Here is a 57671-nt window from a genome sequence, read left to right on the forward strand (position 1 = left end):
CTTGGGTCATTTTTATCCAGGCTGGCAATCCAGGTTTGCAGTTTGGCCAGTACCTGGGAAACATCACGTCCTCTCAGTTCACGGCGGGTTCTGTAACGGGTTCTGTACTCCGGCAGTTTAAGATTTTCCAGCAGCTCCTCTATGGGTGCTCCTGCGATGTTGGCAGGTTTTACCAGTGGCCTGGAGGGATAGGTGATACGGTATATTCTTCCATGAGAATGATCGCGCAGCGGGTCCCGCGCATTGTGCTGCATGTGCCCTATCAGGATGTTATGCCAGTCGATCACGTATAATGATCCATCGGGCGCAAACTCCAGGTCTACCGGCCGGAAATTGGGATCCCCGCTCACCAGCAGATCCATGCGGTGGTGACTTTTATAACCGGTGCCATCATCCTGCAGGGTATGTTCTTTCGTGCCCAGGAACCCGATGGTATTGTTGATGAGGAAATCGCCCTGCACCTCATCGGGGAAATGGCGGCTGGATACAAATTCAAGTCCCGATGTTGGTCTTACTTTATGTTTATCTTCTATGAGCTGGATCGATTTATGCGTAGCCTGGCCATACCTGGGCAACACGGTTCCGGGAAGCATCCAGCGCACATCCGGGCTGGATGTTTCCGCAAAAAATGGCTGGCCCCAGTCGTCGAATGCAATACCCCATGGGTTGGGAATAGAAAGTTGTGCAGTACGCTCCAGCTTCCTGCGCCGGGGATCGTACCTGTAAAAGCCGCCGTTGGTGCCACGAATGGTTCCGTAGGAAGTTTCTACATTCGTGTGAAGAAAAACGCCTTCCCCTGAATAAATTGCACCGGAGGGATCGGCTGTAAACGCGTGACTGCTGTGATGTGTATCATGATCATCGAACCCGCTGAGCAGGATTTCCGTTTTATCGGCTTTGCCATCGCCATCTGTATCTGTTAGCAGTTTAAGATTGGTTCCCTGGGCAACATATACGCCTTCGGGGGCTATTTCAAAACCTATAGGAAGATGCAGGCTATCCGCGAATATTGTTTCTTTATCGGCCTTACCATCATTGTCGGTATCTTCAAAAATGAGAATTTTATCATTGGGCCTGGCATCTCCCGGTTTATAATGCGGATAGCTTGGCATTACCGCTACCCACAGCCTGCCTTTATTATCAAACGACATCTGCATTGGCTTAGCCAGGTCTTGAAATTGCTCTTCAGAGGCAAAAAGCTCAATCTTGTAGCCAGGTGGAACTTTCAGCTTACTTACCGCTTCCTGCCCGCTGAGATACCGCAGGCTGCCATTTTTTGCAGGGTTATAATTCGTTTTAACAGGAGGTAACACTTTGGTGTTTTTATCGGCAGCAGCAATATCCATTTTCTCACCTTTTGAAGCTGCCAGCCAAACTGCGGTGTCCCTGATCGCTGTCATCTGCCGGATCTTTTCTATTTCCGCAGGATAATTATCCGGTCCGTAGGGATCATACCGGCGGCCATACACATGCACCCCGTTAGGGATTTTATAATCATTGAGCCACATCCAGTTCTTTTCCGATACGGCATCATGTACCAGTTTCCTGTTAGTTTCCGCCTTTGGCGAAACATTTCCAAAGATCTTGTCTGCCAGCAAAAGCCCCAGCTTTTTATAACCTTCTTCATTCAGTTGGGAACCATCTATGGTGAGTGGTTCTTTACTATCCTCATACCATTTTCCGGAAGGTGTGAATGCATCTACAAATAACACATTATTACCGGCAGCCACTTCTTTCATTGCCTGTGTATACAGGGCAAGGTTTTCATTTTCTTTACGGCCATCGGGAAGATCATATTTATCTGAAAGATTTTCGAAGGCGATAGGAGAAACAATGGCCAGTTGCGGCGCAGAAACGCCGTTATATTTTTGTTTCAGGGTCCATTTTATAAATGCGTCCAGTTCTGCTTTATAACTATCCAGTCCTTCTTTCCCGTCGAATGATTCGTTGTATCCGAAAAATGCGATGATCACATCTGTTTTAAGCCTGGTGAGCCATTGGTCAGGTGTTTCAAAATGTCCCTGGCTTGGGTTCTCAATGGCCTGCACCTGGCTGTCGAGCGCCGGATGGAATTTCTCTGCGCCCGGAAATGCCCACGGGGAGTTCCTGCCGGAATGTGGCCGGAACCCGGGAGTTTCCCCGCCATCGCACATATTGCGGATCTGTATTTTATACTCAGGATAACGGAGATAGAGCTCTGTTTCGAAATTATCATAATTTATCATTCTTGATCCCAGGTTGTTACCGATCAGGGAAATATGGGATGTCCCGGAAATAGTAAGCGGAGCAGGTTCCTGGGATTTGCAGGCATGCAGTATCATTATCGCCAACACTATGGGAATAAAAGGCGCGTAAATGCCAATTTTTGATAGTTTGGACATTTTGGATAGATTTAGCTTAATCAGGAAACGAGAAATACTTATTTGGCTACACGGTAGGGTACCTGGATATTCATTTTACCTTTCCATTTCCGTGGAATTTTTAATCCCAGTTCATAATGAATGGCATTGATCACTAACCGCTGAAAGGGCTCTTGTGTGAAATCTTCAGGATGGCCCATGGTGGTCATAAAAACCCTGCCGCCGAAACTGTTGGTGCCGGTCCATGCCACCGGGTTTTCTATGGCTTCTTTATCCGGGTTCACGGCTTTCCCCATCAGTAACCAGGTGGAGCCTTTCACAGGGTAATCCGGCAAAACACGGTATAGCCATGAGCGTACATGAAAGTTGGTTGCTACGCCTGTTAGAATAGGATTGTTCGCCTGTTCAGGAATAATGTGAACATCAGTGCTGCTCTCGTGCCCGTAGTGGGTATGTTTGGCCGCGCCGCCCCATCCGGGAGGAGCATTCAATGCAAATTCACCAAAGGCATTCCATTTTTCGCTGGGATGTCCTTCAGGGAAATGGAAGGCATGCGTGGTGGTACGGAAGCCCATAACGGGTTTACCTGATTTCAGGTAAGCATTAATATACGCAAGTTGTTCAGGAGGGAGCCTGCGCCAGCGCAGGAAAAAAACAGCCAGGTCCGCCTGTTTTAAAGCCTCCAGGCCCGGGATATTTTCTTCGCTGTTATAATCAGGAGATGCTTTGAGAACGATCGTTTTCATACCGTAATCCTTCTCCAGCGCAGCAGCAATGAGAGGCATGGTTTCCTCGCTGCTGTATTCATGATCACCGGTCACGAAAACAACCAGCGGTTTTTTCCCCGCTTTGGAAGATTGCGCAAAGAGCAGCCCCGTACATGTTATGCTGGTATTTACCAGGAACAATAAACAAACGCAGAATTTTTTCATTTGAACAGAGATTATTGATGACCGTTTTATATGCGATCCAACCTGCCACATTTCAGGAAGCATACGGTAACATTAAAGAAATGATGTCTCAGTTATTGATTAACGCAAGCGCATTGCGGTTATATATGCTGTTAAGATCCGGTTGCTTACCGGTAAGCGCTGCCACTACATTGTTGATGGTGAGCAGGCATATCTGCCGGTAGGTAGCCGATGTAAGGCTGCCGGAATGCGGCGTAACAATTGCCCGCGGATGATGTACAATGCCGAGGCTCTCCACTGGTGGCTCATCGGGCAATACATCTGCAGCATAGCTTGAAATGGTCCCTGCGTTCAATGCCTGCAGCAATGCAGGATGATCAATAAGCGCGCCTCTTGCCGTATTGATCAGTAATGAACCAGGCTTCATCAAACGCAGTTGTTTTTCTCCTATGATCTTATCTGTTTCACTGTTAAAGGGAAGATGAAGGCTCACTACATCCGATTGCTGTAATACCTCTTCCATGGCCAGGTATTTATAAGGCTGGTCCCGGGTGGATTTACTCCAATACAGCACTTCCATTCCAAAAGCTTCTCCAAGCCGGGCCACACGTTTTCCTATATTTCCCATACCCAGTATGCCAAGGGTTTTCCCGTTCAGCTCATCACCTGCATATTGATTGCGCCAGTCCCAGTTGTTTTGTTTCACCTGGAATACCGATTCATACATGTTGCGCATGAGCATCAGCATCAGTCCCAGGGTATGCTCGGCAATAGTGGCGGCATTGCTGCCCGGGGCATTGATGACCATGATTTTTCTGGCAGTAGCCGCGGCTACATCTACATTATCCAATCCTACACCACACCTGGCAACCACCTGTAAATGCGGACAGGTATCGATGAGTGGTTTATTGATCAGTCCTTTTCCTCTTGTAATGATGGCATGGATATCTTCATTGTTCAAAACATTTTTTAAGCTGGCCTCATCGTATCCTGTGAACACATTCACATTATCCTGAAGAACGGTGAATGCTTCATCGGCAACGGTTTCAAGCAACAATACGTTCTTTCTCATTTGTTATGATATAAAGTGGCATCATCAGACCTGTACCCCCTGAAGTCATTCCTGTTGGAAACATACAGGCCTTCTTCATAAAGCTCATCTGCAAATATCCGGGGATCTGTTTCAGCTCCCGGTATGGAGGAAATTTCCACCAGGTTGCCGGCAGGGTCACGCACAAACATCTGCATAGCTCCATCTGGCAGTTTTCTTACTTTTCCCCATGGGTTTATATCAATGATGTTCAATTCTTTCATGCGGAAAAACAAACTGCTGAAATCATCTACCTGTACACAAACATGCCCGCGGAAGGAGGTCTTATCTTCCCATTCGGAGATATGTAACTGTTGCTCTTCGTTGAATTTGAAAAACATAACAGGGTAATCAAACCGGAAGGCGGCAAGCGGCTCCAGGCCTAACTCATGCTGATAGAAATGACCTGCTTTTTCCAGGTTGTCTACAATCAGTGTTACGTGATTAATTTTAAGTGCTTTGGCCATAAATAGTCATTTACAAATACCACTTCTAAGCTTTTTGTTTATACTCCTTTACAAAATCCCAGTCGGGAGTTACACCCAGCCCCGGGGCAGTTGGCGCCAGTATGTCGCCATTTGTAACGGTAATTTGTTCCTTTACCAGTTCATACATCATCGGATTGCCTCCCAGGGAGAACTCAATAATAGTGGCCGATGGCGATGCAAACGCTACATTCAGTCCTGCCATAAAAGAGAAGGCGGAGCCCCAGCAATGCGGCGCCAGCTCCAGCTGATGCACGCTTGCGAGGTGCGATACGCGCACTGCCTCGGAAATACCGCCAATGATGGCTGCATCCGGCTGTATTACATCAATGGCCCTTATCTGCAAAAGTTCATTGATGTCAAAACTGGTATATTCGCTTTCGCCTGCTGCAATAGGAATATATGTGGAAGCTCTTACTTCTGCTGTCCCTGTTTTATTATCAGGATTGATAGGTTCCTCAAACCAGTATAAGTTACAATCTTCTACTCCGCGGCAGAACTGTTTTGCTTCCGGAACGCTGAAGGTACCGTGCGCATCGGCCATCAGCTTAATATCAGGTCCTAAGGCGGCTCTTGCTGCCTTTACTCTTTCAATACTGTTTTGTACGGTGCGGTCCATCACGCCAACGCGCATTTTAACACTGCCAAATCCCTTGTCTGTATATCCTTTCAGTTGTGCGCCAATGTTGTCTGCATCTGCCCAGCCACCGCTTGCATATGCCGGCATCTTATCCCTGCAGGCGCCGCCTATCAGGTCCATCACCGGAACATTCAGCATCTTCCCTTTCAAATCCCACAGCGCAGTATCGATACCGCTCATAGCAGATATGGTAAGGCCCCTTCTTCCAAGGATAGGGAATTTCCGGCCTCTCAGCAATGCGTAATGATCCCTTGTGCCATTGTACATCTCTTCCCATAAACGGGAAATATCTTTGACCTGCTTACCCAGTAATGCCGGCTTTAATTCGTTTTCAATACAATTTACAATGGAGGCGCATACCCCCGAAGATCCAACCGCTGCTTTGGCTTCTCCAAATCCCTGAAGACCATCATCCGTTGTTATTACAACAAGCGTCATATCAAAATTGGTTAATAATCCATAGTCTGAAGTATGTTGTTTTTCTTTAGGAACAGGACAGCGTAACCAAAATGCCTCTACATTAGCTATTTTCATCTGTTAGCAGTTGACTTCTTTAAATAAGTTTTGATAAAGTATTAAATGATTCGGCTGTCAGCATGGTATAAAATGCTTCCGTAACAGAAGCGCTGCCATGGTCTGCCAGGAATTTTTCCTGCTCAGCAGATAAGTTTTCCGGGTTTTCATCAATTGAGTCCGGGTAAGGATTAGCGGGGGTGCGATCCAGCGGGGCGCAAAATTCCACGGAAAGCACTTCATCATAGTTTATTTCCCGCAGTGTATCTATGATCTTTTTCCAGTTGAGATGTCCCATTCCCGGCGCCATGCGGTTGTTATCCGCTACATGAAAACCAACCAGTTTCCCTTTGGCTGCCCTGATCGCCTCAAACATATCCGCTTCTTCGATATTCATATGAAAGGTATCCAGGCACACGCCACAGTTAGGGCCTACGGCCTCTGCAAGCGTCAGGGCCTGGGCGGCCCGGTTGATGAAGTAGGTTTCAAACCGGTTGATAGGTTCAATGCCTATTACAATACCAGAGGCTTCACTATAGTTATAAATTTCCTTCAGGGCGTCAACAGCCCATTTCCATTCTTCCTCAGGCCGGCCATCAGGCACAATTTTTCCTACTGTGCATGGCACCACTGATACCATATGCCCGTCCAGTTCCTTTACCATTTTTATGATATCCTTCACATACTGCACTGATCTTGCGCGTTGGGCCTCGTCCCTGGCAAGCAGGTTGCGGTCGCCCAGCATCAGGGTTACAGATCCCCAGCACGACAGGCCATAGTCTTTCATCAGTTGCCTGACGCTTTTCGTGTCATATTGCTCCGGGGTTCCGGCAATTTCAAGTTTGGTATATCCCAGCGCAGAAACCCTCCGTATGGTGGTTTCTATAGTTTCAGACCTCATCCAGTTGTGTATCCCTAGTTCCATAACGCTTTAATATATAAAAGTGGATTAATGTTTTTTGCAGGTAACGGCTACGTTAAATTTTCCTGCCCGTCACGGAAGAGTAGCCAGCAGTGCGATTGCTGTAAGGTGCAAGCTTGTTGGTTTCATAACAGGAACTTTTTTTATCATTGTTTCACAAACTTATTCAGACTTCTATTGAAATAAAAGTACTTCATTTGCAATATATCGATACTATATTTGCTATATTTCTTAAATTTTGCTTTAGAAAAATAAATAGTGTACTAAAAATAAAGACATTATGAAAGTTTCTTACCGGCACATATCTACGCCCGAAGATGCCAGCTTTGTGATTAAAGAGTTTTGTCAGCCACGTTTTACAAATACTTTTCATTTTCATCATGGCCACGAATTGATACTGATTGTAAAAAGCGCGGGAAGAATGTATGCGGGGAATAAGGTGATGAATTACAACGAAGGAGAGATTTATATGTTTGGTCCGGGGCTGGTGCATTGTTTTTGTAACAATGATTCTCCTGTTGGCGCCGATGAAATTGCCCACGCTATTATAGTGCAGTTTACAGAAGATTTTATTGGCAGGGATTTTTTTGATAAACTGGAATTAAGGAAGATAAAGGAACTGATGCAGCTCTCTGAATGCGGAATAAAATTCAACAAGGTACCTGCTGTTGTTAATAGCCTGTTTTTCAGGTTCCAGGCCAACCAGCAGATGAAAAACCTGATTATACTTTTACAGATACTGGATGAGCTGTCGCTGCAATGCAGGGAAAGCATCCAGCTGCTTACAGATGATCCGGGGAAGGTACGTTATAAAGATGCGGATTCGAAAAAGTTAGAGCCTATATTTAAATATGTTTTGGATAATTATCATCATCATGTAGACAGTAAATCGGCAGCATCTCTCGCCTGTATGAACGAAGCGGCATTTTGCCGTTACTTCAAAAAAAGAACCACCAAAACATTCTCACAGTTTGTGAATGAGATAAGGATCAGTCATGCTACAAAATTGCTGATAGGAACAGAAGATGGCATAGCTGAAGTATGCTATGCATGTGGTTTTGACAATATTTCCTACTTTAACAGGCAGTTCAAAATTTACCAGGGGAAGTCTCCAAGGGAATACCGCAAGGCATTTATTGAAAGTAATGCAAGCACGCCCAGTTTCCGGCCTACAGCGGATTAGGCATGCCTTACATTACCCGGCGAAGGGATAAAGCAGCCGATTAAAAGCTGATTTTCCACTTTAGCCGGTTTGCAGTGTTTTAGAGTAATACTCAGATATCGCTTATTTAATAGCTGTTGAATACTTTTCGCATACTTCTCAGATACATAGGAGTCGTCTATGTGTTGTACTCACCATATACTCCTAATACTATACCCATACACTTCGAGACTGTCACTATGCACTAATGATGCGCTTCCAATGCTTAGTGCATGCACTAAGCCCGATTTTTGTCTCGTCTTGAAATCTTCCAAATCCAGATATTAAAATTTCCTGCCCGGAGGTGCATTTTACCCTGTTTATATATGTAATTGTTCTATAATATTTCTTTTTTGTTTGGCTGTAAATAGTTTAACCCAGGCCAATACCAAAGTATTATATCTTAGTTGCTGGCCATCATAAAATGAAAAATTCCACCTGGCATTCAGGGCATAACCGCTATTCCAGAATTGTGATTATGTTAGCATTTTTTAATAAAAAAGGATGCTTATCTTTATTGTCATGTTACGCGCAATCCTTTTTTTTGTTGTTCTCATATCGGGTCTGGCTGCAAACGCCCAGGTGGATTCGTCTTTCGGCGCAATGAATGGCGCCGGATCTTCCTTCAGGCCCCCTTTGCAGATAAACGATACTAACTATATCCATAAGAAGTGGTTTGTTACAAAAGATGCTGGCGTTTCCACTGGTTTTATTGCATTTAAAGGAGGAAGCAGTTCCTTCCTGTCGGTCCCGTTGGGGTTACAGATCAACCGTCAGTTGACCAGTAATTTTTATGCTTTCGGAGGCGTATCTGTGACGCCATATGTTTTCCGTTATAACGGCATGCCTTATCAATCCGCAATTACCAAGGGTAGTGGCTTGATGCAAACAAACAATTTCGCCGCCTATTCGGATGCAAAAATAGGCGTAATGTATATTAACAATGACAGGACATTCTCCATTTCCGGGAGTATTGGTGTGAGCAGAGGCGGGTATAATGGCTATTCTCCTTTTTATGCCCCGGCATATGCCCCGGTAGGGGGAAATATGCACAGGTAAAATCGTTGGACCGAACCAGGTATCTTCCGATTTGTCCATTTTAATGCCCGATAAAAAATAGGCATATTGACTATCAGTAGTTTAGATAGCACAAGGGACACATAGGGGCAAAATTTTAAAAAAATTAGTAGTAGATAAGTATCGGGAAATATCTTCCTGTTACACCTCCGGTGGGGTTCAACACCTGGTTGAGCCGGTCGGGAGGCTTTTATTAGCAAATCATTAGGGCGCTAAAGCCATAGGGGGGATTTCTTCCTTAAGAGCTGATTTCAAGCTTATAGCCTTTGCCGCGTACAACAACGATGTTGATATTGGGATCAGGTTCCAGTTTTTTTCTGAGTTTTGATATGAACATATCAAGACTGCGGCCTACTATAACACCTTCATCTTCCCATACCTCTTTTTGTAGCCTGCTTCTCTCTATGGTCTCGTTAGGAGAAGATGCGAAGATGTGCAACACACGGGTTTCTGTTCCGGTGAGATCAATGGTCTTTCCATTTATTATGAGCTTACGATTTTTTTCATCGAACAACATTGAGCCCAAAGAGACTGTACCAGTAACCTGGCTATCAGGTAAAGTCCGGCGTGGCTTAGTAAACCGGAAAAATATAAAACCAATAAATGCTAAAAATGGCAAACCGCCTAACAAAAGTCCATTCTTTGCTGTATTTAGGCTTGTCGGTTTAAATTTGATGTTGACAATGTAACGTGCCATGGGTTGTTTTCTGCCTATGCAAGCTACAATATCATCTTTTTGGTTTTTCGATATAGCATATCCATAGACTACACCGGACTTATCGCTGTTCAGAACTGTGACCACATAATCGCTTGAAAGGGGGTCTTGGGCCAGCAACCGCCGGGTGATGTTCACCAGCGAGCCCGGTTGAAAAGTAAGCTCATTCTCAAAACTGATCTGGTATTCATTTTTGGTGATCTTTTTTACCGGAAGCACCCTCGATTTACTGTCGCCCGACTGCGTTAGCAGTTCATCTCCTATCCTGCGAAGCAAAACTTCCCTTCTGGCGATCGCAAAACCGTCACTGCCGGTCATACTAAAAACCAGGCAGGTTACAGAGATAAACAGGAGTAGTATCAGTCCCCACAGGTACTTGCGCTTCCCGGAAAGCAGATTTCGGCTATGAAACATACCATTTTACCATTTATTTACAAAGGTTACATTTTTATTTACAATCCAGGTTCTTCCCGCTGAAATAAATCAAAGTAGTTTTGTTGCACCATCGTTAAAGGGATATGAAAAAATAAAGAAATGCCTTAAACGGATCTGATTTATGTTAATTAAACCGATAAAAAATATGAAAAAAATTATTTATGCCCTGATCTTACCGGTACTTGTGGTAAGCGGATTAGTATTTGCTAATCGCGAAATTAAAAATGAAACTTCTAAAAGGGTGATCTCAAAGCCCCTCTCTGCTGCTGAAAGGGAAGCCGAACGGAAAAAATGGGAGGCCACCCCTGAAGGTATAAAGTTCAAAAAATGGGAAGCGTCTCCCGCAGGGAAAAAAGTGTATGCCGGTGTTGCTAATATAAGGAATCACATAAGTGATTTTAGTAATATGGAGGCTGTTATAACTTCCCTTTCTCTTCCGCCGGGATCAAGATTAGGTTTCGGTGTGATGGCCAGGATTAATGGGGTTGATTACATTGTAAGATTTGATCCGGAAAAGTCTCAACTTGAGCAATTGCAAAGCCTGAAAGTCAACGACAAAATAATTCTGAGAAGCCATAACGTATCGTACGCGCCGAAGTATTCATACCCAATAGTATCGGGTGAGTATGTAGAACGGGATAGTAAAGTAATTTTTAAACGTGCCCCCCGCAAAGGCGGTTGCTGAGCAGTTGAATTATGCGTATTCCTGATTTAAAATCATTTGTCAGTTATTATTAATCAAGATAATTTTTGAGAAAGCGCGAAAAGTGACACAGACAAAATTAAAAAAGAGGCTGTCTCATAGATATTGAGGCAGCTTCTTTCGTTTAAGAGGCTGCATCATTTATTTATGATACAGCCTCTTTATGTGCCCGGAACCAGATCCGCATCCGGTGGGTGAATTAACAGGCTGCGTCAGTGAATACGTTTTAAGCAATTCATTCCCCGAAGGCACATTGAATGGATTTTAGCGCATCCTGATCATCTCATATATTCGATCAGATGTCTCAAACTTGCGGCAGTGCCATAGTTTACAGGATTTTGTTTTTTACATTTGGCAAATTAAATTCCAGGCATCCGGCATATGAAACCATACACGTTCACGTTATTGCTGCTACTTTTTTTTCCAGGTATATCATCCATTTATGCGCAACAGGTAAACACTGCGCCATATACTTTTAACCGGAAACCGCTCAGGCAGGATGTGTATGCTCAGTTGCCATTGGGGAGTATCAGGGCTAAGGGCTGGTTGCTGAAGCAACTGGAGCTGCAGAAAAATGGGTTTACCGGCCATGCGGAAGAGCTCTACCCGGAAAAGGAAGATCTTGGTGAAAATTCCGATTGGCTCGGAGGCAGCGGGAACAGCTGGGAAAAAGTGCCCTACTACGTAAAAGGGCTTGTGGCACTTGCCTATACGCTCGATGATAACACTTTGAAACAAAAAGCGGAAAAGTGGATAGATTATACGCTGAGCCATCAGCAGGAAGACGGCCTTTTCGGTCCCGCCAAAATGAAAGACTGGTGGCCCAGGATGCCTTTTATGTATGCTTTACAAAGTTACTACGAGGCCACAAACGATAAAAGAGTGATTCCATTTTTAGCCAGGTATTTCAGGTATCAGCTGGCGCACCTTGATAGTTTACCGCTGGACAGCTGGGGTAAATCCAGGGCCGCTGATAATATGGAGATTGTTCTGTGGACCTATAACAAAACCGGTCAGCCTTATTTATTGGAACTCGTAAAAAAACTAAAATCGCAGGCATACCCATGGATAGATATTTTTAATAATAACCGGTTCTTCTATTATGGGGATGACTACCAGCCAAAGCACATGGTTAATGTTGCCCAGGCGCTGAAGTTTCCCGCTGTATACAGTCAGCTGAACACCGCAGATAATGATGAAATGGCCATGTGGAAGGGGATACGCTATATTCAACGTGATAATGGCCAACCTACCGGCCTGGGTTCTGGTACCGAGTTTATGTCGGGGAAAAGTACGGTCCAGGGAGTTGAAACCTGCACCGTGGTGGAATGGATGCAGAGCCTGGAAACGGCAGGCAGGATTATCCATGATTCCCAGGTGGGCGACGACCTGGAAAAGGTTGCTTTCAACGCGCTTCCGGCACAATTTGACAGGGACCTTAAAACACATTCCTATTATACATTGCCCAACCAGATAAAGGCAGCGGAAGGACACCACGGTTATAACCAGGACTATGCCAACGGCCTGTTATTAAGCCCTTATTCCGGCTTCCCCTGTTGCCGTTATAATTTACATATGGGCTGGCCGTACTTTATTAAGAATAGCTGCCTGGCAACGCCCGATGGAGGTCTTGCTATCAACACCTATGGCCCGATGGAAATAAATGCAATGGTGGCCCAAAACGTTCCGGTTAAAATATATGAGGACACCAATTATCCTTTTGAAGAGCAGATCCGGTTTTCTTTCGACCTGAAAAGATCAGTGGCTTTCCCGCTGCGGATAAGGATCCCGGCCTGGTGTGAAAAGCCTGAAGTGATGGTTAACGGGAAGTTGATGCGCGGTGTTACCAGTGCAGCGATATTCACTATTAACAGGACCTGGGAGAATAACGACAAAATTGTGCTCAACTTTCCTATGTCTGTCTCCATAAAAAAACAGGTGAATAACGCAGTAAGCATTGAGCGGGGGCCACTGGTGTATGCACTTAAAATAGTGCAATCGGTAACGAACAAAAAGGAATTTGATGTAAAGGGTTTTCACGAAACAGAGATATTGCCCCGCTCAGCATGGAATTTTGGATTAGTACTGGATAAGCGTAATACCGCAGATCAGTTCAGGTTTGTAAGTAATGCAATGCCTGAGAACCCGTTTATTGCAGAACAGAGCCCGGTCCAGTTAAAGGTTCACGCAAAACAGATCCCTTCATGGACACTTGATTATAGTGGTAATGCTGCAATGGACGTGCCTTACAGTCGTGTGTCTTCACGGGAACAAACGCAGGAAATTACACTGGTGCCCTTCGGTTCACAAAACATCAGGATAAGTGTTTTCCCGACAATTGGTGAGCCGGAATTTATTAATAAATTGTTTGAAGATAATTTTAACAATAATAGTGCGGATAGGTGGGTAATATACGGTGGCGGATGGTTTTGTAAAGATGATGCGGTTCATTGCGCATCCAATGACCAGAATAGTTCCGGCGGGGTAGGATCAAAAATAATTGCCACCGGAACTGATTTTTCTGACTTTACTTATAGTGCCCGGATAACGGTAAACGCGCCAGGAAATGCAGGACTGATATTCCGTGTATCAGGCCCCGCTATAGGCGCCGATGCGTATAGAGGTTATTATGTTGGCTTGAATCCCGTAACCGGTTTGGTGGAGCTTGGGAAAGCCAACGGAAAGCAATATAAAGTAATCGCGGCTGCCCCGCAGGATATAAAGCTAAACGTCGCTTATCGCGTTACGGTAAAAGCCAGGGGCGATCATTTTACAGTTTTTATAAATGATGATACCAATCCTTTGATAAATGCGGCAGATCAGGATTATAAATGCGGTAGTATAGGTTTAAGGGCCTATAACGCCCTGGCAACGATGGATAAAGTGGAAATAAAAGCGTTTTGATTCATTCTGCATTGTACATAAAAATAGGAGGGAATAGTCACTGAACAGGAATTGGCATATTCACTTTTATCGCATTCATAAATTATATAGCTTCGCAGGATGCTAACAGTGGAAAAAATAGGCGGCACTTCCATGAGTGCACTAAAAGATGTAATCGACAACATCATTTATTATGACCGTTCCGGTGACAGGTTATACAATCGTGTTTTTATTGTTTCTGCTTTTTCGGGAGTTACAAACCTGTTGCTGGAAAATAAGAAAACAAAAGCCCCTGGCGCCTACCATCAGTTTGCAACAGGAAACGATTACCATAAGGCGCTTGAATCTGTAAGGCTTCACCTTAAACAGCTGAATGCCCATTACGCACCACTTGGGCTGGACATGACGAAAGCGGACGAAGTGACAGATGGTATTATTAACCGGGTACTTACCTACCTGGATAGTGCCAACACGATGCTGGCCTCCGGATACCTTAATGAGGGCATTCTGCTCGCTGTCCGGGAGATCCTGGCCTCAGTTGGGGAAAGCCACTCGGCGTATGCACTGGCAAATATCCTGCAGAACAAAGGGCTTAACGCGGTATTGGCGGACCTGAGCGGCCTGGGCGACGGGCGCTCACTGACGATTGACGAACGGATCAAAGAGGAATTTGCAGCCATCGATCTTAAAAGCTGCCTGTGCATTGCAACAGGGTATGTAAAGGGAACGGAGGGGATCATGCGGGAGTTTGACCGCGGTTATTCAGAAGTGACCTTTAGCAGGATAGCAGAACTGCTCCGGCCTGAAGAAGCTGTTATTCATAAGGAATACCATCTGTCAACCGCCGATCCGGCGTTGGTAGGTATAGAAAACGTGAAACCTGTTGGTTATACCAATTATGATATCGCCGACCAGCTGGCAGATGTAGGGATGGAAGCTATTCATCCCAAGGCCGCAAAACCGCTGGAGATAGCAGGCATTAATCTTCGCATCAAAAACACTTTTGAACCGGAACACCCGGGTACGCTGATCACTAAAAATTATGTTTCAGGACATAAAAGAGTGGAGGTTATTACCGGCTCAGACCAGCAACTGCTTATTGATATTTATGACCCGTTAATGGTAGGCGCTGTGGGAAGCGATCTCGATATTATGCAGGTATTTTCCCGCTATGGTATCAGCTATACCTTTAAGGCGACCAGCGCCAACAGTATTAGCATCGTCATTTGGGAAAGTGATCTGAACCAGCAGTTATTGAACGACCTGAAAGAAAAATACGAACATGTAACTGTTGAACCTATTGCAATGGTTTGCCTGCTGGGTTCTAATATGGATCAGCCGGGCCTATTGGCCAACGCTACCGCCGCACTGGCCAAAGCCGACATTAATATTTTGAGCGTTGGAGTGGCCTTAAGAAAGGTCAATTTCCAGTTCGTTGTTACCCGGGAACATTTCAAAGCGGCTATCGTTGCGCTGAACAAAGCGGTAGGATGACAGGAGGGTGCAACAGGCTGCCATAGTCTGCGGTGATCTCCATCGTTCAACGTTTTCTTTTTGATGACGACCGTGATAACATGTACGGGCACTTCATCTTTAAGCATGGTGGCGCTATCGTATCTGGTTGCCGGAGATGCCTTTAGCGTTAACCAGGCAGGCAACAGAAATTTTTCCTGGGAGAATACAAAGAATTACAACTTCGGCGTCCTCTGATTACCCCAATGTAATTCTATCCGCTTATGGCGGGAACTTCCTAAACTATTGACGTCTGGTTTGTTGGAAATGCTCTACCCTAAATAGAAAAAAGGCCGAAATTCCGGTGAATTTTGGCCTTTTTGAAAAAAATATTATGAATGATTTATATCAAAGTATTAAAATCTACACCTCATTTTGCCGGGTTCATTTCCTGAATAGCTGCCCGCGTTGCGGTATTGAAATTTTTATTATTTACAATTTCGTCTATACCATAAATTAACACTCCACCCTTAACCCCTTTCTTTGGTTGCCATTTTGCAAAATCGTTAATCAATGCAATATTCGAAGATTCAGTACCGTCTTGTCCCTGAAAATTTACACCCACAAGAAATTTCGACGCTGGTATATATTTAGAAAAGCCATTAGAAAAAGATGAGGTAACCTGAGAGGCACTGCGTCTATAAGCCTGAAAAAAAACATAGTCAATCTTGTCTTTTATTTTTTCCAGAAGTGTGGCCACCGTACTATTATTTTCAGCGTCCTCATCTGTATCAAGAATTAATAACTTACCGGTTCCGGATTTTGGACCAAGATATTTAGACAGTCCTTCGTAAATTTTTACTATTATCCCTGTTTCCTCCCTGGATTTGCGTTCAAAATCGATATCAAATCCATCATAGTTGTATTCATTTATAGTGTTCATAATATCTTTGACAGCAGCATCAATACCTGCCTGATCGCTTGAATCCTTTACATTGCGCCAGGGCCAATATCCTTGTGTCCAAATCACTTTTGTACCTTTAGCCTGCAGAGCAGGGATGTAAGTTTCTTTGAGCGTTTTAAAATAACTTTCATTTTCACCGCCTCGTTGAAAGACTGAAACAATATCTACACTATCAGGAAGATCTGTCATTTTCGGTTTTTTGATATCGCCATCAATTGCAGCATCCTCCCATGCACTGTAGTAACCCATCAATAACTGATGAGGGCTTTTCTTATATGCCAAAAGGTTCTCAAGATATTGCCCTTTATCTGTTTTGGCTAAAAGTGTTTTGCCGCCCACTTCTTCTATTTTTTTTGTACAGGATGCCAATGTTACGATCAAAAGCACAACAAAAAAGGATGCTACTAATTTAGCCTGTCCGGATTTAAAGTAAATTTTCATAGTTTTTGTTTAATTAAAGAAATTGTAGTGTGAACGTATATGGTTTATATTTGGAGAGTTATCTGATAATTGGTTCAGTACAGCAAACACTTTTATAATGATACAGTCGCTGCCATTTTTTACCCTTTTGTAACCAATATTTATCCTGAATTTAATTTTGAGAGGTGGCTTGTGCAGGCACTAAGGGTTGGATATAGAGTTTAGGATCATAGGGTACAGCTGTGTATACTACTGCAAACATGGTATCAGACACCTCAATCTGTTATTGATAGGCTTCATGTTCTCGATCAACAATACAGCAGGTTTAATTCTATCTTCAGATACCAGCTTCAAGCATTGCGGAGGCTTCAGGAAAGGTAATAAACTGTGATTATTTCCCAGTTAAAATTACCAGGCTTCCAACTATCAATGGAAGACAAGTAACAGCACCTGAATTACTGGCAATGTTCAGAAGTGATATAGATCGTTATATCAATACAAATATAGCTAGCTTTAAACCCTATCGATACGACACAGTTGATGACGAGGAGCTATGGAATTCAAGTAATCCTATGGGCGCAATGATGCATATAAATATGACTGATGATGGCACTGTCGTTGTTACAGAATTTAGGACTGACAGATGCACTATGGCAACAATTATACTCCTAAGGATCTTGAACACCCGGTTAGTGTAATCGAAGATGGGGAGTTACCACGGACCCTGACGGAGGTTATACTTTTATATAATGGGGTAGATCGGGTAACTTTCGGTATCTCAGATTTGATAAATAGAGTTACCAATATTGGATTCTCGAATGCAGATCAATTATGGACTAGTTTGCGAGAGAAGATGGCTGCTAAAATTGCTGAAAATGGCGGCGCCGCTCAGGTTGTTCCACCAACAATTTCCAGACCGAACTATAAACTTATCAAAGATGTTATTGAGGATAATATCTCTAAAGAAATCTTTAACAAAAAATCGGATGCAAATAAAATCGGGTACAGGCGGGAAGATTATTGGAAATATATTGCTTTTCCTTTGTATTAGTTTGATTAGTAGCGTGCTTTCGTATGTACTGGACCTGTTATTGAATTTCAATTATGCTATTGAACAGCCCAGGTTTATAATTGCGTATTGGATCATGTTTTTAGGACATTTTTGGATTTATCTGATTGGATTGATCATCTACCATATATTGGTACGTACTAATTTCTTTTTAAAGAATAATCTAAGGTTATTGTTGTTAGGGACGATTATCGGAGGTGTTATTGGAATAATCCTGGGACACAATGATTATAGTTTATATATAGGAGATTTCCGGGAGTTAAAGGCAATTATACGACACGGGCTTACGGGTCTTATATTCAGTTATTTATCTATGGTCATAGTGCCCGGCAGAACTAAGGCTACAAATCCATAAAAACTGGACCCATGCCAACGTCAAACCAAATTGCTTCAGCATGTCCGCCGTTTTAATGTTGAACTCTTTGTTATTGATCAGCGCACTTTTCCCAGGCGCGGGCACTTTCCGGCTCCCTGGCCCAGTTTCCGTACCGGCAACGCTTTGAGCAAAAATGGTAATATGCTGAGCACTCGAATTTGGTGTGTCATTTGGTGTGTCAATTTTGTGTCAACGATAGTGGGAGCAAGCGGAGGAAATGTGGATAAAGCGGAAACGCCTAATAACAAAATAGGTTGTAAATCAATGACTTACAACCTATTTGATGTGCCCAGAACTGGATTCGAACCAGCACACCCTTGCAGGCGCTGCGACCTGAACACAGTGCGTCTACCAATTTCGCCATCTGGGCAACTGATATCGTGTCAGGGAGCGCAAAGATAAGCAGCTAAAATATTTTACCAAATTTTTTTAGTAATTATTTGAAACACCCGTAGGCATTTTCCAAATGCGATAAGTCGCATTCGAGGGAAGCCCGGTCCCAATGCCCTGTATTGGCGGCTGCTTCGTAGGTAGACTGCATAAACGCAAGCAACGTCTCCTCCGGGTCCGGCGATTGTTGCACCACCTCGTAAGGCAGCATAAATTCCCCCATCTCTTGGCTGTAAAAAGCACCGGCAGGTTGAACCGCCTGCTCAGAAAAGGTGGGCGTAACAGGATAACAGTAAGCATAAAATACTGCATGGGGGTATTGCTCGCTGCCCGGCCAGAACCCGCAGGAGCTTACTTCCTTTGAATACGCTTCCTGCATAACTGCTGCCGGCATATTGGGCGCTTCGCCCTGGTGAGGTGGCGCATCCCTGCCGGAAAACCTGGTGACCGCCAAATCAAAGGCGCCCCAGAAAAAATGCACAGGGCTGCATTTCCCGGTGAAGCGGGTCCTGAACCTGGTAAAAACATTATGGATCTTCACCAGTGCCTGCCAGAAATCTTCCATTTTCTGCGCATCATACGACCGGTGTATTTCATCCTTTTCAAATGGAATGGCGTCCGCTATTTCGCTGGGCAGGGTATAAATACTCACATCAATATCCAGGGCCTTTAATTTTTCAAAGAGTGCCTGGTAAAAGTCGGCCACACTTCTGGGGCGCAATTCCACCGCTTCTTTTCTGCCGGTGCTGGTGCTGATCAGCAGCTGGTGCTGCATGAAGTTAAAATCGATCTGGAAAATACCATGCTGATAAGGTACAGTGCCGGTGCTAAGCCCATCGGGGCTTACATACAGTGTAACATGCCAGGAGTGATTCAGCCAGGGCATTTTCCGGAGCCGTATCTTACCCACTATCTGGGTCCACAGATGAACGGTGGCCAGGGTATCTTTCCAGTCATCATAATTTATTACAGGCCATTTGTCTGTTAGCTGCGCGGTTGTTTGCATAGTCAATAGTTGAAGGATGAAAATAGTTTCCAGGAAAAAAATAACAAACAGGATAACAGAATGTTCCGGGAACTTTTTCAAAGCGCCTTATCTTAACAGATAACACGGGGTATTTTCAGGATCGCAAAAAGTGATAAAAAAAGGTGACGGATCGTAAGACGCATCACCTTTTTTTATACTAAACGGGCTGAATTACTCTACCCAATAAGTTAAGGTTACAACAATATAACCATCAGGCCCCACATCGCCGCTGCTAAGGGTAACCGTGCTGGACACAGCTCCTTCCCAGTTGCCGGGATAAGCGCCAAAAGTGTAAGTACCTGCCGGAAGACTTTCAAATTTGTCTTCATTTTCCTGCCCGCCTGGATAGTAATAAACACCTGTTGCTACATTTTTCGCCCAGTAACCACGTAAACCTGTGCCGCCTGTAACCGGCGCACCGTAAATGTCTACCAGTTGTATGCGCACATTATATTCCGTTTGCACTTTGTTTAGGGCTTCATTACTGATGTTGTTGCCTGGAGCTGTTGGGGTAGCATTACTCTGAAGAAAGAACAGCGCGGATAGAGCGCTTAAAACGATTGCTTTTCTCATGGGTTAAAATTTATTTGTTAGGTTTTCAAATGAGTATTTAAGTTAGAACTTTATGGCGGGATGCAATAAAATTTTATTGTTAAGTGAGAGTGCTCTACAGCTGAATGGGTTTGTAGGCGCCTGCTGCATCCCTGGTCTTTTCCGCGAGGGTAATTAATTCATCACTGTTCAGTTTTTCCATCACCTGTTTTTTATAGAAAGATGATCAAATGCAGGAATATTTTTTCCGCACCCGTAATGGCTTTGTAACTGTATCTCCCCCAAAAAAACTAAAATGATAAAGAAATATTTGGGTAACTCAAAAGTTACATATACATTTGGGTAACTTAAAAGTTACATATTATGGCAAACACTATCAGGCATACATTTTTCTTTGCCCATCCACCTGAAGCAGTTTGGTCGTACCTCACAACACCTGAACTGATGGCGCAATGGCTGATGAAGAATGATTTTCAGCCTATTCTCGGATATGATTTCCGGTTCCAGACAAACCCAATACCCAACCTCAATTTAGACGGCATTTTCCATTGTCGTGTATTGGAAATTGTTCCTCTCAAAAAATTATCTTACTCCTGGAAAGGAGGACCCGGAGATGGAAAGTTTACACTTGATTCCATGGTGGTATGGAAACTACAGGCCAAAGATGACGGCACGGAACTCTTCCTGGAGCACAGTGGTTTTTCTATGCCGGAAAACCTGCCTATCTACAACGGAATGACAGATGGCTGGATCAAGAAACTGCACAAAGTGGCTGAACTCATAAACGCTGCAAATCATGACACAACCAATACTTGATGTATTCCAGGTAATTGCCGACCCAAGCAGAAGAAAAATGTTAGGCCTGCTTTCAAAAGACAGTCTGACTATTAACAGCCTGGCAGAAAATTTTGACATGAGCCGCCCTGCAGTGTCAAAACATATTAAAATACTGCATTCCGCGGGCTTTATTTCTATCCATGACATTGGCCGGGAACGGTATTGTACACTGAAACAGGACGGGTTCAAAGAATTACAGGAATGGATCTCCCACTTTGATAAATTCTGGGCATCGAAACTGAAAACACTGGAAATGCTCCTGAATAACAAAATCTCAAAAAAATAAATTAGTATACCATGGCAACATTAACTACCCATGAGATAGCCGCCCGGTTCGATGAGCTCGCACGGCAGGAAAAATGGTTTGATATCCAGGATGAGTTTTTTGCTGATAACGTAAGAAGCGTAGATCCCCCGCACTCCCCGTATTTCGGGTATGCGGAAGGCAAAGCAGCTGTTCGTAAAAAAGGGGAGGACTTTGTGAAAAGAATTACAGAAGTACACCATGCTTACACCACCCAACCTGTTGTAGGCGGCAATTATTTTTCTGTAGGCCGCGTTACAGATCTTACAGTGGAAGGTTGGGGACGGGTGAAAATTGATCAGATCATGTTGTATGAAGTGAAAGACGGGCAGATTGTGCTGGAGCAGTTTTTTTATTAGGGAATTTCAGCAGGATGATTTTTATATGTTACCGGTTCCGGGAAGCCTCATGTTTCCGGAACCGGTAATTCTTAATTGCGTTACACTTCTACCGCCTTGCTCACTTTACGATACACAAACTCATGGTAAATATGCCTGCGGCAAAAACGCCCGGGCGTATCAGAGTTGATCAGTTTAGTATACAGGGTTTTGGGAACATCGAAGTATTCATAGCTGCTGCCGTCTTCGAACTGAAGCTGGAGCGTTTGTTTCTGGTAGGAAAAATCCACAAGGGTAGAAGCCGAAATGGTAGCGGTATAATCGGGTAAAGCGGCAGCAATGGTTTCGGGCGCAATGCTCACTAAAAAGTGATAGGCTTCTATCAGCTCTTTACTTTTAGCTTCCGCTTCCAGTTTCTGTTCTTCTGCCAGGCCTTCAAATTTATCAGGATGCCACTCCTTCATAAAGTTCCTGTAAATGGATTTTAATTCTTTTACTTCAGTAGTTTTGGTAACGCCCAATAACTTCCTGTAATCAGCTATTTTACTCATAATGTATTTATTCAAAAATAAACAGGCTGATCATTATGAACAGGCTACCATTTATCTTACCCGAAAGCGCGCAAAGTTACACATTTTTAAGTGAGTGGCAATGATTTATTTAACCTTACTGGCAGAGGGTTTGAGCGGTATGCACGTCTTATATGCGTAAAATCACCTATTTTACTGCTTCGAAAAACCGTCTTATGAGATTATTGCTATTGTTAACCACGTTGCTGTATTGTTTACCCGGCCACTGCCAGCAACTGGATTCATTGAAATACCCTAATGGCTGGCTGTATTATCATACATATGGGAAAGGTACCCCTGTGATCGTGCTATCAGGCGGTCCGGGCAACTCCTGTCTGCAACAGGAAGAAGTGGCCATTGAGCTGGGAAAGCACTACCGCGCTATTCTGCCGGAACAGCGGGGCACAGGCTTGTCTATCCCCGTGCCGTTCGATTCTACCACTATCAACCTGAAGGAAGCCGTGGCCGACATTCAGCGACTACTGCAAAAGGAAGGCATCTCCAGGGTGGTTATTTACGGTCACTCCTGGGGGGCTATGCTGGCCATGAGCTTTGCGGCAGCCCACCCGGAAAAAGTAAAGGCGCTGGTGCTCGCCAACCCGGGCTATTATAAGTTTTCGGCCGATTTTATGACTACGCACATGAACAACTTGCGGGCAAGACTGGGCGTATCCGATCTGGAAACGATGGAAACGCTGAATAGGAAGATCGAAGCAGGCAAGGCGGATGGGAAGGACAGTGCGTTGTTTAACCGTACAGTGCGACTGGCATACATTTACAACAAGGCGGATATCGACAGCCTCATGGCGAAAATTTATATAGCTAAACCCAATGTCCGTATGCAAACCCTGATGGTAACAGACCTTCAGCGGGTACATTTTGATCTCAGCAAAAACCTGCCGCGATATAAAGGCCCCATTACCGTAATCGGCAGCCGCCAGGACCCGCTGGCCTTTTATACCTATGAGCTGAAGATCATCCGGCCGGATATACAATTGCACTGGATCCAGTCTGCAGGGCATTTCCCAATGTTTGAACAACCCGCCGCATTTAACCAGGTGTTGGAAAAAGTAATGACTGCCGCCGTTATAAATCCATAAGCTCCCAGGCACTCTGGTAGGCATTTTCGCCTTCTGCATAGCTGATAAAGCCGGCATAGAATGCCAGCTGGGAAAGCGTGCCGCTGTCGCCTATCACCACCAGTTTTTTGCGCGCCCTGGTCATAGCTACGTTCATCCGCCGGATATCTGATAAAAAGCCGATTTTATTTTCCGTATTGCTGCGTGTCATGCTGATATACACAATATCGCGTTCCTGTCCCTGGAAACTGTCAATGGTGTTCACGGAAATCCTGCCAGCATAGGGTTGCAGCAAGGGTGAGTGCTGCAGTTGTTCTTTTAGCAGTTGTATTTGTTGTTTGTAGGGAGATATAACCGCAACCGAAGGAAAGTTGTTCGGTTGGTAATGCGCTTCCAGTGCGGTAACCAGCTGGGTAAGATGCTTGAAAACGAAAACAGCTTCCTCCGGGTTGGTGGTGCTGGTGCCATCCGCCTGCTCATCAAAACCGCAGCCGGCGGTATCTATAAAGCTGAGGGGGCTGTCGCCGGAAAACAACAGGTGCCCGGCAACAGAGGCATGCGCCTTTAATTTATCTTCATAAAAGATATTGGAAGAATATCCCATGATAGTGGTGTGCATGCGGTACTGTTCTTCCAGCAGCGTTACGCTCTCCGGGTGCAGGGCGGTACATTTTTCCAGCAGGGTGGTGCTAAGGCCTTTGCGGGCCGCTTCATCTGATTTAATGGTAGGCGGCAGCTGGCAATGGTCACCGGCCAGGATCACCTTCTGCGCTTTCAGGATGGGGATCCAGCAGGCAGGTTCCAGCGCCTGCCCCGCCTCATCTATCACTACGGTGTGGTACTTCAGGTTTTTTACGGTATAGTGATTGGCGCCAACCAGGGTGGCCGTGATCACCTGTGCTTTGGAAACCAGGTCGTCAATGATATACTGCTCTGTATTGCCCACTTCTTTCATGATTTTGCGGGCCTCGTCGAACAGGGCTTTGCGTTGTTCCCTTTCGGCTTTACCAAAATTGCGTTTGTATTTATGAGCCATATCGCGGAATTCATTGGCCTGTTTTTTCAGGCGTTTGATTTCTTTGATACTGGAATGTTCAGATATTTTACTATCGAGCGTAAGCGCTGTAAGCCGCTCCGATACGCGCGCGGGGTTACCTACCCGCAATACGTTCAGCCCTTCGTCTGATAGCTTTTCGCTGAGCAGGTCCACTGCTGCATTGCTGGGCGCTACCACCAGTATTTGTTGCCCGTCCTGTTTGACCAAAGCTTTTACGGCCTGCACAAGCGTAGTGGTTTTTCCCGTTCCCGGTGGGCCATGCACAATAGCCAGGTCGCCGGCCGATAATATTTTATTGACAGCCGATTGCTGTGAGGCATTCAGAGAAGGATTTACATAAGGGGTAATATCAGGGTGGAATGCGGGTTTTTTCTGACCGGTGAGCACTTGTATCAATCTTCCTTCCTGGGCTTTATCCTGCAGGGCATCCGCCTGTTTAAGGGCGTTTTGCATTTCATCGTAGCTGTTGTCATCAAAAAGCAGGTCGATGCCCAGCTTGCCATCGCTGGCCCATTCCGGCAGCTCATCGGTTCGCAGGGTGATTTTCAGCCGGTTGCCGCCCTGGTAGGTAATGGTGCCGTCAAGATGGTCCTGCTTGGGATCGTGATTGGAAAATAAAGTAGCGGCAGCTCCAAAGCGCAGTTGATGCGGCAGGTCCTGGTGAGTGGTGCGCTCCACTTCCACGGTGAGGTAATCGCCCCGGCTCATTTCTGATCCCCTGATGGCAATCGGGTACCAGGTGAGGCCATTAGCCCTACGGTCTGCCACAGACGTGGATGCTGTCATTTCTTTATACGATCGCTGGTCCTCTTCCCGCTCTGTTTTCAGTAATTCAAGCTGCTTTTTGAAATAATCCATGGCGCAAAGGTAAGTTGTTCCCGAATTGTCGCAATCAACCATGAAGAATGTCGTATTCGACCAGTAGCAATAAGCATAAATCCCGGTAAGTTTGTATCGTTAATCAATCAAAATAAAAAACAAAAAAATACTGTATATGGAAGCGCAAACACTTTATATGAGCACAAAAAATCCTTCTAAAGCCGCCAATGTTACCGGCTGGGTCATCACCATCCTATGTGTACTTTTTCTCCTGGTTGATGCCATTATGAAAGTCATCAAAAATATTTATTCTATGGAAGGCAGCGTAAAGCTGGGCTGGCCTGCAGAACAGGTGCAGGGCATTGGCTTCGTGCTGCTGATCGCCACCATTTTATACGCTATCCCGCGCACGGCGGTGCTGGGCGCAATATTGATCAGCTGCTATCTTGGCGGTGCCGTGGCTATCATGTCAAGGATCAATGAGCCTTACTATTTTCCGGTGGTATTCGGTATCCTGGTTTGGGTAAGCCTTTTCCTGCGTATCCCGGCGCTGCGGGCAGTTTTCCCGGTACAAAGCCAGCGGGCTTAACTGATAGTACCTCAATAAGTATCGCTATATAAAATGAAAAAGCCTTTGTATTGCCTTGCGGTACAAGGGCTTTTTGCCTGCCGGAAAAGTGTTTCAAAAAAAGATGGCCGGCACATAGGGGAACAGCAGATGCCATGCGTCCACCATATAGAAGAACGATCATCATGGAATTACAAGTTAAACTCAAAAAACATTTGCTTACTGCCTGTTTGGCTGCAGTTACCACTTTTGCCGTACAGGCACAGCACAGTAACAGCCCCGGGAGGAAACAGGCGGCGCCGCTTCCCGTCATCCATACAGATTCCCTCGTGAGGCCTTGGCAATGGCGCCAGTACCTGCAAACTGTAAGCGACAGCACCGGCGGCAGGAGCTCCACATACGGAACATATCTATCTCAGCACCGGCATACGGTAACGCATAACTGGGAAGCAACACCCGCTTTCCGCTGGAATGATATAGCCAGTATTACGGCTATAGCGCTGCTGGGTTATTTTATGTCGCGCTAGAAGAATAGCCGGTGAAAATGCAATGCATACATGCATTCAGGAAACGCATCCTTTTAACCCGCCCCATGTTTTTGCTGACCCGCCCGATGGCACCAGGCATCCCCATTCATGGTCCATTGCAGATCCTGCCGGTTGTATGGAATGGCTAAAGTAACAAGGTTGCTATTTTTATCATGCTACTGAATGCCTTATCCATAGAAAATCGTTTTATTTAAGCGTTGGAACATAAATAATCGGTTTATTATTATGATAATTGATATTTTTTTTGTTTGTTTATGTTTATAACATCTGAATAAGCGAAAATATTGAATATAATAAAAAAATATAATCAATCAGATGAACCTGCCATATTAGCCTTATTGAAAGAAGGTGATATGGGTGCTTATGAGGCCATTTACAATGAATACTGGCCCCGCTTATACGGATATGTTTACAACAGGTTAAAAAGTAAGGAAGTAGCGGAAGAAATCATCCAGGAAGTATTTTTCTCCCTCTGGAAAAAACATACGGAGCTGCAGCTTACACATTCGCTTGCAGCCTACCTGTTCACCGCTGTAAAATACCAGCTGCTCAACTATCTCAAATCAGACCGCATCCGCAAGGTCTATATCAGTCATTTTGCACAAACACCCGGGCAACAATCTGATAATTCCAACGAAGAGCATATTGTCGCTACGGATCTAAAAAACACCATGGAGAAAGAAGTATCCCGCCTGCCGGAAAAATGCCAGCAGGTATTCAGGATGAGCCGCCAGGAACATCTCTCCATTACAGACATTGCCAGTACGCTGAATATCTCGCATAAAACAGTGGAAAACCACCTCACCAAAGCACTCCGGCAACTGCGGATGGTGTTGGGCCATCATTTGTTTATTATCCTCCTGCTTATCGGGCAATAATTTTTTTTAAGACGTAGGTGTTACTGTTTTCCTGGTGTACTTATCTATAGGGACACTATTCCCGGCCTGATTAAATACAAGTGTGAAAAACTGATGAACAACCAGGAACTTAAAAATTTAATCGAGAAATATCTGAATGGCACGCTGGAACCCTCAGAAGCAGCGCAGCTGGAGCAGTGGCTGGATACAACCGGCGATGAACATGCTTTTGATGCCATGCCTGAAGCTGAAAAAGAAACCGCCAGGAAGGAAGGGTACAACCGCCTGGTACAGCGTATCAATAAACACCGGCAGCCTGTTGTTATAAAGAACAGGTTCCGCTACTGGAAGGCCGCCGCATGTATTGCAGGTATTGCGGTAGCGGGCGCGCTGTTCAGAAAGCCAATGCTGGATGTGGTGGCGCCTCATCGCCTGGTATCGCTGCAAAGCACGCCTGGCAGCCCAAAGAAACATATCCTGTCCGACGGCTCGATCGTATGGCTTAAAGGAAACAGCAAACTGGTATTCCCCGCAGGTTTTGGGGCCGGTAACCGTGAAGTGGTATTACAGGGGGAAGCCCTTTTTGAAATTGCAAAAGATCCGCAGCATCCTTTTCTGGTGAAGTGCGGAACACTTACTACCACCGTGCTGGGCACCAGTTTCAACATACGGGAAACAGGGAAGGAAACACAGGTAACCCTGCTCACCGGGAAAATTGCACTCAGCGCACCACAGTCGGCGCAAGTAGTATTGTATCCGGAGCAACAGGCTGTTTACTCATCAACGGCTACGGCTATACGGAAAAAAGAAGAAGGGGCATTGCCTTTCAACGATATCACAAAAGGCACAGAGTATGATATGGCATTCAATGATGCCACTATGCAACAGGTCCTGAAACGGATAGAAGATAAATTTGAAGTAAACATACAACTGCAGGATGCAGTGATCAACTCAAATCTAATCACGGCAGATTTTACTGACCAGTCTTTACAACACACGATGGAGATGATCAGCCAGGCGCTCAACCTGGACTTCGGGATCAAAGGGAAAACTATTTTACTCAAACAAAAAAAGTGAAAAATGAACTTGTTATCAACCACAATCAAATCAAGTCAGATGCAAACGATCAACATGATGGCTAACATCAATTCCAATTAAAAAGCCAGCGGGGTGACAGCCCCGCCAGCTTATGATGAATAGCCCTGCTTATCACCGCGTGACAGCGCGGTAAGGGAATTCCTTTGTCTAATTCTTTCCGAAATCTAACAAAGTACAAGGTCTATGCTCATAAATCTAAAAACAAATGCCTTCCTGTCCAAATGCAAAAAAATAACAACGGTTAACCTGGCAGCCGGCCTGTTGATTTATGGTGTGCCAGGGCACGCACAGGGAGTGCTCGACAGGAAAATATCACTGCAGGCAGATGATATGAGCCTGAAAGGGGTGCTTAACCAGATCCACAGCAAGGCGGAAGTAAAATTTGTATATAGCTCCAGTCATATCGCGCTCGACCGGAAAGTATCCGCAAAAGCCGACCAGGAAGCGCTCGGTAAAGTGTTAGGGCGCCTGCTCGGTGGCCTCGAAATCGGGTTTGTAGTGAACGATGATTATATTATCCTTACAGAAAATGACGCCAATGCAAAACGTGCTGCCGGCACAGACCTTACCGCTATCCTTCCGGCAGATATCATAGTGAAAGGAAAAATACTGGGTGAAACAGGCGATCCCTTTCCCGGTGCTACCATCATGGAGAAAGGAACTGCCAACGGCGTTACCTCCGCGGGCGACGGTACCTTTTCCCTTAAGGTGAAAGAAGGCGCTACCCTCGTGATCACCGCTATAGGCTATACTATCACGGAAGTAAAAGCATCTGATGCAGGCATCGTACGACTGAAGGCCGCCGTAAAACAATTGCAGGATTTCGTGGTAACCGCCGCAGGGATTGCCCGCCAGAAGAACAGCCTGGGTTATTCAGTAAGCACTGTTACCTCTGATAAAGTAGCCCAGAAATCAGAACCGGACCCGGTAAGGGCCCTCACCGGTAAAGTGGCGGGTGTGAATATCCAGTCGGCCGGCGGCGTGGCAGGAGGCGGTACCAATATCACCATCCGCGGTAACTCCTCGCTCAATGGAAACAACCAACCCTTGTTTGTGGTAGATGGCGTTCCCTTCGACAACTCCAGCTTCGCCAACGTGGGCGCTGCTACGGTAGGCGGCGCAGGTGTTACCAACCGCGCATTTGATCTTGATCCGAATAATATTCAAACCATGACAGTGCTGAAAGGCGCTGCTGCCGCAGCTTTGTATGGATCAAGAGCGGCTAACGGCGCTATCATTATCACCACCAAAGCCGGTAAAAAGAAAAGCCGCAAAGGCACAGAAATTACTTACAACACGGGCTACTCAGTGGAACAGGTATCCGGCCTGCCCGAGTATCAGACCAAATACGGACAGGGTACCAACAACGACTACCGTCAGGGGGTATACGCTTCCTGGGGCCAGCCCTTTGAAGGAGTGAAAAGTATCCTGCCTACACGCGCTACCATACCGCATCAGCTCACCCGGCAGTTTTCTTCGGCAGTGTTCCCGCAGTTCTATGAGGCCGATGGTGTAACGCCTATCCAGGTGCCGTATAAATCGTACGCAAAAGAAAATGTAAAGAACTTTTTCAGACAGGGCAGCGTGTATGAGAATGCCATCACTATTTCCTCAGGCAGTGAGAAAGGTAATTTTAACGCTGGCTTCTCCAATACCAAAAATAAAGGAGTGGTGCCCGGCAATGAAATCAGCCGCACCTCTGTTAATATCGGTGGGAACATCCGGCTGGAAAATAAGTTCTACGCCAGCGGCGCTATCAACTATGTTACCACCCGGCAAAAAACACCGCCGGTAGGAGGGCTTACCGGTTCTATCATGTCTACCCTCATGTACGTACCTACCAGCTACGACCTCACCAGCTATCCATACGAGAACCCGATAGACGGTAGTAACGTATACGACTATACGGGAGTGGACAACCCTTACTGGTCTGTAAAGCACAGCCCGTCTACAAGTGATGTAGACAGGTATTACGGTAACCTGGTACTGGGATTTGATCCGCTTCCATGGCTGAATGTGCAGAACACCATCGGCTTCAACGCTTATACCGACAGGCGCATGAGCGTGCGTGGAAAAGGCAGTTCCTCTTATCCCAACGGAAGCATCACATCAGATAATATTTACCGCCAGGAACTGGATAACACCCTGCTGGTAACCGCCACCAAACCTCTTACATCAGATATATCCCTGCGCGCTATTCTCGGTAATAACGTGAACCAGCGGCTAACAGACAGGAAAGCATTTTATGGCGACAATATCATTGTAGCCGATCTTATAGACATGAACAACACCAGCTCTGTAACGCCGATACAACTTATCAATAACAGGAACATCCTGAAACAGCGCTACTACGCTTTCTTTACAGATATCACCTTTGATTATAAAAATTTTGCCTCCCTCAACTTTGTAGGACGTAATGATATTTCCTCTACGCTGCCGGCTAATAACAGGAGTTATTTCTACGGCGGGGTAAACGGATCACTGGTGTTCACAGAAGCGCTGCATCTGCCCAAGGAAATACTTAACTTCGGTAAAGTTAGGGCCGGTTATACCAAAGTAGGTAATGAAGCTTCGCCTTACCAGACACAGAATTTTTACCAGATCAATCCTGTTCTCGGCGCCACCACTACACCGGCCAATGTAGGATTGCCCTTCACGCCACAGGGCGGTAGTGTGTATAACGTAGTAACCCAGGCCAACCTGCTCACCAACGCCAACCTGAAACCGGAGTTCATTACGGAACTGGAACTGGGTACAGAGCTGCAGTTCTTTCATAATCGTATAGGCGTTGACTTTACCTGGTATAATAAGAAAAGTACCTCACAGATCTTCGAGGTAACAGCAGCGCCTTCATCCGGTTATACCACCCAGATACTCAACCTCGGTGAAGCCACCAATAAAGGCGTGGAAATAGGACTGAATGCGGCGCCCCTGCAATCCAATAATGGGCTCAACTGGGACATCTCTGCCAACTTCACGCGCAACCGGAACATTATCCGCGATCTTGGCGGGTACGAGCGCTTCAGTTACGGCGGCACCAACGGCACCAGCAGCGTGCATGTGGTAGGACAACCCTATGGGCTTATCCAGGGAACGGCCTATGCACGCGACGACGAAGGGAATGTGCTGATAGATCCCAACACGGGTAAACCGCTCATCTCCGGCGCACTTAAAGCCATCGGTAATCCTAATCCCGATTTTATGGTGGGCATTACCAACACGTTCCGCTTCCGTAGCTTTTCATTGAATATCCTGTTCGACTGGAAACAAGGCGGGCAACTATACTCGCGCACGGTTGCTGAAATGCTGTCGCGCGGCGTTACGCGCGACATGGAGAACCGTGAATTCACCATCGTGTCGCCGGGTGTTTTGGGAGATATTAATACACAAACGCCACTGCTCGACGATAAGGGCAACAAGATCCCGAATAATGTGGCGCTGTCTTTTGAAGATCATTTTTTCAGCGGAAGCATGGGGCCTGGCAACGGTGGAATCAACGAGGGATCCGTATTTGATGCCACCGTGTTCCGCCTGCGTGAAATTGCACTGGGATACGAGCTGCCAAAAAGCTTTTTGGGTAAAACGCCCTTCGGTTCCGCCTTCATTTCTGTTACCGGCCGTAACCTCTGGTATAGCGCTCCCAACTTCCCGAAGTATACCAATTTCGATCCGGAAGTAAGCTCGCTGGGCGTGGGCAACTCACAGGGATATGATAACCTTGCAGTTCCTACTACCCGCCGCTTTGGCGTAAACCTGAAATGTTCTTTCTGATCATAAAACCTGATATGATGATGGCACTGAAAAATGTTATAATCGCGCTGGCAGGTGTGCTGCTGGTAACCGGCTGTAAGAAATTTGTAGATATCAATACAGATCCCAACAATCCCACCACGGCACAGTTGTCTTTATTGCTGCCTGCTACCGAAGTATCTATGGCGGCCAACATGTACCAGCTGAACAGCGGCACCGCCACGTTCATGCAGTACACCGTTTTCTCCTCCGGCCTGAGCAGGCTGCAGCAGCAGGGCACCAGCTTCAACGATTCCTGGGATGGCTTTTATACACAAACGCTGAATGATATTGAATCAGTGATAAGATCAGGCACGACCCAGGAACAATGGGGATATGTAGCTATCGCCAAACTGGAGAAAGCATACCTCGTAAGCCTGATGGTAGATATGTGGGGCGATATCCCTTACTCACAATCACAGAAAGGCCAGGAAACCGTAAGCCCTCCGTTTGAAAAAGGTGCAGATATTTATGAGGATCTTTTGAAGATGATCGATGAAGCAGCTGCTGATGCTGCCAGGGTTTCTGCTGCTACGTTGGTACCTGCGTCGTCGGACCTGTTATACGGCGGGCTTAAAAGTTCCTGGCTTATGATGGCAGGCTCCCTGAAATTAAAGCTCTACAACCAGATCCGCCTGGTGAACCCGGAACGGTCGGCCACCGCTATTAAAGCGCTGATTGCCGATCCTGTGGCGCTGATCAATACCAACGCAACGGATTTTACATTCCGGTTCGGCCCCGGTCAGAATCCCAACAACAGGCATCCCTGGCACCGCTCGGAATACCAGGGCAGCAAAACGTTTTATATGAGCCAGTCGCTCATCGATCTTTTGTTTAACAACGATGATCCCAGGCTCCGTTATTATATCATGCGGCAAAATGCTACTGCAGGGTTAAACAACTCGGCTAACAGCAATGGCTACTACGGCCGTAACCCCGGTGATGGTACAGCTGCTCCCGCCGATCTGAACCGGCGCTCTACTTTCGGGATCTATCCCGCTGGTGGATTGTACGACAATGCGCCGGTGAACAACATACCTGCGGGCAATAAATATCTCACTAATACCAGCGCCACCGGCGCCCTTAAAGTGGTAGGCCCCACCGATGGCACCGGCGCAGGCATCATGCCCATGATCACCAATGCGATGGTGAAGTTCATCCGTGCGGAAGCGGCCCTTACACTTAATACCGGCGACGACGCCCGGCAGGCTTTTAAGGATGGTATTACCGCCCATCTGAACAGCCTGAGCACTTACGCGGCAGCCAACGGAGGCATTCCTTTGCCTGCTGCTACCATCACCGGTTTTACTGATGATCTGCTGGTAAAATATGATGCGGCTACGAATGCGGGAAAACTGGAACTGGTAATGACACAGAAATACATCGCACAGTATGGTAACGGTATGGAAGCGTATAACGATTACCGCCGTACGGGATTACCTGTTCTGCGCACGCCGTTGTCGCCGCTCAATACTTTCCCGCTGCGCCTGTACTATTCTGAAACGGAGCTTACGGCCAACACCAGCCTGGGCGATAATGCCAGCCGCCTGCAGGTGGCACAGCAAACAACACCGGTGTTCTGGGATAAATAAGGAAAATAATTACGGGGACTAAAATCATCATCATGAAACAGTATATAGTAATCATATTGCTTATTGCATCAGTTGTATTCTCCTGTAAAAAGGTGAAGTACGAATGGGAAGGATATACCTATACCGCCGTACCGGTAGTAACGATAGATACTACCAAAACAGCCCTGCCAACAAGGCAGGCCGGCAAGGTGGCTTTCTTTAACCTGAAAGACCCGGATGTGGCTGCGCAGGAGTTTGCTTTTACGCTCAGCTGGGAAGGATTCGGAAAAGAAACAGTTACTTCCATTGAAGTGTATACCAGCTATAATAGAGCCGAAACAAGCGTACCTGCGTACCCGTTAGTGATCTCTTCTCCCGGTAACCAATATACGAACATCGCACAGTTTCCGCTGCCCAGCATAGTAGGCACCAATGATCATTTATATGAAACGGTAACTGCCTTTCCAAAAACGTATTCCTTTACAGCGGCGCAATTGGCGGTATTGAATAAGGTAAGTCTTTCAAATGTGGCCGTAAACGATTACTTTTTGTTCAAATTTATCCTCAACCTGGCCGATGGCCGAAGGATCGTTACCTTTTTCAACAATATCTGCGATGAGGCAAGAGGCGAACCGGGCGACTGCCGTGTAGGCGTGAGGTTTAAAAAACAATAGAAAACCCGTTTGATCAACCGAAACTGATAACCCGTATGAATAAACGATTTTACTGCCTGCTGCTCCTGTTGCTTACTGTCGTTGCCATTGCATGGGCGCAGCAGTTGCCATCTCCCAAAGAACATTTTGGTTTTAATATCGGGGATGATTATAAACTGACTAACTATACACAAACTGCTGCTTACTTTAAAAAGCTGTCGGCCTCACCCCGTACCAAACTGGTAGATATAGGGCTTACGGAAGAAGGCCGGCACCAGTATATGCTCATTGTATCTTCCCCGGAAAATATAAAACGGCTGGAACGGTATAAAACTATCTCACAGCAACTGGCACACGCCGAAGGGCTTACAGATCAGCAGGCCCGTGAATTGGCCGCAGAAGGTAAGTCCGTCATCTGGATCGATGGCGGTTTGCACGCCACTGAAGTAGTTGGTACGCATCAGCTCATCGAAACCATGTGGCAGCTGGTGAGCCGCACCGACCCGGAAACCATGAACATCCTCGATAATGATATTATCCTTTTAACACACGCCAATCCTGATGGGCAGGAACTGGTGTCCGACTGGTACATGCGGGAGCCCGATACCAGCAAAAGGGCCACTAACATACCAAGGCTATACGAAAAATATGTTGGCCATGATAACAACCGCGACTTTTACATGATGAACATGAAGGAAAGCCAGAACATCAGCCGGCAGTTGTTTGTGGAATGGCTCCCGCAGATCATGTATAACCATCACCAGCGAGGACCCGCCGGCTCTGTACTGGCCGGTCCCCCTTACAGGGATCCCTTCAATCATGTATTTGATCCGCTGATCGTAACCAGTATCGATGCAGTGGGCGCAGCCATGAACAACCGCCTTAATGCAGAGGGGAAGCCCGGTTATACCCAACGTGCAGGTTCGCAGTTTTCTACCTGGTGGAACGGAGGCTTACGTACTACTCCCTATTTTCATAATATGGTAGGAATCCTTACGGAAATAATTGGCGGCCCTACACCGGAAAATGTACCGCTGGTACCGGAGCGGCTTATTCCCAACGGGGCCACGCCTAATCCTGTAACGCCCCAGCGATGGCATTTCCGGCAGTCGATCGATTACTCGGTGTCGCTTAACTATGCCGTGCTCGACTATGCCTCCCGTTATCGCAGCGAACTGCTGTTTAATATTTACCGCATGGGCAGCAATGCAATTGCAAGAGGTAACCGGGACAACTGGACCTTCTATCCCAGCTATATCGACAGTATAAAACTGGCCAATAAGAACAGTAAAAAATCCGAACCCGGCACAGAAGGAGAGGGTGGTGGCGAATTCTCCTTCGGCCGGGAGGATACTGTGTCGGTAAAGTACTACGATGCAGTACTGAAAGACCCTGTACGCCGGGATGCCCGCGGGTACATTATTCCCGCGGATCAGCCGGATTTTCCCACGGCGGTAAAATTTATCAATGCCCTTATTCAATCAGGTATAGCGGTGCAGAAAGCTACGGCGGCTTTTACAGTATCAGGTAAACAATATCCTGCCGGTTCCTACATTGTAAAAACTAACCAGGCTTTTCGCCCGCATGTAATAGACATGTTTGAGCCCCAGGATCACCCGAACGATTTTCAATATGAAGGTGGTCCACCGATACGCCCCTACGATGCTGCAGGATGGACGCTTGCCTTCCAGATGGGAGTGCAGTTCGACCGTATGCAGGAGCCCTTCAGCGGCCCTTTTGAAAAATTGCCTTATGGCCAGCTGCAATCGCCACCCAAACAGGAAGTGGCCACCGGTAAAGGATACCTGGTAGACGCCCGCATCAACAATGCTTTCATTGTAGTGAACGACCTGCTGAAAGCCGGCGTGAAAGTATTTCGTTTACCCGCCGGCGTTAAAGGGGCAGGCAGTTTCTATATACCTTCCTCCGCAAAAGCGCGTGAAGTGCTGGTAAAAGATGCGGCGGAATTTGGTATACCCGTTACCGTTAGTGACAACAAACCTTCCGGGTTAGCGCCCATATCGCCTTTGCGTATCGGGATATGGAACAACTATGGAGGATCTATTCCCGCCGGCTGGATCAGCTGGCTCATGGAACAATATCATTTCCCTTACCGGTTCGTGTACACTTCCGCTATCGACAGCGGGAAGCTTCGCAGCAAATACGATATGATCATTTTTGCAACCGGCGCCATACCTGATACCGGCAAGCCTAAGAAAGGGCGCAGCGGCTACGAGAGCAAACCACCCAAACCGGAAGAACTGTCGGCTGAATACCGTGGCTGGTTAGGGAAAATTACAGCAGATACTTCCATTCCCCAGCTGAAAACATTCCTGGAGGAAGGTGGCCGCATCGTTACCATCGGCAGCAGCACTAACCTTGCCTATCACCTGCAGCTGCCGGTGCAGAATGCATTGGTGGAGAAGAACAGCAAAAACGAATGGAAGCCGCTCAGCGGCACCAGGTACTATATTCCGGGTAGTCTGTTGATGGCAGATATTGATACTACTGCCCCTGAAACCTTTGGTATGGCGGCCAGGAATGATGTGTACTTTGAGCGCAGCCCTGTTTTTAAACTGAGCGCAACCGGCGATACTGCCAGCATTAAAAAACTGATGTGGTTTTCAGATGATAAGCCGCTGCATAGCGGGTGGGCCTGGGGACAACAGTATCTCAAAAACGGCATTGCAGCATTTACAGCACCGGTAGGCAAAGGCAAACTATATGCCTTCGGGCCGGAGATCACCTTCCGTGGTCAGTCTCACAGCACTTTTAAATTACTGTTTAATCAATTGTATAAATAATCTATGAGGCAGCAAATCATTTTAGGCAGTATGTTGTGTTGCCTGGCTTTGCCGGCAGCAGCGCAGCAGGATAAAAACAAATCGGCCATGATCACTTACCTGGATCAGCATACGGCCAGTTACGATACAATCGCAAAAAAGATCTGGAGCTATGCGGAACCAGGTTACCTGGAAGAAAAAAGCTCGGCGTTGCTGCAGGCAACTTTGCAGGAACAGGGCTTTACAGTGAAAGCCGGTATTGCCGGTATTCCTACCGCATTTGAAGCCAGCTATGGCAGCGGTGAACCAGTAATAGCCATCCTGGCGGAATATGATGCCTTGCCGGGCTTATCGCAGGAAGCAGTGCCGGAAAAGCATCCCGTACACGACGGTGCCCCGGGGCACGGATGTGGGCACAACCTGTTCGGAACGGCTTCCGTAGCTGCTGCGGTGAGCGTTAAAAACTGGCTGCAGTCCAGCGGGGCAAAAGGGACCATCCGTTTGTATGGTTGCCCCGCGGAAGAAGGTGGTTCCGGCAAAGTGTACATGGTAAGGGAAGGATTATTTAAAGATGTAAGTGCAGTGTTGCACTGGCATCCGGGAAACCAGAATTCCGCAGCGGTGGCGCCCTGGCTGGCGAATAAGAATGCAAAGTTCAGGTTCTATGGCACCTCGGCCCATGCCTCGGGCGCTCCTGAAAAAGGCCGATCCGCCCTCGATGGCGTGGAGGCAATGGACTATATGGTGAACATGATGCGGGAACACGTGCCTTCTACCACCCGCATTCACTATGTGATCACCAAAGGAGGAGATGCGCCTAATGTGGTGCCTGCGTTTGCAGAAGTGTACTATTATGTAAGACATCCCGAAATGAAGATAGTGAAAAGCGTATGGGAACGGCTGGTGAAATGCGCGGAAGGCGCTGCCCTGGGAACCGGCACCCGTATGGATTACGAGGTGATAGGCGGCGTTTATAACATGCTGCCCAATATTACATTGTCGCAGATAATGGATAAAAACCTGCACCAGGTAGGCGGCTTCAGTTATACGCCGGAAGAAAAAGACTTTGCAAAGAAGATCCAGTCCACCTTCGTAGAAAAAGATAACACGCCTGATCCCGATACCGTCACACCCCGCGTGAGCCCTTTTGTAATGATCAAAGATGCAGGCGGCGCTTCCTCCGATGTAGCGGATGTAAGCTGGGTAACACCCACCGCCGGTATTGTAACAGCTACCTTTGTACCCGGATCTTCAGGGCATAGCTGGCAGAATGTAGCGGCGGCCGGCAGCAGTATCGGGGTGAAGGGAATGATGGTAGCGGCGAAAACAATGGCGCTCACTGCTTACGATTTGTTTAAAAGCCCGGAAACGCTCAGGGCAGCAAAAACGGAACTGGGGCAGAGACAGGGAGCCGGGTTCAGATATGAAGCCATGCTGGGCGATAGAAAACCGGCACTGGATTACCGTAAATAACTCAATCAGCAAACGCTATGAAAAATAAACTGCTTGCCACGATCACCGCTTTTGGATTGTTTTATACAACTGCAGTGGCGCAACATATTCCTTCCCCGAAAGAGCATTTCGGGTTTAATATCGGCGATGATTACCAGCTGGCTAACTATACGCAAACAGCAGCGTACTTTAAGAAACTGGCGGCATCGTCTGATCGTGTACAGCTGGTGAATATCGGCAAAACGGAAGAAGACCGTGACCAGTATATGCTCATCATCTCTTCTCCCGGAAATATTAAATTACTGGAAAAATATAAGAAGATATCACAGCAGCTGGCACGTGCAGAAGACCTCTCCACTGAACAGGCCCGTGAACTGGCAGCAGCAGGAAAAGCTGTGGTGTGGATAGACGGAGGGCTGCATGCCACCGAAGTGGTAGGCACTCACCAGCTGATTGAAACGGCATGGCAGCTGATCAGCAGGACAGACCCTGAAACCATGCGTATCCTCGACAACGTGATCGTTCTGATGACACATGCCAACCCCGACGGGCAGGAGCTGGTATCCAACTGGTATATGCGTCATACAGATACGCTTCAACGCACGGTAGACCAGCTTCCGGTATTGTATCAGAAATATATAGGGCATGATAATAACCGCGACTTCTACATCATGAATATGAAAGAAAGCGTGAACATGGGCCGGCAGCTATTCCTGGAATGGATGCCGCAGATCATGTACAACCATCACCAGCGTGGCCCTGAAGGCTCTGTGCTTGCAGGCCCGCCATACCGTGATCCCTTCAACTATTTCTTTGATCCGCTCATGATCACCGGCATCGATGCATTGGGCGCCGCCATGTATAACCGCCTCAATGCGGAAAATAAGCCCGGCTACACCCGGCTCAACGGATCCAGCTTCTCTACCTGGTATAACGGCGGATTGCGTACCACCACGCAGTATCATAATATGATCGGACTGCTCACGGAAATTATCGGCAATCCTACACCGGAAAAGATCCCTGTAGTGCCACAGCGCCTCATTCCTAACGGCGCAACACCTAACCCTGTAACGCCGCAAAACGACTGGCGCTTTAAGCGCTCTATTGAATATTCAGTGTCGCTTAACTATGCGGTGCTCGACTATGCAGCAAGACAACGGGATGAAGTGCTGTTCAATATTTATAAAATGGGCCGCAACGCCATTGAAAAAGGCAACCAGGATTCATGGACCTTATCACCAAAACGTTCGGAAGCCATTACCGCCGCTTTCAAAAAGGATAACCCCGATTCTACCGATAAAAGTGATGGCAGCGATCCATACGGCTGGATGCGCAGGGGCAGCAATATCCCCATGAGGTATTACGATGCGGTGTTTAAAGACCCGGCAGGCAGGGACCCCCGCGGGTATATACTGCCGGCAGACCAGCCGGATTTTCCCACTGCGGTGAAGTTCATCAACGCGCTTATCAAAGCAGGCATACAGGTGCAGAAAGCTGAGTCGCCGTTTGCAGTAGCGGGTAAACAATACCCTGCCGGTTCCTACATTGTGAAAACAAACCAGGCTTTCCGTCCGCATGTATTGGATATGTTTGAGCCCCAGGACCACCCCAACGATTTCCAGTATCCCGGTGGCCCTCCTATCCGGCCGTATGATGCCGCCGGATGGACGCTGGCCTTCCAGATGGGCGTGCAGTTCGACAGGATCCTGGACAGCTTCGACGGGCCTTTCACAAAGCTGCCTTATGGTGCGCTGCAAACGCCTCCCAAAGCAACGCTGGCAACAGCAGGTGGCTACCTGTTAAGTGCAAGGCAGAACAACGCATTCATTGCTGTAAATGACCTGATGAAAGCAGGCGTAAAAGTATACCGGCTCACCAAAGCAGTGGCCGGCAACAATAACGCCATACCAGGTACGTTTTATGTACCCGCCGGCGGTAAAGCAGGGGAGATATTGCAGCAATCTGCCAGTACGCTCGGCCTGAAAACCACCGGTATCAGCAAACGTCCGGCAGGCGCTGTGAGCATGGCCCCTATGCGTATCGCATTATGGGATACCTACGGCGGCTCTATGCCCTCCGGGTGGATGCGCTGGATCATGGAACAATATCATTTCCCTTTTGAGGTGATATATCCCCGGGATATTGACACCGGTCATCTCCGCGATAAATACGATGCCATTATATTTGCCACCCGCGCAATTCCGCCGTTGTCGGGGGCTGAGCCCAACAGGTATGGTTATGCGCCAAAAGAACCTGTTCCTGCGGAGATCCCGGAACAATACAGGCATATGCTGGGTAAGATCACCAAAGAAAAATCTATCCCGCAGATAAAAACTTTCCTGGAAGAAGGGGGTACGGTGATCACAATAGGCAGTAGTACCAACCTCGCATATCACCTGGGGCTGCCGGTGCACAACGCATTGGTGGAAACAGATAAAGCCGGTAAAGAGAAGCCACTGCCAGGTACAAAGTATTTTGTGCCGGGAAGTATACTCCAGGTAGCTTTCGATAGCACACATCCTGCGGCATGGGGCCTTCCCTCCACCGGTGATGTGAACTTCGACAACAGCCCTGTGTTCCGCCTGGATGCAACGGCGGCGGATAAAGGTATTAAACCCATTGCCTGGTTTTCTTCCGCTGCACCACTGCACAGCGGCTGGGCATGGGGACAGGCATACCTGAAAGACGGGGTGGCCGCATTTTCAGCACCGGTAGGCGCTGGAATGCTCTATGCTTTTGGCCCGGAAATTACTTTCCGTGCACAGTCGCTCGGTACTTTCAAGTTATTATTCAACGACTTGTATGGAATGGATATAAAAGAAACAAAGCTGGAAAGGAAGAAAGGGTAAAAGATACCATTTTACAATATACAACAGCATCGGCCGGGGATATCCCCGGCCGATGCTGTTACAGAAACCCTTGTTAGGAGAGAGTTTATGTTTTTGGTATAGATTTTGTCTTCGGGAAGATACTTACAGCGCCATTCAATCTGTCACTATCTTGGTCAACTTTATCAACTCAAGTACAATTTTAACCGAAAACTGTTATTTCAATTCAATCTCTGAATCATGAAAAACCAATTCTTTGCCACGTTAATGGTGGTTGCTGCATCAATGCTTTTCTTTAGTGCATGCAGTAAAGACGAGTCTTCCAATAGTGGAAAATCGAAACTTTCAGTATACCTGACAGATGATCCTGCCTTTTATGATGAAGTGAACATCGACATTCGGGACATCCAGGTGAACGCATCAGCCGATGCTGCCGAAACAGGTGCTGGCTGGGTATCTGTGCCGCTGGCCCGCCCTGGTGTGTATAACCTGCTGGATTTCAGGAACGGGCTAGACACCTTGCTGGCGTCAAAAGAATTACCGGCTGGTAAAATCTCGCAGATCCGCCTGGTGCTGGGTACCAACAACAGTGTGGTAGTGAACGGGGTATCTCACCCGCTGGAAACGCCTTCTGCACAACAGTCGGGCTTAAAACTGAATGTTCATGCGGACCTGGTGGCAGATATTGAATACCGCCTCTGGATCGATTTCGATGCGAACCGTTCTATTGTAACTACAGGTAGCAATAAATACATCCTGAAACCGGTGATCCGTACCTATACAGAAGCTACCAGCGGTACTATCAAAGGAATTGCGCTGCCGTTGCTGCATGTTTCAGGTGTATTCGCTATACAAAATACCGATACTATTGCTTCCGCAATACCTGATGCTTTAACAGGCGCTTATGTAATGACTGGTTTAGCCGCAGGCAGCTACAATGTTGCTATTGCAGGTGATGGAATTTTAAAGGATACCACTGTTACAGGAATAACTGTAAAAACCGGGGAAATTTCCACTGTAAGTACTATTACATTAAAATAATAAAGGCATTGAGTTGATAGTAAAAAGGCTGGCCATTGGTCAGCCTTTTTTACTACAGGTCCATTATTTGTTTTAGATGATGTTCCAGGTGACGCAGGTAATCTTCAATTAAGAACTGTAAAGTGTGTGGCTCGGCATCGCCGTTATCACATTTTTTTAATAACTCCTCTGTTGTTATTACAGGGATAATTGACGCAAGATGACGGTTATAATATTCCCAGAAAAGCAGCAGTTGTGCGCGGTCCATTTCCTGGTAGTGCTGTGCATTCACCCAGTCGTCGCTATTATATACGATCTTTGGTACTGGTTCCATTCTTGCCCTTATAAACCGGTGGTGGTTATTGGTAGCGGAATCCACCAGGTGTCCCAGTATCTGTTGTTTCGACCATTTGCCCGGAGCACGTGGTGTGCTAAAGTCTTCATCTGTTATTTGACGGATCTTTAAAGGAACGGTATCGCATAAATATAATAATCGTTTAACAACGTCCGGAATGGTCATGTGAATTGTTTTAGAGATGTAAAAATAGGATTTTAAGGAACGCTGCCTGTTTCAAATTAAATACCTTTGTTGTAATAATCTTCATCTTATGAAAATTGCATTGGCATCACCTCCGCCTCCTGTATCCGTTACCGGTGGCTTATCATGGACAGCGCAACTGGTGGAAGAAGCAGCAAAACAACAGGCGGAAATTATCTGTTTTCCTGAGTCATATATACCTGGTTATCCCGGAATGGGATCACCGGAAGACCGGTCGCCGGAAGTAATGCGGCAGGCACTGGAAAGCGTAAAGGAAATCGCCGCAAAAAATGCCATAGCCATTATTATGCCTATGGATTGGTACGAAGGGGCTGCTGTTTTAAACGTGGCCTTTGTTATTTCTGCAACCGGCGAAGTGCTCGGCTACCAGGCCAAGAACCAGCTGGACCCTACAGAAGATACTTTCTGGACCCCTGGTACAGAGCGCAGTATTTTTGAAGTGAACGGGGTGAAGTTCGGCATCACCATTTGCCATGAAGGATTCCGTTATCCTGAATCAGTGCGGTGGGCTGCCCGGCATGGCGCACAAATTGTGTTCCATCCGCATTGTACCGGCAGTGATACTGAAGGCGTATTGCTTACAGAATGGGGAAGTAAAAATAATCCCTACTATGAGAAAGCGATGATGATGCGCGCACTGGAAAATACGATCTATTTTGCCAGCTCCAACTATGCGTTTAAATATCCTGATTCCGCCAGCTCCATCATAGCGCCAGATGGCGCCTGTATTGCGCATGCTGAATATGGCAAACCCGGTGTAATAATAGCTGAGATCGATCCCGCCCTGGCTACCGGGCTGCTGGCTAAAAGATACCGTTCAGCGCTGTATGTAAAATCGCATTATTCCGAAAAAAGGTAGCTGCGTATAGGTGGTAGTCAATACCATGCTTTTTCTTTAACTTCCGGATATAGCTGGGCGGGCGGGCTCCGGTAATAGCAGGCAGCGTTCCCTTTTCTTTCTTACATTAGTACATATTTACCGGAATGAAAGTACAATTACTTACACCTCCTCCCATTATTGCAGACTATGTAAGCAGCATCGTGGTGCTTGAGAATAACAGTATGTTCTATGAAGCAGTATTACCGCTCATTGCTAACGGTTATCCCAGCATTACTTTCCAGCTTACAGACCCTGCACGCGTACTCTGTGCCGGTAAAAAGAGTGATCACCTGGTGTTGTACGGGCAGAATATTGCACCGATCCGGCTGCATACAGCCGGTGAAATAACGGTGATTGCCTATTTTCTTCACCCCTATATGTTGCAATCCCTGTTGGGTTACGAGGCGAAAGAGCTCACCGGCCTGGGGATCGACCTTAGCCTGTCCGGCCTGGCCAGGGAAATAAACCTGAAAGAGCAGTTGCTCAACACCACTTCTCTCAATGCCCGCCTGGAGTTGATGAACGGCTATGTGCAGCAGCTATCCCAACGGAACAGGATCCGTGTGAATGAACCCATTACTTATGCTACCCGTCTCATACAAAAAAACAAAGGAACCATATTGTTAATGGACCTCCAGAAGGAGCTTTATATTACAGAGCGCACGCTGCAACGCAAGTTTGAGCAGCATATTGGCCTCACCCCAAAAATGTATAGCCGGATCTGCCAGTTCAATGCTGCACTGCAGCAGCTTAACCGGAACAGGTTTTCGGATATGACAGGCGTGGCGCTTGAAAACGGCTATGCGGATCAAAGTCACCTGATCCGCGCTTTTAAAGAATTTACCACTTACTCTCCCCTGGAATATATCAAACAGGCGGAAAATTTCCCGGGTTAGCCCATTTCCTATTTTGTCGGGTTTCTTCTATCACATGCAGGAAACGTGCTGTTATTTTGTACCAGTAAACAATCACAATCATCATCATCAAAAACAAAATAACATGAGAAAGTTAGTCATTTCAGAATGGATCACCCTCGATGGTATCTTTGATGCAGAAACAATGGCAGAATGGTTTATGCCATATGATAGTCCTGCCCGGCAGCAACTGATCAGCGATGGTATTCATGCCTGCGGCGCCATCCTCTTTGGCCGTAAAACCTATGAAATGCTGGCGCCCTACTGGTCGCAGATGAAGAATAACGAAATGGGTATTGCCGCAAAGCTGAACAGCGTAGCAAAATATGTGGTGTCAACTACCCTTGAAAACGCTGCCTGGGAAAATACCACCATCATTAAAAATAATATCGTTGAAGAGATCACCAGGCTGAAACAACAGCCTGGCAATGAAATCCAGGTAGAAGGAAGCGCCACCCTGGTAGATGCCCTCATACAGGCCGACCTGATAGATGAATATAAATTCTTTGTTCATCCAACCATCATAGGAAAGGGCAAACGCTTTTTCAAAGAAGGGAAACTGCCTGGAGGACTGAAACTTTCCAATACAGAAGTGCTGGACAAGGGAGTAGTGGTGCTTACTTATCAACGGGAGAGGAGTTAAGCGGTTTGTGATGGAAAAAAATTAATTTTAAGGCGCACTTAAAATTAACCCATGCACCAGTTTGATGAACAGGTAGAGCGGATCAGGACCAAGTTAACTGCGGCAAAGCAAAAAGATAAGGAACTGAAAGTTTTCGGCGCCGGCGCCCATAAATATATCCTGCACCCACCACTGACAGAAGAAACGCTTTCAGATTTTGAAACCAGGTATAATATTTCCTTACCCGGAAGTTACAAAGCATTCCTGCTACAGGTGGGAAATGGAGGCGAATCGCACATGGGTGCAGGTGCAGGACCTTTTTATGGTATTTACCCGCTGGATGGGTGCGTGGACGAGCTCACCACTGATCCTGAAAAGTATCTAAGCCAGCCGGTAAAGATCTATCCCGGTATAACAGCGGAGGAATGGCAGCATCTCATAAAGGAAACGCAGGAAGATGATATCCCCGATGCAGCATTTGAAGCCGCCATGGGAAACATTTACGCCGGTATTCTGCCCATCGGGTCGCAGGGATGCGGTTACCTGCATGGACTGGTATTAAACGGTGAACATGCCGGAAAGGTGGTAAACGTGGATATAGACAGGCAGCAACCGCAATTCACTTTTGAAGATAACTTCCTGGACTGGTATGAACGCTGGCTGGATGAAATTATTTCGGAAGAACTGTCGACCGATGGCCCGTCCTGGTTTGGCTATACCATGGGCGGTAGCGTAACGGCGCTGTTAAATAAATACCATGCGGCCACAGATCAGCTCACCAAACATCAGTGTATCCGTGGTATCCTGGCAAAGCGGCGTATTGATCCGGAGATGGAAATACAAATGGAAAAGGAATACCTGCATGCGGAAACAATATACAAACGGGAATGGCTGCAGGTGCTTGCCAAGTGCAGTTATCCGCTGGCAAAGCCGCATCTGTTGGCTTACAGTACTATAGACCTGCTGGCCGTTGTACAGTTTATATGGTGGTATGCAAAAGACAAAAGCAGTGAATGGCAGGAAGTTATTACCCGGAGTTTACCTGGCATCAATGACCACGAAACATTCAGGTTTTGTACTTACCTGCTGGTAGAAATGAAGATCGATTATGCACCTTTGATGATCCCCGCTACAACCCATGAAAATGAACAGATCTGTGTAACCGCTTTTTATACTTTAGGCAAGCTGGAAAACAAACCGGGTTACCTGGATGTATTCATCAACGGTTTAGGCAATCCGGCTAATACTGTAATACATGCTGCTTTACAGGCGCTGTCGGGCGTAAAGGATAAACGGTTGTTACCTGCGTATAAGAAAGTTTTAGAGAGATTTCCAACGGAGCAGGACTATATTTTATCCAACCTGGGGCACCGGCTTGATGATATGGGGCTTACGGTTCAGGAGTTGGAGAAGTGGAATGGTTAGTATGTGAACCGCGTTTTTGCATATTTTATTCAGTTAACAATAATTGAAATGTTAAGATTAGTATCAAAGGCAGACCAAGCGATTAATTTACGTGCGGAAGGAATCTCGCTAATTTACGCTGGCATGTTAATAAAGCATGGTCTTACCTATTATAAGCATATCCAGATTGTTCACACCAGTGAAGAAGATCAGGATTTGGTTATCGGAGAAAGAAAGGATTTTTATGTGCGGATTAGTTATAATATTGGCGTGGACTTCGCACAAAAAGAGGATAATACCATACAGGTGATCATGATCAATATAATACACGATGCTCTCCTAAAGCTGGCAGAGCAGGAAGGCCACCTGGACATTGGGTTATTGAATTTAATTAAAGCCGAAATTATTGAAAGACCACTTGAATTCACGGTAAAGTATAAAACGTTCGCTCATCCAAAAGACAGCTCTTTTTTAATAAATATTATTATCCATCCTTTGTTAAGGTACTTTAATATTTATTTGGAGTTGGAAAGAAATGGAATGATAGCGGCCAATCTTTTAATTTATAAGGGGGTAAATGTCCCCACCTACTTTTCGGACTTTTTCTCCAAAGGAAAATGGTTAAAGAAAGAATTTGTCCTAAGCGGAAATGCGACCGATATGGAGATTCATCTATCCCTTGAAGATTATTCCCTAAAATATGTGAATACATCAGGAATTGAAGGCAAGGCTCCGAAATTTGAGTTAATGAAAGCTGATGCTGATAGGAAAACTACATTGGACGAATATTTACACATGTTAAACCCCGCGATAGTGGCAATTTTAACAGGCAGTGAAAATTAATATGGCCCACCTTCCTTATTGTCCTGGGAGGGAGTCTTTTTACCCCTTAACACGTAGAAGCAGGCCAGTAAGAATACACCGGACAGGAAACGCCCGACATTACTCTGACCTGCAATATTATGAAAGCTGCTGGAAGAAGCAGGAAAAAATAAATCAATAACAAGGCCACAACCACCCAGTAATACTAAAAGAATACCTACAAAGAGGCCTGAAAATTTAAGGAATTTATTTTGTGTGAATCCGTATGGATCGCTATCTGTAAATTTTATTTTCACGGGTAAGTTATAATTACATTGGCTTCAGAGAAGTTCCATTTTCCTTCCAAATTAGTAAAACATTTGTATTTTTCTTTATCTCCGCCTAAAAAAGATGCGACCCGCTTTTAGAACCTGCGGCTCCAAAGCTCCTCGTTGAACGCCCCCTGATTACTGGTAAAATGCCCCCAAAACCTAATATCATTCGAAAAATAAAAATCCAGGCAGTATTTTTACCGGATAACAGTTATAACAATGGTGAACAGAAAAACTAAATTATGTGCAGTTGTCGTAGCAGCCCTTCTTGCAGGCTGTGCCGGCAGTCGCCGCGCTGAACAGGGTAAAACCGTGAAGGTGCCCGGGCTGGAAGGTATGGAAAAAGTGAACCATGTAGTAGTGATCTATATGGAGAACCACAGTTTTGATAACCTGTACGGGCAGTTTGAAGGTGCAGAGGGACTGGCCAACGCATCAAAGGAAGCGGTGCTGCAGCTGGACCGCAATGGTCAGCCGTATAAATATCTCCCGGCAATTCCCCGTTCCAGCGAATTCCCTACCAATATTCCCAATGGCTATTTTAATATAGACCAGTATGTTCCTGCCGATAAAGAAACGCCTGATGTTACGCACCGGTATTACCAGGAGCGCAGCCAGATCAATAATGGTAAAATGAATCTTTTTGCAGCACATAACAGCACAGCGGGTCTTGCCATGGGCTACTATAAAACTTCGCTGCTGCCTTTATACCCTGTTGCAAAAGAATTTACGCTTTGCGATCATTTCTTCCACAGCGCTTTTGGCAGTTCCTTCCTCAATCATCAGTGGCTGATAGCTGCAGCAACGCCTTATTTTCCTGATGCCCCGCAGGATATCAGGGCAGTATTGGAAAGTGATGGTAAGATGAAAAAAGATGGGCTTTTAACTCCTGATGGTTACGCGGTGAACACTATCTACTCCGTAAACCAGCCATACCCGGCCGGTACAAAAAAAGAGAACCTTGTTCCCAACCAAACCAATCCTACTATCGGTGACCGTCTCAGCGAAAAAAATATTTCCTGGGCCTGGTATTCCGGCGGCTGGAACGATGCTATAGCAGGCAAGCCTGATGAATTCTTCCAGTACCATCATCAGCCCTTTATCTACTATAAAACATTTGCAGACGGTACCTCCGCCAAAAAAGAACATCTCAAAGATGAAGAGGATTTTCTGAAAGCTGCAAAAGAAGGAACGTTACCGGCAGTTTCCTTTGTAAAGCCATTGGGCGTTCAGAATGAGCACCCGGGTTATTCCAGCGTTATAGCAGGAGAAACGCATGCCCTAAACCTGATCAATGCTGTACGCAACAGCCCTAACTGGAAAGATGCCGTGATCATACTTACCTATGATGAAAACGGAGGCTTCTGGGATCATGTGGCGCCGCCGGTGATCGATAAATGGGGACCGGGCAGCCGTATTCCTGCCATTATCATTTCTCCTTTTGCTAAAAAAGGTTACGTGGACCAAACACCATATGAAACGGTGAGCATCCTCTCGTTTATAGAGAAACGCTGGGGCCTGAAACCGCTCAACAGCAGGGATGGTAATGCTAACCCATTACAGGGGGCATTTAATTTTAAAAACTGATTAATACCAGGTGAAGCATTCCCGGATAGCAATAGTTTTGGTGATGATGGTGGGGACGATACAGCTGCTATCTTCTTTCGCGGTCAGAACCAATGATCCCGCAAAGGAAATTGCGGGAATGCTTTGCCGTGATATTGATACCTTTTCATTTTACCTCAGGGATTCCCTGCAGCCTATGATCAGGACGGGTTCGGAGAAAGACGTGCAGTCCGCCTTCCTGGCTGCCAGGAAGCATTATAAGCGCATAGAATGGGCCGCAGAATATTTCGCCTATGCCACGGCCCGGTTTATAAATGGCGCGCCCAAGGCGGAAGCAGAGCTTCCCGGCTACATGATCTTAAACCCCGCCGGTTTGCAGGTGATGGAAGAACATATATTTCCCCGATTCGACAGCACATCCCGGAGTATGTTGCTTGGGCAAACGGAAATCATCCTGGATAAATTACAGGTATTCAGATCCTATTTTTCCGGTATTCCTGTTGCCGGCTGGCAGATCCTGGATGCTGCAAAACTGGAAGTATTCCGCATTGAAACACTGGGCATCACCGGGTACGATAATCCGCTCAGCAGGAACAGCATGGAAGAATGCGCAGTGGCCTTGCAGGCGTTGCAACAGGTGCTGGCTCCTTATGCAGGCGGCAGTAACACCACGCAGGAGTTACTCAAAGCAAACATCGGTTTCCTGCTGGCAAACAGGGATTTTAACCACTTCAACAGGGCGCTTTTTATACGCCGTTATGCCAATCCGTTAAGCAGCGCTATAGAGCAGCTACGCAGGCAGCTGGATTTCCGGGGTTACCGCTACAACCGTTTACTGCGACAGGATGTTTTTACGCTGTTCGACAAAGACGCATTTAATGCAGATGCCTATTCGCCTTTCCTTGACCAGGAGAACAAGTCCGCCAAAGCTGCGCTGGGCAAAGCATTATTCACAGAAACGGCCTTTTCGGGCAATGGAAAAATCAGCTGTGCTTCCTGTCATCATCCGCAAACCGCATTCGCGGAAAACCTGGCCAGGCACAGTGATGTCAGCTGCGGTACAGGTTTGATAAACAGGAATGTGCCTTCCCTGCTTAATACAGCATTACAGCCCCAGCAATTCTACGATCAGCGTGCAGAAACCCTGGAAGAACAGGTGAACGACGTGGTGCATAATCCAAAGGAGATGGGTGGCCGCATTCATACCGCCCTGCAGGATATTAGCCGTTCCGGCAACTACTCACAACTATTTGCTGCTGCATTTCCGAAGAAGCCGCAACCGGATTCCGCAGCCGTAACAGAAGCGCTGGCAGCTTATGTAAGAAGTCTTGTACGGTTAAACAGCCGCTTTGATGATTATATGGCTGGTATAGATACGGCCATGTCTGCAGAAGAAGTAAAAGGGTTTAATTTATTTATGGGCAAGGGGGGCTGTGGCGCCTGTCATTTTATGCCGCTGTTCAGCGGTGTGCTGCCGCCTAAATTCATCACACAGGATGCGGAAATACTTGGTGTCCCCGAAAAACAAGGCAGCAAGAATATTGATCCCGACAGGGGGCTTTTCAACACACTCATGAGCTACCATTATTTTGACAGCAGCCGCTTATCAGGATTTGATCATGCATTTAAAACCGTTACGGTTCGGAATGTATCAAAAACGGCGCCCTATATGCATAACGGGGCATTTGCCACCCTGGAAGAAGTAATGGATTTTTATAATGAAGGTGGTGGTGCAGGGAATGGCCTGCCGGTGCACAACCAGAGCCTAAGCGCAGAAAAGCTACAGCTTACACCGGTTGAAATAAAAGAAGTGATTGCGTTTATGCATGCACTGGATAGCAGGTAAACTTTTTGTTTGATAAAAACACAAAGCCGCTCCGGTATGGAAGCGGCTTTTATGTTCCTATAGCGACCATACCGCCAGCTCATACCCGTCAGGATCTGTAAAGTGGAACCGTTTGCCACCGGGAAAACTAAAGATATTCTTTACGATCTTGCCTCCTGCGGCAATAACCTTTTGCTGGGTAGCTTCGATATCCTTTGAATAAAGGATCACCAAAACAGTACCTTTTACAGGTTTACCGATGGTGAACCCGCCATCTACATAATCACCATCAAACGCCGTATAGTCGGGGCCATAGTCGGTAAATTTCCAGCCAAAGCTCTTTGTATAAAATTCTTTTGCGCGGTGAAGGTCTTTCGACAGGAATTCAATATACTGTACCTGCTCATGTTTTAACTTGCTTGCCATAGCTATTGTTTTTTTGTAAAGATATAAGAATGGGAGAGGAGCCGTTTGGAAAAAAACGACAAAGTTGCCGGGTGTAAAGGTGTAATTGATATAACCGGTTTTACATACGTTTGTTTATTTGTAAATTAGATAAATAATGTAATAACAGATCCCAATGCCCGCAAGAAAAGAAACGAGCGTGAACTGGTTCAAAATACTGAAAGTAGCATGTATGGTAGTGGTATGTCTTACCTGCATTTTACTGCATGCTGCCCCATGGCTTTTTTACAGCATCACGTTTATACCGCTTCTCTTACCCTTGTCCCTGCTGTTATTTATTGGCATACCGGCGGCGTGGTGGGCTGCCAATAGGTTCCGGGGATGGCTTACCCGTTTGTTCGATGGTATAACGGATGATATTTTACATAAGGGATGTATGTTGCTGCTGATCTCCTGGATACCGGCGTTCCTGTTGATGGGAACCAATTACCTGCTGGCAGAAAAATCTGCTTCAACAGAAATATTGCCGGTGGTGGAACGGGGATATTCCCGGAACCGCAATGGTAAAACTTACTGGGTGAAAGTGAAAAGCCGTGGATACGTGAAGAAGGTAGTGCTGGACAAGCATATGATGCCCGAATCGGTGAATGGCGTGAAAGTGGAAGTCAGGAAAGGTGGTTTGGGATTTGATTTTTTCCAGGTAAAACGTTTTGTATAACATCCGTTTGTTAAAGAGGCTACCTGGCCCAAAAGAAAAGGCTTATAGGCAGATCGCCTATAAGCCTTTTCTATAAGGTTAATAGCTAAAAACTGACCGTTACTTCATTTACCATCAACCGGTTGCCTGCTTTGCTTACTTTGCCGCCTGGCGGTGTAAACACCAGCACAGCAGGGCTACGCCCCGGTAACACCAGGTCGTATGCCTGTTTCACTTTGCGGGCAATAAACTGCCGGGTAATGGTATTATAAATATCCACCGGTTGATCGCCCACATTTACCGTTACCTTTTTTTCTTCGGGGTAAGGATTATAGTAGAGATAGGATGGATAAGCTTTTTCCCGGAAAAAATCTGTGGCCAGCAAATCCAGTTGCAATATACCCGGGACTGAAGTGGTGCGGATAATACTGCCAAAGATGCCTGCATGCCCGCTGCCATATACGCTGAATTGCGATACATCGGGGTTTCCTTTTGCCCATAGCGGCCCATCACCCTGAGCTACAGGAGCTTTGAGATGTGCGTATTCAGGATAGGAGGAAGTATGGATAATGCCTTCATAGCCGATCACACCTTTGGTAATGGCTGCCTTTTCAGGGATGGTTTCATGATCATCAGGCATGTATTGGGTATAGAAGAAACGGGCTGCGTTGCCGGCATTCAGCATCCATTTGCCAACGGCGGCGGCATAGGATGGATCATACCGTACCATGGCTACAAGCGGCCATGCGGCATCAAAAGTATTCATGAGAAACCCGTATCCGCCCCTGTCTGTTGTGCTCCCTACAATACCTGATATGTCGATGCCATTCCAGTTGCCTGCCAGCACTCCCCAGCCCTTACGGCATTCAGGGTCTCCGTTAAATGTCCATTCCATAAATTTCTGCACATTAAACTGTTTGCCTTGTTCGGCATTCAGTCGTGCTGCCATATAAGCCCCAAAGGGCATCAATACTTCATAGTTGGTATTGTGCGGCTGCTGTTCCAGTGTTTGCAGGGCCTTTATGGCATGCTGCAGGTAGCGCGGATCTCCAAATTTTTTATAGGCAGCATATAATACGTAGGCATGGCCTGCAGCAACGTCCTGCTGTTTGCAGATCCAGTTGTCTTTCGGCTGTAACTGTGCATAATCAAAAAATGAATGATCATAATTCCCGTTCAGCACAGAATCTGCTGCGCAGAATTTTTCTGCAATGCGATGAGCCAGCGAATCAAAGCCCGGCGTATTGGGATAATGATCGTAGATACCATAAAAAAGTACATTGGGGTATACATCGTACCACCAATCGCGCCCATAGCCACCGCCAAGTAGCGCTACCTCGGGGCAGGTATTGTTCATCATAATATCCCATCCCGTTTCGCGATTGAAATAATTTTTCAGCATGGCTACATAGTTAAGACCCTGTTGCCCGCTCTTGTCGATGCCTACCAGGGTAGCGCCCAGTGTGGCGCCCATGGTAGCAAGTGCTTCATGGAAGATCCCTTTGTGATGCGAAGGCCCCTGCCGTTGATCATCCATGGCAGTATAAAGCCCCACTACCGGCTGATCAAAATTATGCCGGCTGCTATCCCACCAAACCAGCGGCCAATGAGCCCCGGTGGTATTGAAGTTGTAAGCGGTGCTGTCGAACTGCCGGGCCAGGGCATACCAGTCTATGATCTGTAGCGGCTGCGGCACATCGGCCATGGAGTCCAGGCGGGGCAGGTGTTGCTGCACCACCGGCGCCGGCGTGGGTGTTTTGCAGGCCATCCACAGGAGGCAGAGCGTGATACCCGTTGTTGTTAATTTTACCATGCTGTATACAATTTATACCACTACAGTGGTTTTTTCAGTAGTTTCTTTTATCAGCGCTTTCCCTTCTTTGATAATACTTTTGCCTACTGCAATGGAAAGCAGTTGCAGTACGGCGATGATGATAATGGCATAACGCAGCGCCACTTCGGTGGAAAAATAGTAGGCCAGGAAAATAAAGGTGCCGGCGCCCAGGAAGCGCCCGGCATACAAGCCTACTTCATGATTGAGGATATAGGCGTACACGTTACGTTTTTCTTTTTTGGAAAGAATATCGATCACGCTGAACTGAATAGGAAAATAAGCCATGTCGAGCAGCGGTTTCGCCAGCAAAAGGAACAGCATAAAGATCACTACACCTGTCGCGTTGTAAAAAGCGCCATTGAAAATAGCGGCCAGCGTAAAACAGATAAGCCCTCCCGCAAAAATGGTGATCCGGTGCTCCGGTTTTGCCGCCCTGCCAATAATATACATCAGCACAGCGGCAATAATAGCGCCCACTGATTGGGCGGTGCCCAACGCGCCTTCTTTTCCCAGCAGCAACATGATCAGCATAGCGGGCGCCGTTACGAGATAACCTTGTGCCAATCCTTTCAAAGAGGCCAGCATCAGCAGTTTACGCCAGTAAGGGTGGAAGCGGAGGTACAGGAATGTTTTCTCATCCGGGTTACGGAAATGCCCCCTGAAACATACCACGGAAGCAAGGATGGTGATCACAAACACCAGCCCGGTAATGATGCGGTAAGCGTTGTTTACATTGATGTCTCCGCCCGATTCTATAAACCAGCCGATGCAGATAGGTATTACTACTGCAATGATGGTATAAAAAAAGGTTTCAAGACCATAGTAATAATTGCGGTTCTGATCGTTAGTGATAGATAACGCCAGGTAGTCGCGGTTGGCCCAGTAAAAGCCAAACGACATGCCCATAATGATACCTGCAATCCCGATACCGGTGAGGTCCAGCGTTTTGAGCGACATCATCACGATCATGGATACGCCGCTCAGCAGCATACCGGTAGCATACAATGTTTTAATGTTGAAGCGGTTCAGCAAAAAACCATTTAATAAAAAGGTAAGTGGAATACCGGTATAGATAGTGAGCTGATAGATCACCACTTTCGTAGGGTCGTTGGAGTTACGCATCACATAGGCCGCCACAAAAATGTCGATCACCGGCAGCACCATTGCATAGATCATATTAGTGAGCACCAGTATACGGAAGTCGTGCGGCTGCCGGTTGAAATGCTTTATTTCTGCAGAAAGGTTCCTGAGCATAAGTTGTTACCTTTTTAAAGATGAAAGTATTTGCCCGATAGAGAACCGGGCGGCGCACACCACTTCATCGGCAGCGCCATAGTAGATAGTGAGGTCATCGCCTTTCACAATATGCCCGTTGGTAAAAACCACCTGCCCGAAAAAGCCGGTAAGCTCGTAAGGGGCTTCGGGTATCATAATAGGATCATCGCTGCGTGCCAGCACTTTGGAGGGATCGTTAAGGTCCAGCAAAATGGCTCCCAGCCCATACTGATGTTTTTCGTTGGCGCCGTGGTAAATTTCCAGCCATCCCGCTGCTGTTTTGATGGGAGATGCGCCGGCGCCTACTCTTGCACTGTCCCAGTAACCTGCGCGGGTCCTGATCAGGCACTGGTGCTTTCCCCAATGCATCCCATCCGGCGATTGTGCCAGCCAGATGTAGTTACCACCAAGGTCTACACTGCTGGGCCGGTGCAGGGCATAGTAACGACCATTTATCTTTTCTTCAAATAATGCACAGTCCTTATTATGCGGAGGTATGATCATGCATTGATCCGAAAACGTTTTCCAGTTGCGCGTGGTGCGCATACCTACTCCCACACCATTTGACGATACCGCGGTGAAGGTGAGATAATAGGTGTCTTCTATTTTTGTTACCCTGCAATCTTCTACACCAAATGATTCCAGCGGCCCTTCTCCATGCAGCTGTGGATAGCCTTCCGGCTCATGGAAATGAATCCCGTCTTCACTGCAAAACAGCCGCAGATGGGAAAGCGTGGTGAGATAGTCGTCGCCTTTATAACGCAGTACCCGCGGGTCGGTAGCATCAAGGTGAGGATCATTTTTCAGGATCTCAATAATTTCTATCCCGCCATTTTGAAGTACGGGAAATGAAATGATATGATGCTGTTGTTTGGGCCGTTCCGCTACACGGATGATCAGCCATATTTTATTGTCGTATTCAAAAACGCCCGGGTTCAGCAAACAGGCTACTTCAAGTCCGGGCCTGCTGGGCTGTACATCGGCCGGTTTTAGCAATGGATTTTCGATAAAGCGGTTAGCGGTAACTTGATTCATGATAATGTGCTTGAGTTATTAGTTTGTTGCCCGCAGGCAAACTAAGTTTGCCTGCGGGCAACAAACAGGTTTCCGTGTTCTATAAAGCTGGTTAGTAGCCGGTGTTTTGATTAAGCTTCAACAGGTCTGCTTCCCTTTGCGGGATAGGCAACAGCTTATTAAAAGATTGCCAGCCATTGCCATAGTCCTTGTATCCTTTCAGTGGATCTGCATCAGGGGCTTTGGCCAGTATGGTCTGCGCCAGGTTCCATCTTACCAGGTCATAATAACGATGGCCTTCCATCGCAAGCTCTACGCGCCTTTCATGTTGAATGGCGGAAAGGAGCGCTGTTTTATTATCAGTGGTAACAGGCGGCAGTGCAGTAACCGGGTTAACAGCGTACTTGCGTGCCCGTGCCCGTATTCTTTCCAGGTCGGTGCGTGCTTCCGCCAATGCGCCAAGATTGGCATGGCATTCGGCTTTCCACAATATCACATCACCCAAACGGATATACGCAAAATCAACACCACCATCATCGATGGGGTTTACATTGCTCATAAACTTGCGTACATTAAAACCGGTTACGGGCGACCAGGCCGGGTCGTAGTTGCTGCCATCGAGGTATTTATCGCCTGCCTGGAAAAGTGTGGCTGCCCTGCGGGGATCGCCGTTTTCAAAGGCGTCTACAAGATCTTTGGTAGGAATTTCAAAACCCCAGCCTTTGCCCTGCGGTGCAAACACAGCATTCAGTACAGATCCCTGGGAAGGTGTTTTGCCGGCATCATGACGTGCTGCAAAGATGATCTCACCAGCCTTTTCTCCAACGCCGTTAAAATTATCTTCATAATGATCCAGCAACTGGTAATTACCTTTTTCTACTTCCGCTATCTGGTTTAAACAATCCTGCCAGCGCTGCCGGTACAGGTAGGTTTTAGCCAGCAGGGCATGCGCTGCCCCGGTGGTAGCACGCTGGTAGTTATCGGCATCATAGGAAGACGGTAACATGCTGAGGGCCTGTGCAAGATCGCTCTCTATCTGTTCATACACCTGTGTTACCGGTGTACGCACGGAGTTATCCGTCATCTTTTTTTCAGGTACCAGCAGGGGAATATCGCCAAAGTTGATCACCAACCGGAAATAATAAAAAGCACGCAGAAAGTATGCTTCGCCTTTCATCCGTTTCAGCA

48 protein-coding genes and 1 tRNA gene (2 of these 49 only partly in view) are annotated in these 57671 nt (G+C 46.6%); 29 read left to right on the plus strand and 20 right to left on the minus strand.

Annotated features, from left to right (window positions below; genetic code table 11):
* The 6 genes from ABIE50_RS11600 to ABIE50_RS11625 all read right to left on the minus strand — a co-directional run.
* A protein-coding gene (locus ABIE50_RS11600; protein ID WP_209861470.1) for a PVC-type heme-binding CxxCH protein crosses the window boundary here: on the minus strand, positions 1 to 2381 show its 5' portion. It extends 808 nt beyond the left edge of the window; 2381 of the gene's 3189 nt are visible here — the first part of the coding sequence; the start codon lies at positions 2379 to 2381; its stop codon lies beyond the left edge, outside the window.
* A 38-nt stretch (positions 2382 to 2419) separates the two neighbouring features.
* A complete protein-coding gene (locus ABIE50_RS11605; RefSeq protein ID WP_209861468.1) occupies positions 2420 to 3292 on the minus strand; it encodes a ThuA domain-containing protein in 873 nt (290 codons plus the stop codon).
* A gap of 88 nt (positions 3293 to 3380) precedes the next feature.
* Entirely contained in the window at positions 3381 to 4343 is a 963-nt protein-coding gene (locus tag ABIE50_RS11610; protein WP_209861466.1) for a 2-hydroxyacid dehydrogenase, read from the minus strand.
* Complete coding sequence (locus tag ABIE50_RS11615) at positions 4340 to 4828, minus strand: VOC family protein (RefSeq protein ID WP_209861464.1); 489 nt, start codon at positions 4826 to 4828, stop codon at positions 4340 to 4342. The genes ABIE50_RS11610 and ABIE50_RS11615 overlap by 4 nt, the downstream gene beginning before the upstream one ends.
* A gap of 25 nt (positions 4829 to 4853) precedes the next feature.
* Positions 4854 to 6020, minus strand: coding sequence for a mandelate racemase/muconate lactonizing enzyme family protein (locus tag ABIE50_RS11620; RefSeq protein ID WP_209861462.1), 1167 nt, complete (start codon positions 6018 to 6020; stop codon positions 4854 to 4856).
* Between the two features lie 19 nt (positions 6021 to 6039).
* A complete protein-coding gene (locus ABIE50_RS11625; RefSeq protein ID WP_209861461.1) occupies positions 6040 to 6924 on the minus strand; it encodes a sugar phosphate isomerase/epimerase family protein in 885 nt (294 codons plus the stop codon).
* Positions 6925 to 7201: 277 nt separating this feature from the next.
* Here ABIE50_RS11625 and ABIE50_RS11630 point away from each other — a divergent pair, with 277 nt between their 5' ends.
* Together ABIE50_RS11630 and ABIE50_RS11635 are read left to right on the plus strand one after the other, a co-directional pair.
* The gene (locus tag ABIE50_RS11630) at positions 7202 to 8104 is read left to right on the plus strand and encodes an AraC family transcriptional regulator (RefSeq protein ID WP_142683090.1); all 903 of its coding nucleotides are present in this window, start codon (positions 7202 to 7204) and stop codon (positions 8102 to 8104) included.
* Positions 8105 to 8644: 540 nt separating this feature from the next.
* Positions 8645 to 9181, plus strand: coding sequence for a hypothetical protein (locus tag ABIE50_RS11635; protein ID WP_209861459.1), 537 nt, complete (start codon positions 8645 to 8647; stop codon positions 9179 to 9181).
* 256 nt (positions 9182 to 9437) lie between these two features.
* Here the strand turns inward: ABIE50_RS11635 and ABIE50_RS11640 are convergent, their stop codons facing one another.
* Positions 9438 to 10232, minus strand: coding sequence for a winged helix-turn-helix domain-containing protein (locus tag ABIE50_RS11640; protein WP_354027975.1), 795 nt, complete (start codon positions 10230 to 10232; stop codon positions 9438 to 9440).
* A gap of 262 nt (positions 10233 to 10494) precedes the next feature.
* Here ABIE50_RS11640 and ABIE50_RS11645 point away from each other — a divergent pair, with 262 nt between their 5' ends.
* The 3 genes from ABIE50_RS11645 to ABIE50_RS11655 all read left to right on the plus strand — a co-directional run bounded on the left by ABIE50_RS11645 (position 10495) and on the right by ABIE50_RS11655 (position 15429).
* Entirely contained in the window at positions 10495 to 11034 is a 540-nt protein-coding gene (locus tag ABIE50_RS11645) for a hypothetical protein (RefSeq protein ID WP_209861455.1), read from the plus strand.
* 399 nt (positions 11035 to 11433) lie between these two features.
* Positions 11434 to 13956 (plus strand): beta-L-arabinofuranosidase domain-containing protein, encoded by a 2523-nt coding sequence (locus ABIE50_RS11650; RefSeq protein ID WP_209861453.1) that lies wholly within the window; start codon positions 11434 to 11436, stop codon positions 13954 to 13956.
* 99 nt (positions 13957 to 14055) lie between these two features.
* On the plus strand, positions 14056 to 15429 hold the full coding sequence (locus ABIE50_RS11655; RefSeq protein WP_354027976.1) for an aspartate kinase: 1374 nt from the start codon (positions 14056 to 14058) through the stop codon (positions 15427 to 15429).
* 388 nt (positions 15430 to 15817) lie between these two features.
* On the opposite strand, the gene ABIE50_RS11660 is transcribed toward ABIE50_RS11655, so the two are convergent.
* Positions 15818 to 16792 carry a glycoside hydrolase family 18 gene (locus ABIE50_RS11660; protein ID WP_209861449.1) on the minus strand — a complete coding sequence of 325 codons (975 nt, stop codon included), beginning with the start codon at positions 16790 to 16792 and terminating at the stop codon, positions 15818 to 15820.
* A 622-nt stretch (positions 16793 to 17414) separates the two neighbouring features.
* On the opposite strand from ABIE50_RS11660, the gene ABIE50_RS11665 reads away from it, so the two are divergent.
* Positions 17415 to 17822: a hypothetical protein gene (locus tag ABIE50_RS11665; protein ID WP_209861447.1), complete on the plus strand. Its 408-nt coding sequence runs from the start codon at positions 17415 to 17417 to the stop codon at positions 17820 to 17822.
* A gap of 680 nt (positions 17823 to 18502) precedes the next feature.
* Here ABIE50_RS11665 and ABIE50_RS11670 read toward each other — a convergent pair.
* From ABIE50_RS11670 to ABIE50_RS11680, 3 genes are all read right to left on the minus strand, one after another.
* Positions 18503 to 18586: transfer RNA gene (locus tag ABIE50_RS11670), tRNA-Leu, on the minus strand.
* A 66-nt stretch (positions 18587 to 18652) separates the two neighbouring features.
* A complete protein-coding gene (locus ABIE50_RS11675) occupies positions 18653 to 19612 on the minus strand; it encodes a DUF5996 family protein (RefSeq protein WP_209861445.1) in 960 nt (319 codons plus the stop codon).
* A gap of 192 nt (positions 19613 to 19804) precedes the next feature.
* Positions 19805 to 20206, minus strand: a complete 402-nt coding sequence (locus ABIE50_RS11680; protein WP_209861444.1) for a hypothetical protein — start codon at positions 20204 to 20206, stop codon at positions 19805 to 19807.
* Between the two features lie 342 nt (positions 20207 to 20548).
* Between ABIE50_RS11680 and ABIE50_RS11685 the strand changes: the two genes are divergently transcribed.
* Genes ABIE50_RS11685 through ABIE50_RS11695 form a run of 3 tightly spaced genes read left to right on the plus strand, consistent with a single transcriptional unit; the run spans position 20549 to position 21685 of the window.
* Positions 20549 to 21001: an SRPBCC family protein gene (locus ABIE50_RS11685; RefSeq protein WP_209861442.1), complete on the plus strand. Its 453-nt coding sequence runs from the start codon at positions 20549 to 20551 to the stop codon at positions 20999 to 21001.
* On the plus strand, positions 20982 to 21308 hold the full coding sequence (locus ABIE50_RS11690; protein ID WP_142683080.1) for an ArsR/SmtB family transcription factor: 327 nt from the start codon (positions 20982 to 20984) through the stop codon (positions 21306 to 21308). Before ABIE50_RS11685 ends, ABIE50_RS11690 begins: the two co-directional genes overlap by 20 nt.
* Positions 21309 to 21319: 11 nt before the next feature.
* Positions 21320 to 21685, plus strand: coding sequence for a SnoaL-like domain-containing protein (locus ABIE50_RS11695; protein ID WP_209861440.1), 366 nt, complete (start codon positions 21320 to 21322; stop codon positions 21683 to 21685).
* Between the two features lie 80 nt (positions 21686 to 21765).
* Here the strand turns inward: ABIE50_RS11695 and ABIE50_RS11700 are convergent, their stop codons facing one another.
* Entirely contained in the window at positions 21766 to 22215 is a 450-nt protein-coding gene (locus ABIE50_RS11700; RefSeq protein ID WP_209861430.1) for a KTSC domain-containing protein, read from the minus strand.
* Positions 22216 to 22409: 194 nt separating this feature from the next.
* On the opposite strand from ABIE50_RS11700, the gene ABIE50_RS11705 reads away from it, so the two are divergent.
* Positions 22410 to 23333: an alpha/beta fold hydrolase gene (locus ABIE50_RS11705; protein WP_209861428.1), complete on the plus strand. Its 924-nt coding sequence runs from the start codon at positions 22410 to 22412 to the stop codon at positions 23331 to 23333.
* Here ABIE50_RS11705 and ABIE50_RS11710 read toward each other — a convergent pair.
* Positions 23320 to 25227 (minus strand): AAA domain-containing protein, encoded by a 1908-nt coding sequence (locus tag ABIE50_RS11710; protein WP_209861426.1) that lies wholly within the window; start codon positions 25225 to 25227, stop codon positions 23320 to 23322. The genes ABIE50_RS11705 and ABIE50_RS11710 overlap by 14 nt on opposite strands.
* A gap of 136 nt (positions 25228 to 25363) precedes the next feature.
* On the opposite strand from ABIE50_RS11710, the gene ABIE50_RS11715 reads away from it, so the two are divergent.
* The 11 genes from ABIE50_RS11715 to ABIE50_RS11765 all read left to right on the plus strand — a co-directional run bounded on the left by ABIE50_RS11715 (position 25364) and on the right by ABIE50_RS11765 (position 42376).
* Positions 25364 to 25777, plus strand: a complete 414-nt coding sequence (locus ABIE50_RS11715; protein WP_142683076.1) for a DoxX family protein — start codon at positions 25364 to 25366, stop codon at positions 25775 to 25777.
* Positions 25778 to 25941: 164 nt separating this feature from the next.
* A complete protein-coding gene (locus tag ABIE50_RS11720; RefSeq protein ID WP_209861424.1) occupies positions 25942 to 26283 on the plus strand; it encodes a hypothetical protein in 342 nt (113 codons plus the stop codon).
* 305 nt (positions 26284 to 26588) lie between these two features.
* On the plus strand, positions 26589 to 27182 hold the full coding sequence (locus ABIE50_RS11725) for an RNA polymerase sigma-70 factor (protein ID WP_209861422.1): 594 nt from the start codon (positions 26589 to 26591) through the stop codon (positions 27180 to 27182).
* 93 nt (positions 27183 to 27275) lie between these two features.
* The gene (locus ABIE50_RS11730) at positions 27276 to 28238 is read left to right on the plus strand and encodes a FecR family protein (RefSeq protein ID WP_209861420.1); all 963 of its coding nucleotides are present in this window, start codon (positions 27276 to 27278) and stop codon (positions 28236 to 28238) included.
* Between the two features lie 204 nt (positions 28239 to 28442).
* Positions 28443 to 32030 (plus strand): SusC/RagA family TonB-linked outer membrane protein, encoded by a 3588-nt coding sequence (locus ABIE50_RS11735; protein WP_209861418.1) that lies wholly within the window; start codon positions 28443 to 28445, stop codon positions 32028 to 32030.
* Positions 32031 to 32047: 17 nt separating this feature from the next.
* Positions 32048 to 33640 (plus strand): SusD/RagB family nutrient-binding outer membrane lipoprotein, encoded by a 1593-nt coding sequence (locus ABIE50_RS11740; RefSeq protein ID WP_354027977.1) that lies wholly within the window; start codon positions 32048 to 32050, stop codon positions 33638 to 33640.
* A 32-nt stretch (positions 33641 to 33672) separates the two neighbouring features.
* Positions 33673 to 34293 carry a hypothetical protein gene (locus ABIE50_RS11745; protein WP_209861416.1) on the plus strand — a complete coding sequence of 207 codons (621 nt, stop codon included), beginning with the start codon at positions 33673 to 33675 and terminating at the stop codon, positions 34291 to 34293.
* 35 nt (positions 34294 to 34328) lie between these two features.
* The gene (locus tag ABIE50_RS11750; protein WP_209861414.1) at positions 34329 to 37076 is read left to right on the plus strand and encodes a M14 family metallopeptidase; all 2748 of its coding nucleotides are present in this window, start codon (positions 34329 to 34331) and stop codon (positions 37074 to 37076) included.
* A 3-nt stretch (positions 37077 to 37079) separates the two neighbouring features.
* Positions 37080 to 38528 carry an amidohydrolase gene (locus ABIE50_RS11755; RefSeq protein WP_209861412.1) on the plus strand — a complete coding sequence of 483 codons (1449 nt, stop codon included), beginning with the start codon at positions 37080 to 37082 and terminating at the stop codon, positions 38526 to 38528.
* Positions 38529 to 38545: 17 nt separating this feature from the next.
* Positions 38546 to 41356: a M14 family metallopeptidase gene (locus tag ABIE50_RS11760; RefSeq protein WP_209861396.1), complete on the plus strand. Its 2811-nt coding sequence runs from the start codon at positions 38546 to 38548 to the stop codon at positions 41354 to 41356.
* Between the two features lie 219 nt (positions 41357 to 41575).
* Positions 41576 to 42376 carry a DUF4382 domain-containing protein gene (locus ABIE50_RS11765; RefSeq protein ID WP_209861394.1) on the plus strand — a complete coding sequence of 267 codons (801 nt, stop codon included), beginning with the start codon at positions 41576 to 41578 and terminating at the stop codon, positions 42374 to 42376.
* 52 nt (positions 42377 to 42428) lie between these two features.
* On the opposite strand, the gene ABIE50_RS11770 is transcribed toward ABIE50_RS11765, so the two are convergent.
* A complete protein-coding gene (locus tag ABIE50_RS11770; protein WP_209861392.1) occupies positions 42429 to 42875 on the minus strand; it encodes a DinB family protein in 447 nt (148 codons plus the stop codon).
* An 88-nt stretch (positions 42876 to 42963) separates the two neighbouring features.
* Here ABIE50_RS11770 and ABIE50_RS11775 point away from each other — a divergent pair, with 88 nt between their 5' ends.
* The 5 genes from ABIE50_RS11775 (at position 42964) to ABIE50_RS11795 (ending at position 47577) form a co-directional block, all read left to right on the plus strand.
* Positions 42964 to 43773: a carbon-nitrogen hydrolase family protein gene (locus ABIE50_RS11775; protein WP_209861390.1), complete on the plus strand. Its 810-nt coding sequence runs from the start codon at positions 42964 to 42966 to the stop codon at positions 43771 to 43773.
* A 125-nt stretch (positions 43774 to 43898) separates the two neighbouring features.
* Entirely contained in the window at positions 43899 to 44690 is a 792-nt protein-coding gene (locus tag ABIE50_RS11780) for a helix-turn-helix domain-containing protein (RefSeq protein ID WP_209861388.1), read from the plus strand.
* 103 nt (positions 44691 to 44793) lie between these two features.
* Entirely contained in the window at positions 44794 to 45351 is a 558-nt protein-coding gene (locus ABIE50_RS11785; protein ID WP_209861386.1) for a dihydrofolate reductase family protein, read from the plus strand.
* A gap of 51 nt (positions 45352 to 45402) precedes the next feature.
* The gene (locus tag ABIE50_RS11790; RefSeq protein ID WP_209861384.1) at positions 45403 to 46755 is read left to right on the plus strand and encodes an SMI1/KNR4 family protein; all 1353 of its coding nucleotides are present in this window, start codon (positions 45403 to 45405) and stop codon (positions 46753 to 46755) included.
* 48 nt (positions 46756 to 46803) lie between these two features.
* Complete coding sequence (locus tag ABIE50_RS11795) at positions 46804 to 47577, plus strand: hypothetical protein (RefSeq protein ID WP_209861382.1); 774 nt, start codon at positions 46804 to 46806, stop codon at positions 47575 to 47577.
* Here ABIE50_RS11795 and ABIE50_RS11800 read toward each other — a convergent pair.
* A complete protein-coding gene (locus ABIE50_RS11800; RefSeq protein WP_209861380.1) occupies positions 47574 to 47852 on the minus strand; it encodes a hypothetical protein in 279 nt (92 codons plus the stop codon). The genes ABIE50_RS11795 and ABIE50_RS11800 overlap by 4 nt on opposite strands.
* A gap of 234 nt (positions 47853 to 48086) precedes the next feature.
* On the opposite strand from ABIE50_RS11800, the gene ABIE50_RS11805 reads away from it, so the two are divergent.
* The gene (locus ABIE50_RS11805) at positions 48087 to 49454 is read left to right on the plus strand and encodes an alkaline phosphatase family protein (protein WP_209861379.1); all 1368 of its coding nucleotides are present in this window, start codon (positions 48087 to 48089) and stop codon (positions 49452 to 49454) included.
* Between the two features lie 43 nt (positions 49455 to 49497).
* A complete protein-coding gene (locus ABIE50_RS11810; RefSeq protein ID WP_354027978.1) occupies positions 49498 to 51279 on the plus strand; it encodes a cytochrome-c peroxidase in 1782 nt (593 codons plus the stop codon).
* A 57-nt stretch (positions 51280 to 51336) separates the two neighbouring features.
* Here the strand turns inward: ABIE50_RS11810 and ABIE50_RS11815 are convergent, their stop codons facing one another.
* Entirely contained in the window at positions 51337 to 51684 is a 348-nt protein-coding gene (locus tag ABIE50_RS11815; protein WP_209861375.1) for a VOC family protein, read from the minus strand.
* A 154-nt stretch (positions 51685 to 51838) separates the two neighbouring features.
* Between ABIE50_RS11815 and ABIE50_RS11820 the strand changes: the two genes are divergently transcribed.
* Positions 51839 to 52381, plus strand: coding sequence for a hypothetical protein (locus ABIE50_RS11820; RefSeq protein ID WP_209861373.1), 543 nt, complete (start codon positions 51839 to 51841; stop codon positions 52379 to 52381).
* Positions 52382 to 52466: 85 nt separating this feature from the next.
* Here ABIE50_RS11820 and ABIE50_RS11825 read toward each other — a convergent pair whose 3' ends face one another.
* From ABIE50_RS11825 to ABIE50_RS11840, 4 genes are all read right to left on the minus strand, one after another.
* Positions 52467 to 54173 (minus strand): hypothetical protein, encoded by a 1707-nt coding sequence (locus ABIE50_RS11825; protein WP_209861371.1) that lies wholly within the window; start codon positions 54171 to 54173, stop codon positions 52467 to 52469.
* 12 nt (positions 54174 to 54185) lie between these two features.
* Positions 54186 to 55448, minus strand: coding sequence for an MFS transporter (locus tag ABIE50_RS11830; RefSeq protein WP_209861369.1), 1263 nt, complete (start codon positions 55446 to 55448; stop codon positions 54186 to 54188).
* Between the two features lie 6 nt (positions 55449 to 55454).
* Positions 55455 to 56504 (minus strand): glycoside hydrolase family 130 protein, encoded by a 1050-nt coding sequence (locus tag ABIE50_RS11835; protein WP_209861367.1) that lies wholly within the window; start codon positions 56502 to 56504, stop codon positions 55455 to 55457.
* 91 nt (positions 56505 to 56595) lie between these two features.
* A protein-coding gene (locus ABIE50_RS11840; RefSeq protein WP_209861365.1) for a RagB/SusD family nutrient uptake outer membrane protein crosses the window boundary here: on the minus strand, positions 56596 to 57671 show its 3' portion. Its footprint extends 424 nt past the window's final position; 1076 of the gene's 1500 nt are visible here — the last part of the coding sequence; the start codon falls outside the window, past its right edge; the stop codon is at positions 56596 to 56598.

This window comes from Chitinophaga sp. OAE865 (assembly GCF_040546735.1).
Classification (GTDB): domain Bacteria; phylum Bacteroidota; class Bacteroidia; order Chitinophagales; family Chitinophagaceae; genus Chitinophaga; species Chitinophaga polysaccharea_A.

Bases quoted from the DNA above. Each gene is read 5' to 3' on its own strand.
- ABIE50_RS11605 (WP_209861468.1), bottom strand. From the start codon at position 3,292: ATGAAAAAATTCTGCGTTTGTTTATTGTTCCTGGTAAATACCAGCATA.
- ABIE50_RS11610 (WP_209861466.1), bottom strand. From the start codon at position 4,343: ATGAGAAAGAACGTATTGTTGCTTGAAACCGTTGCCGATGAAGCATTC.
- ABIE50_RS11615 (WP_209861464.1), bottom strand. From the start codon at position 4,828: ATGGCCAAAGCACTTAAAATTAATCACGTAACACTGATTGTAGACAAC.
- ABIE50_RS11620 (WP_209861462.1), bottom strand. From the start codon at position 6,020: ATGAAAATAGCTAATGTAGAGGCATTTTGGTTACGCTGTCCTGTTCCT.
- ABIE50_RS11625 (WP_209861461.1), bottom strand. From the start codon at position 6,924: ATGGAACTAGGGATACACAACTGGATGAGGTCTGAAACTATAGAAACC.
- ABIE50_RS11630 (WP_142683090.1), top strand. From the start codon at position 7,202: ATGAAAGTTTCTTACCGGCACATATCTACGCCCGAAGATGCCAGCTTT.
- ABIE50_RS11635 (WP_209861459.1), top strand. From the start codon at position 8,645: ATGTTACGCGCAATCCTTTTTTTTGTTGTTCTCATATCGGGTCTGGCT.
- ABIE50_RS11640 (WP_354027975.1), bottom strand. From the start codon at position 10,232: ATGACCGGCAGTGACGGTTTTGCGATCGCCAGAAGGGAAGTTTTGCTT.
- ABIE50_RS11645 (WP_209861455.1), top strand. From the start codon at position 10,495: ATGAAAAAAATTATTTATGCCCTGATCTTACCGGTACTTGTGGTAAGC.
- ABIE50_RS11650 (WP_209861453.1), top strand. From the start codon at position 11,434: ATGAAACCATACACGTTCACGTTATTGCTGCTACTTTTTTTTCCAGGT.
- ABIE50_RS11655 (WP_354027976.1), top strand. From the start codon at position 14,056: ATGCTAACAGTGGAAAAAATAGGCGGCACTTCCATGAGTGCACTAAAA.
- ABIE50_RS11660 (WP_209861449.1), bottom strand. From the start codon at position 16,792: ATGAAAATTTACTTTAAATCCGGACAGGCTAAATTAGTAGCATCCTTT.
- ABIE50_RS11665 (WP_209861447.1), top strand. From the start codon at position 17,415: ATGCACTATGGCAACAATTATACTCCTAAGGATCTTGAACACCCGGTT.
- ABIE50_RS11675 (WP_209861445.1), bottom strand. From the start codon at position 19,612: ATGCAAACAACCGCGCAGCTAACAGACAAATGGCCTGTAATAAATTAT.
- ABIE50_RS11680 (WP_209861444.1), bottom strand. From the start codon at position 20,206: ATGAGAAAAGCAATCGTTTTAAGCGCTCTATCCGCGCTGTTCTTTCTT.
- ABIE50_RS11685 (WP_209861442.1), top strand. From the start codon at position 20,549: ATGGCAAACACTATCAGGCATACATTTTTCTTTGCCCATCCACCTGAA.
- ABIE50_RS11690 (WP_142683080.1), top strand. From the start codon at position 20,982: ATGACACAACCAATACTTGATGTATTCCAGGTAATTGCCGACCCAAGC.
- ABIE50_RS11695 (WP_209861440.1), top strand. From the start codon at position 21,320: ATGGCAACATTAACTACCCATGAGATAGCCGCCCGGTTCGATGAGCTC.
- ABIE50_RS11700 (WP_209861430.1), bottom strand. From the start codon at position 22,215: ATGAGTAAAATAGCTGATTACAGGAAGTTATTGGGCGTTACCAAAACT.
- ABIE50_RS11705 (WP_209861428.1), top strand. From the start codon at position 22,410: ATGAGATTATTGCTATTGTTAACCACGTTGCTGTATTGTTTACCCGGC.
- ABIE50_RS11710 (WP_209861426.1), bottom strand. From the start codon at position 25,227: ATGGATTATTTCAAAAAGCAGCTTGAATTACTGAAAACAGAGCGGGAA.
- ABIE50_RS11715 (WP_142683076.1), top strand. From the start codon at position 25,364: ATGGAAGCGCAAACACTTTATATGAGCACAAAAAATCCTTCTAAAGCC.
- ABIE50_RS11720 (WP_209861424.1), top strand. From the start codon at position 25,942: ATGGAATTACAAGTTAAACTCAAAAAACATTTGCTTACTGCCTGTTTG.
- ABIE50_RS11730 (WP_209861420.1), top strand. From the start codon at position 27,276: ATGAACAACCAGGAACTTAAAAATTTAATCGAGAAATATCTGAATGGC.
- ABIE50_RS11735 (WP_209861418.1), top strand. From the start codon at position 28,443: ATGCTCATAAATCTAAAAACAAATGCCTTCCTGTCCAAATGCAAAAAA.
- ABIE50_RS11740 (WP_354027977.1), top strand. From the start codon at position 32,048: ATGATGGCACTGAAAAATGTTATAATCGCGCTGGCAGGTGTGCTGCTG.
- ABIE50_RS11745 (WP_209861416.1), top strand. From the start codon at position 33,673: ATGAAACAGTATATAGTAATCATATTGCTTATTGCATCAGTTGTATTC.
- ABIE50_RS11750 (WP_209861414.1), top strand. From the start codon at position 34,329: ATGAATAAACGATTTTACTGCCTGCTGCTCCTGTTGCTTACTGTCGTT.
- ABIE50_RS11755 (WP_209861412.1), top strand. From the start codon at position 37,080: ATGAGGCAGCAAATCATTTTAGGCAGTATGTTGTGTTGCCTGGCTTTG.
- ABIE50_RS11760 (WP_209861396.1), top strand. From the start codon at position 38,546: ATGAAAAATAAACTGCTTGCCACGATCACCGCTTTTGGATTGTTTTAT.
- ABIE50_RS11765 (WP_209861394.1), top strand. From the start codon at position 41,576: ATGAAAAACCAATTCTTTGCCACGTTAATGGTGGTTGCTGCATCAATG.
- ABIE50_RS11770 (WP_209861392.1), bottom strand. From the start codon at position 42,875: ATGACCATTCCGGACGTTGTTAAACGATTATTATATTTATGCGATACC.
- ABIE50_RS11775 (WP_209861390.1), top strand. From the start codon at position 42,964: ATGAAAATTGCATTGGCATCACCTCCGCCTCCTGTATCCGTTACCGGT.
- ABIE50_RS11780 (WP_209861388.1), top strand. From the start codon at position 43,899: ATGAAAGTACAATTACTTACACCTCCTCCCATTATTGCAGACTATGTA.
- ABIE50_RS11785 (WP_209861386.1), top strand. From the start codon at position 44,794: ATGAGAAAGTTAGTCATTTCAGAATGGATCACCCTCGATGGTATCTTT.
- ABIE50_RS11790 (WP_209861384.1), top strand. From the start codon at position 45,403: ATGCACCAGTTTGATGAACAGGTAGAGCGGATCAGGACCAAGTTAACT.
- ABIE50_RS11795 (WP_209861382.1), top strand. From the start codon at position 46,804: ATGTTAAGATTAGTATCAAAGGCAGACCAAGCGATTAATTTACGTGCG.
- ABIE50_RS11805 (WP_209861379.1), top strand. From the start codon at position 48,087: ATGGTGAACAGAAAAACTAAATTATGTGCAGTTGTCGTAGCAGCCCTT.
- ABIE50_RS11810 (WP_354027978.1), top strand. From the start codon at position 49,498: ATGATGGTGGGGACGATACAGCTGCTATCTTCTTTCGCGGTCAGAACC.
- ABIE50_RS11815 (WP_209861375.1), bottom strand. From the start codon at position 51,684: ATGGCAAGCAAGTTAAAACATGAGCAGGTACAGTATATTGAATTCCTG.
- ABIE50_RS11820 (WP_209861373.1), top strand. From the start codon at position 51,839: ATGCCCGCAAGAAAAGAAACGAGCGTGAACTGGTTCAAAATACTGAAA.
- ABIE50_RS11825 (WP_209861371.1), bottom strand. From the start codon at position 54,173: ATGGTAAAATTAACAACAACGGGTATCACGCTCTGCCTCCTGTGGATG.
- ABIE50_RS11830 (WP_209861369.1), bottom strand. From the start codon at position 55,448: ATGCTCAGGAACCTTTCTGCAGAAATAAAGCATTTCAACCGGCAGCCG.
- ABIE50_RS11835 (WP_209861367.1), bottom strand. From the start codon at position 56,504: ATGAATCAAGTTACCGCTAACCGCTTTATCGAAAATCCATTGCTAAAA.